Annotated in this window: 61 protein-coding genes; 25 read left to right on the forward strand and 36 right to left on the reverse strand. The window is 67.1% G+C overall.

The features are described from left to right. The 5 genes from NG1_RS29155 to NG1_RS29175 all read right to left on the reverse strand — a co-directional run. A partial coding sequence (locus NG1_RS29155; protein WP_245660114.1) for a hypothetical protein occupies positions 1-308 on the reverse strand: 308 nt, incomplete at its 3' end. A gap of 331 nt (positions 309-639) precedes the next feature. After that, complete coding sequence (locus NG1_RS29160; RefSeq protein ID WP_062976140.1) at positions 640-1845, reverse strand: Cmx/CmrA family chloramphenicol efflux MFS transporter; 1206 nt, start codon at positions 1843-1845, stop codon at positions 640-642. Between the two features lie 295 nt (positions 1846-2140). After that, positions 2141-2683, reverse strand: a complete 543-nt coding sequence (locus NG1_RS29165) for a hypothetical protein (protein WP_062976142.1) — start codon at positions 2681-2683, stop codon at positions 2141-2143. A 134-nt stretch (positions 2684-2817) separates the two neighbouring features. Further along, positions 2818-3159: a hypothetical protein gene (locus NG1_RS29170; protein ID WP_062976144.1), complete on the reverse strand. Its 342-nt coding sequence runs from the start codon at positions 3157-3159 to the stop codon at positions 2818-2820. Beyond that, entirely contained in the window at positions 3156-3599 is a 444-nt protein-coding gene (locus tag NG1_RS29175; protein WP_157114292.1) for a hypothetical protein, read from the reverse strand. Before NG1_RS29175 ends, NG1_RS29170 begins: the two co-directional genes overlap by 4 nt. Positions 3600-3760: 161 nt before the next feature. Between NG1_RS29175 and NG1_RS29180 the strand changes: the two genes are divergently transcribed. Further along, on the forward strand, positions 3761-4636 hold the full coding sequence (locus NG1_RS29180; RefSeq protein ID WP_062976149.1) for a helix-turn-helix domain-containing protein: 876 nt from the start codon (positions 3761-3763) through the stop codon (positions 4634-4636). Further along, on the forward strand, positions 4633-4848 hold the full coding sequence (locus tag NG1_RS36025) for a DUF397 domain-containing protein (protein WP_084499279.1): 216 nt from the start codon (positions 4633-4635) through the stop codon (positions 4846-4848). Before NG1_RS29180 ends, NG1_RS36025 begins: the two co-directional genes overlap by 4 nt. Positions 4849-4949: 101 nt before the next feature. Here the strand turns inward: NG1_RS36025 and NG1_RS29185 are convergent, their stop codons facing one another. Further along, positions 4950-5369, reverse strand: a complete 420-nt coding sequence (locus NG1_RS29185) for a hypothetical protein (protein WP_062976151.1) — start codon at positions 5367-5369, stop codon at positions 4950-4952. 267 nt (positions 5370-5636) lie between these two features. Here NG1_RS29185 and NG1_RS29190 point away from each other — a divergent pair, with 267 nt between their 5' ends. The 11 genes from NG1_RS29190 to NG1_RS29230 all read left to right on the forward strand — a co-directional run bounded on the left by NG1_RS29190 (position 5637) and on the right by NG1_RS29230 (position 13096). After that, positions 5637-6167: a DUF3558 domain-containing protein gene (locus tag NG1_RS29190; RefSeq protein ID WP_062976153.1), complete on the forward strand. Its 531-nt coding sequence runs from the start codon at positions 5637-5639 to the stop codon at positions 6165-6167. 15 nt (positions 6168-6182) lie between these two features. Continuing rightward, complete coding sequence (locus tag NG1_RS37110) at positions 6183-6566, forward strand: hypothetical protein (RefSeq protein WP_157114293.1); 384 nt, start codon at positions 6183-6185, stop codon at positions 6564-6566. 122 nt (positions 6567-6688) lie between these two features. Beyond that, positions 6689-7408, forward strand: coding sequence for a YbaB/EbfC family nucleoid-associated protein (locus NG1_RS37115; protein WP_157114294.1), 720 nt, complete (start codon positions 6689-6691; stop codon positions 7406-7408). 30 nt (positions 7409-7438) lie between these two features. Next, complete coding sequence (locus NG1_RS37120; RefSeq protein WP_157114295.1) at positions 7439-7756, forward strand: hypothetical protein; 318 nt, start codon at positions 7439-7441, stop codon at positions 7754-7756. A 28-nt stretch (positions 7757-7784) separates the two neighbouring features. Then, a complete protein-coding gene (locus NG1_RS29210; RefSeq protein WP_062976161.1) occupies positions 7785-8570 on the forward strand; it encodes a hypothetical protein in 786 nt (261 codons plus the stop codon). Positions 8571-8628: 58 nt separating this feature from the next. Then, positions 8629-9003 (forward strand): hypothetical protein, encoded by a 375-nt coding sequence (locus NG1_RS37125; protein WP_157114296.1) that lies wholly within the window; start codon positions 8629-8631, stop codon positions 9001-9003. A 210-nt stretch (positions 9004-9213) separates the two neighbouring features. Next, the gene (locus NG1_RS36030) at positions 9214-9744 is read left to right on the forward strand and encodes a DUF3558 domain-containing protein (RefSeq protein WP_084499280.1); all 531 of its coding nucleotides are present in this window, start codon (positions 9214-9216) and stop codon (positions 9742-9744) included. An 18-nt stretch (positions 9745-9762) separates the two neighbouring features. Continuing rightward, on the forward strand, positions 9763-10146 hold the full coding sequence (locus tag NG1_RS29215) for a hypothetical protein (protein WP_062976163.1): 384 nt from the start codon (positions 9763-9765) through the stop codon (positions 10144-10146). Continuing rightward, a complete protein-coding gene (locus NG1_RS29220; RefSeq protein ID WP_157114297.1) occupies positions 10146-11486 on the forward strand; it encodes a hypothetical protein in 1341 nt (446 codons plus the stop codon). Before NG1_RS29215 ends, NG1_RS29220 begins: the two co-directional genes overlap by 1 nt. 11 nt (positions 11487-11497) lie before the next feature. After that, positions 11498-12271 (forward strand): ESX secretion-associated protein EspG, encoded by a 774-nt coding sequence (locus NG1_RS29225; RefSeq protein ID WP_062976166.1) that lies wholly within the window; start codon positions 11498-11500, stop codon positions 12269-12271. Between the two features lie 387 nt (positions 12272-12658). Then, positions 12659-13096: a VOC family protein gene (locus NG1_RS29230; RefSeq protein ID WP_062976169.1), complete on the forward strand. Its 438-nt coding sequence runs from the start codon at positions 12659-12661 to the stop codon at positions 13094-13096. A gap of 260 nt (positions 13097-13356) precedes the next feature. On the opposite strand, the gene NG1_RS29235 is transcribed toward NG1_RS29230, so the two are convergent. Both NG1_RS29235 and NG1_RS29240 read right to left on the reverse strand, forming a co-directional pair. Continuing rightward, positions 13357-14838 (reverse strand): MFS transporter, encoded by a 1482-nt coding sequence (locus tag NG1_RS29235; RefSeq protein ID WP_062976170.1) that lies wholly within the window; start codon positions 14836-14838, stop codon positions 13357-13359. 191 nt (positions 14839-15029) lie between these two features. Further along, on the reverse strand, positions 15030-15701 hold the full coding sequence (locus tag NG1_RS29240; RefSeq protein WP_062976172.1) for a FadR/GntR family transcriptional regulator: 672 nt from the start codon (positions 15699-15701) through the stop codon (positions 15030-15032). Positions 15702-15766: 65 nt separating this feature from the next. Between NG1_RS29240 and NG1_RS29245 the strand changes: the two genes are divergently transcribed. The 6 genes from NG1_RS29245 to NG1_RS29270 all read left to right on the forward strand — a co-directional run bounded on the left by NG1_RS29245 (position 15767) and on the right by NG1_RS29270 (position 23852). Next, positions 15767-17020, forward strand: coding sequence for an MFS transporter (locus NG1_RS29245; RefSeq protein WP_373686199.1), 1254 nt, complete (start codon positions 15767-15769; stop codon positions 17018-17020). A 301-nt stretch (positions 17021-17321) separates the two neighbouring features. Beyond that, the gene (locus tag NG1_RS29250; protein ID WP_062976239.1) at positions 17322-18827 is read left to right on the forward strand and encodes a nitrate/nitrite transporter; all 1506 of its coding nucleotides are present in this window, start codon (positions 17322-17324) and stop codon (positions 18825-18827) included. Between the two features lie 29 nt (positions 18828-18856). Further along, positions 18857-21382 carry a nitrite reductase large subunit NirB gene (nirB, locus tag NG1_RS29255; RefSeq protein WP_062976174.1) on the forward strand — a complete coding sequence of 842 codons (2526 nt, stop codon included), beginning with the start codon at positions 18857-18859 and terminating at the stop codon, positions 21380-21382. 64 nt (positions 21383-21446) lie between these two features. Continuing rightward, on the forward strand, positions 21447-21848 hold the full coding sequence (gene nirD, locus NG1_RS29260) for a nitrite reductase small subunit NirD (protein ID WP_062976176.1): 402 nt from the start codon (positions 21447-21449) through the stop codon (positions 21846-21848). Between the two features lie 7 nt (positions 21849-21855). Continuing rightward, positions 21856-23097 carry a uroporphyrinogen-III synthase gene (locus NG1_RS29265; protein ID WP_062976178.1) on the forward strand — a complete coding sequence of 414 codons (1242 nt, stop codon included), beginning with the start codon at positions 21856-21858 and terminating at the stop codon, positions 23095-23097. Continuing rightward, positions 23094-23852, forward strand: coding sequence for a sirohydrochlorin chelatase (locus NG1_RS29270; protein ID WP_062976180.1), 759 nt, complete (start codon positions 23094-23096; stop codon positions 23850-23852). Before NG1_RS29265 ends, NG1_RS29270 begins: the two co-directional genes overlap by 4 nt. Before the next feature lie 201 nt (positions 23853-24053). On the opposite strand, the gene NG1_RS29275 is transcribed toward NG1_RS29270, so the two are convergent. From NG1_RS29275 to NG1_RS29285, 3 genes are all read right to left on the reverse strand, one after another. Then, the gene (locus NG1_RS29275) at positions 24054-24242 is read right to left on the reverse strand and encodes a hypothetical protein (RefSeq protein ID WP_062976182.1); all 189 of its coding nucleotides are present in this window, start codon (positions 24240-24242) and stop codon (positions 24054-24056) included. Beyond that, on the reverse strand, positions 24239-25012 hold the full coding sequence (locus NG1_RS29280) for an SDR family oxidoreductase (protein WP_062976184.1): 774 nt from the start codon (positions 25010-25012) through the stop codon (positions 24239-24241). The genes NG1_RS29275 and NG1_RS29280 overlap by 4 nt, the downstream gene beginning before the upstream one ends. 135 nt (positions 25013-25147) lie before the next feature. Further along, a complete protein-coding gene (locus NG1_RS29285) occupies positions 25148-26128 on the reverse strand; it encodes a GlxA family transcriptional regulator (protein ID WP_062976186.1) in 981 nt (326 codons plus the stop codon). A 140-nt stretch (positions 26129-26268) separates the two neighbouring features. On the opposite strand from NG1_RS29285, the gene NG1_RS29290 reads away from it, so the two are divergent. Both NG1_RS29290 and NG1_RS29295 read left to right on the forward strand, forming a co-directional pair. Further along, entirely contained in the window at positions 26269-27180 is a 912-nt protein-coding gene (locus NG1_RS29290) for a Rossmann-fold NAD(P)-binding domain-containing protein (protein WP_062976188.1), read from the forward strand. 234 nt (positions 27181-27414) lie between these two features. Further along, positions 27415-28392 carry an alpha/beta hydrolase gene (locus NG1_RS29295; protein ID WP_062976190.1) on the forward strand — a complete coding sequence of 326 codons (978 nt, stop codon included), beginning with the start codon at positions 27415-27417 and terminating at the stop codon, positions 28390-28392. A 50-nt stretch (positions 28393-28442) separates the two neighbouring features. Here the strand turns inward: NG1_RS29295 and NG1_RS29300 are convergent, their stop codons facing one another. Continuing rightward, on the reverse strand, positions 28443-30668 hold the full coding sequence (locus NG1_RS29300) for a hypothetical protein (RefSeq protein WP_062976192.1): 2226 nt from the start codon (positions 30666-30668) through the stop codon (positions 28443-28445). 467 nt (positions 30669-31135) lie between these two features. Between NG1_RS29300 and NG1_RS29305 the strand changes: the two genes are divergently transcribed. Beyond that, a complete protein-coding gene (locus tag NG1_RS29305; RefSeq protein WP_062976194.1) occupies positions 31136-31465 on the forward strand; it encodes a TfoX/Sxy family protein in 330 nt (109 codons plus the stop codon). 12 nt (positions 31466-31477) lie between these two features. Here the strand turns inward: NG1_RS29305 and NG1_RS29310 are convergent, their stop codons facing one another. After that, positions 31478-33181 (reverse strand): metallophosphoesterase, encoded by a 1704-nt coding sequence (locus NG1_RS29310; RefSeq protein WP_062976196.1) that lies wholly within the window; start codon positions 33179-33181, stop codon positions 31478-31480. A 196-nt stretch (positions 33182-33377) separates the two neighbouring features. Further along, positions 33378-34073 carry a TetR/AcrR family transcriptional regulator gene (locus NG1_RS29315; protein ID WP_063910469.1) on the reverse strand — a complete coding sequence of 232 codons (696 nt, stop codon included), beginning with the start codon at positions 34071-34073 and terminating at the stop codon, positions 33378-33380. Positions 34074-34207: 134 nt separating this feature from the next. Here NG1_RS29315 and NG1_RS29320 point away from each other — a divergent pair, with 134 nt between their 5' ends. Further along, positions 34208-34654, forward strand: coding sequence for a cupin domain-containing protein (locus tag NG1_RS29320; protein ID WP_062976198.1), 447 nt, complete (start codon positions 34208-34210; stop codon positions 34652-34654). A gap of 283 nt (positions 34655-34937) precedes the next feature. Beyond that, a complete protein-coding gene (gene gcvH, locus NG1_RS29325; protein WP_062976200.1) occupies positions 34938-35330 on the forward strand; it encodes a glycine cleavage system protein GcvH in 393 nt (130 codons plus the stop codon). Positions 35331-35363: 33 nt separating this feature from the next. Here the strand turns inward: gcvH and NG1_RS29330 are convergent, their stop codons facing one another. The 11 genes from NG1_RS29330 to NG1_RS29380 form a co-directional block, all read right to left on the reverse strand. After that, positions 35364-36086: a TVP38/TMEM64 family protein gene (locus tag NG1_RS29330; RefSeq protein WP_062976202.1), complete on the reverse strand. Its 723-nt coding sequence runs from the start codon at positions 36084-36086 to the stop codon at positions 35364-35366. A gap of 86 nt (positions 36087-36172) precedes the next feature. Next, positions 36173-36472 (reverse strand): gas vesicle protein K, encoded by a 300-nt coding sequence (locus NG1_RS29335; protein WP_062976204.1) that lies wholly within the window; start codon positions 36470-36472, stop codon positions 36173-36175. Beyond that, complete coding sequence (locus NG1_RS29340) at positions 36465-36689, reverse strand: gas vesicle protein (RefSeq protein ID WP_062976206.1); 225 nt, start codon at positions 36687-36689, stop codon at positions 36465-36467. The genes NG1_RS29335 and NG1_RS29340 overlap by 8 nt, the downstream gene beginning before the upstream one ends. Further along, the gene (locus tag NG1_RS29345; protein ID WP_062976208.1) at positions 36686-37477 is read right to left on the reverse strand and encodes a GvpL/GvpF family gas vesicle protein; all 792 of its coding nucleotides are present in this window, start codon (positions 37475-37477) and stop codon (positions 36686-36688) included. Before NG1_RS29345 ends, NG1_RS29340 begins: the two co-directional genes overlap by 4 nt. Next, positions 37474-37860, reverse strand: coding sequence for a gas vesicle protein GvpJ (gvpJ, locus tag NG1_RS29350; RefSeq protein WP_062976210.1), 387 nt, complete (start codon positions 37858-37860; stop codon positions 37474-37476). Before gvpJ (NG1_RS29350) ends, NG1_RS29345 begins: the two co-directional genes overlap by 4 nt. Next, positions 37857-38189 carry a gas vesicle protein GvpO gene (gene gvpO, locus NG1_RS29355; RefSeq protein WP_062976212.1) on the reverse strand — a complete coding sequence of 111 codons (333 nt, stop codon included), beginning with the start codon at positions 38187-38189 and terminating at the stop codon, positions 37857-37859. Before gvpO ends, gvpJ (NG1_RS29350) begins: the two co-directional genes overlap by 4 nt. Positions 38190-38217: 28 nt before the next feature. Beyond that, positions 38218-38454: a gas vesicle protein GvpG gene (locus tag NG1_RS29360; protein ID WP_062976214.1), complete on the reverse strand. Its 237-nt coding sequence runs from the start codon at positions 38452-38454 to the stop codon at positions 38218-38220. A gap of 3 nt (positions 38455-38457) precedes the next feature. Further along, positions 38458-39219, reverse strand: a complete 762-nt coding sequence (locus tag NG1_RS29365) for a GvpL/GvpF family gas vesicle protein (protein WP_062976216.1) — start codon at positions 39217-39219, stop codon at positions 38458-38460. Then, positions 39219-39626 carry a gas vesicle protein GvpJ gene (gene gvpJ / locus NG1_RS29370; RefSeq protein ID WP_174315509.1) on the reverse strand — a complete coding sequence of 136 codons (408 nt, stop codon included), beginning with the start codon at positions 39624-39626 and terminating at the stop codon, positions 39219-39221. Before gvpJ (NG1_RS29370) ends, NG1_RS29365 begins: the two co-directional genes overlap by 1 nt. Next, positions 39623-40768 carry an SRPBCC family protein gene (locus NG1_RS29375; protein ID WP_062976243.1) on the reverse strand — a complete coding sequence of 382 codons (1146 nt, stop codon included), beginning with the start codon at positions 40766-40768 and terminating at the stop codon, positions 39623-39625. The genes gvpJ (NG1_RS29370) and NG1_RS29375 overlap by 4 nt, the downstream gene beginning before the upstream one ends. Before the next feature lie 5 nt (positions 40769-40773). Beyond that, positions 40774-41439: a hypothetical protein gene (locus tag NG1_RS29380; RefSeq protein WP_062976218.1), complete on the reverse strand. Its 666-nt coding sequence runs from the start codon at positions 41437-41439 to the stop codon at positions 40774-40776. A 320-nt stretch (positions 41440-41759) separates the two neighbouring features. Here NG1_RS29380 and NG1_RS29385 point away from each other — a divergent pair, with 320 nt between their 5' ends. Further along, positions 41760-42215: a VOC family protein gene (locus NG1_RS29385; RefSeq protein ID WP_062976245.1), complete on the forward strand. Its 456-nt coding sequence runs from the start codon at positions 41760-41762 to the stop codon at positions 42213-42215. Positions 42216-42318: 103 nt separating this feature from the next. Here the strand turns inward: NG1_RS29385 and narI are convergent, their stop codons facing one another. From narI to NG1_RS29435, 11 genes are all read right to left on the reverse strand, one after another. Next, on the reverse strand, positions 42319-43077 hold the full coding sequence (gene narI / locus NG1_RS29390; RefSeq protein WP_062976220.1) for a respiratory nitrate reductase subunit gamma: 759 nt from the start codon (positions 43075-43077) through the stop codon (positions 42319-42321). Beyond that, positions 43074-43754 carry a nitrate reductase molybdenum cofactor assembly chaperone gene (narJ, locus tag NG1_RS29395; RefSeq protein ID WP_062976222.1) on the reverse strand — a complete coding sequence of 227 codons (681 nt, stop codon included), beginning with the start codon at positions 43752-43754 and terminating at the stop codon, positions 43074-43076. Before narJ ends, narI begins: the two co-directional genes overlap by 4 nt. After that, the gene (narH, locus tag NG1_RS29400; protein ID WP_245660117.1) at positions 43751-45481 is read right to left on the reverse strand and encodes a nitrate reductase subunit beta; all 1731 of its coding nucleotides are present in this window, start codon (positions 45479-45481) and stop codon (positions 43751-43753) included. The genes narJ and narH overlap by 4 nt, the downstream gene beginning before the upstream one ends. Before the next feature lie 131 nt (positions 45482-45612). Beyond that, positions 45613-49323, reverse strand: coding sequence for a nitrate reductase subunit alpha (locus NG1_RS29405; RefSeq protein ID WP_062976226.1), 3711 nt, complete (start codon positions 49321-49323; stop codon positions 45613-45615). Positions 49324-49724: 401 nt separating this feature from the next. Then, complete coding sequence (locus NG1_RS29410) at positions 49725-50510, reverse strand: hypothetical protein (protein ID WP_062976228.1); 786 nt, start codon at positions 50508-50510, stop codon at positions 49725-49727. Positions 50511-50846: 336 nt separating this feature from the next. Further along, on the reverse strand, positions 50847-51530 hold the full coding sequence (gene mtnC / locus NG1_RS29415) for an acireductone synthase (protein WP_062976230.1): 684 nt from the start codon (positions 51528-51530) through the stop codon (positions 50847-50849). Next, entirely contained in the window at positions 51527-52102 is a 576-nt protein-coding gene (locus NG1_RS29420) for a 1,2-dihydroxy-3-keto-5-methylthiopentene dioxygenase (protein WP_062976232.1), read from the reverse strand. The genes mtnC and NG1_RS29420 overlap by 4 nt, the downstream gene beginning before the upstream one ends. After that, the gene (locus NG1_RS29425; RefSeq protein ID WP_063910471.1) at positions 52099-53796 is read right to left on the reverse strand and encodes a bifunctional S-methyl-5-thioribose-1-phosphate isomerase/methylthioribulose 1-phosphate dehydratase; all 1698 of its coding nucleotides are present in this window, start codon (positions 53794-53796) and stop codon (positions 52099-52101) included. The genes NG1_RS29420 and NG1_RS29425 overlap by 4 nt, the downstream gene beginning before the upstream one ends. Before the next feature lie 78 nt (positions 53797-53874). After that, entirely contained in the window at positions 53875-54216 is a 342-nt protein-coding gene (locus NG1_RS29430) for a DUF1330 domain-containing protein (protein WP_062976235.1), read from the reverse strand. 170 nt (positions 54217-54386) lie between these two features. After that, on the reverse strand, positions 54387-54557 hold the full coding sequence (locus tag NG1_RS37130; protein WP_157106832.1) for a hypothetical protein: 171 nt from the start codon (positions 54555-54557) through the stop codon (positions 54387-54389). 486 nt (positions 54558-55043) lie between these two features. Next, the coding region (locus NG1_RS29435) for a molybdopterin-binding protein (RefSeq protein ID WP_245660115.1) at positions 55044-55983 on the reverse strand (940 nt) is incomplete at its 5' end.

Consider the following 55983-nt stretch of genomic DNA (forward strand, 5'->3'; position numbering starts at 1 on the left):
CGGGGATCGGACAGGGTCAGCGACATCGTTCCGGCGAAATCCTCGATCGGGGAGAGCTCCTCTAGCACCTCCGCCAATCCGCCCGCCCGTGCGTCGCCGCGCGCCGCCGCCCGTTCGTGGCGGCCGGGCGCACCGATCAACCAATCGAAAGAATCGAGCTGGATATCCAGCAACCCCGGAACATCGAGGGGCTCACGAATTTTGGCGAACGAGACCCGCTTCGACGCCCCGGAGACCCCGGTCTCGACGGGCATTCCTGCATCGACGTCGGCCTGACTCGAGATTGTCAAGATGCGTCCTTCCAGCACCTCGCGCCGCCCACGCGTTCGCGTGGTCGTCGCGGTATCTGCTTGTCCTGTGGGCGGTAGTTCTCCTGTACGCACCGTGCTGGACTGTGCCCGAACATGCCTCGACAACAACGGGTGGGAGGTGGCACGCCGACAGTGCCACTTTCCACAGTCATTTCGCATTTCGAGAGTTGGACAGCACGCGACCCGGCGCGAAGCCTTAAATTACACCCAAACTTGGCCGATGTCGAGGACATCAAGAAATAGACACATGATTTCTCGTGTCTTCCCATATTGATAGTGACATCTCGATATGCGGTTCGTCAAGTCTATTAGCGGTAATTCGCCAGCTTTACTCGATCGGGTCTCCTGCCGGGGCCGCGGCGTCAGCCGCTCGTGGTGCGACCGGCCTTCGCGAGGTCAGGACCACAGCCGTCGCGGCGATCGTGAAGGCGGTGCCGCACCACAACGCCTTCGCGGGCTGACCGGTGTGGTCGACGACCACGGCGGCGGTGGCGGGGCCGAGAACGGCGCCGATATTGAACGCGGTGGTGGCCAGGGCGCCCGCGATCCGTGGCGCGGCGGGCACGGCGGTCTGCACGATCGTCGCGATCAGCGTCGATCCCACCCCGAACGCGATCGCCCCGGACACCGTCGCCATGATCGCCACCCCGGGCAGGGTGTGGGCGGTCGAAGCGGCCAGCAGCCACACTCCGACGAGCCCGCTCGTACCGAGCGTGATGATCCGCTTTCGGTGATCGTCGCTGTAGCGGCCGGTGAACGTCACGCCGACGAACGATCCGATGCCGAACAGAGCCAGCACGATCGGAACCCAGCGGTTGTCCGGCTCGGCGAGCCCGGCGGTGATCGAACCGAGGAACGTGAAGCCCGCGAACGTCGCGGCGTTCACCAGTACCGCGACAAGGACCGTGACGAGAACCGGGCGTGTGCCGAGCACCGCCCACTCCTTCATCGAAGAGGGCTTCTCGGGTGTCGGCCGATCACCGGCGCGCACAGTGCGTGGCACCATGGCCCATACCGGGATCACCACAGCACCGCTGATGACGGCGACGGCCCAGAACGCGGCACGCCAATCCCAAATCTGTCCCAGCAAAGTCCCGGCCGGCACACCGGCGATGCAGGCCACGGTCACCCCGGACACCACCACCGAGGTCGCGCGGCCCACCACGGCCGGGTCGACCAAGCGCGGCAGAGCGGCCAACGCGATGGCCAGGAACCCCGCGTTGGCGACCGCCGCGACGACCCTGGTCGTCAGCAGCACCGCGAATTCGCTGGTCACCGCGCCGACGATATGAGTCGCGCAGAACACCGCCAAGAACGCCGCTACCGAATGCCGGACCGGCAACCGGCCCGCCGCTACCGCCATCGCCGGTGCACCGAGCACCATGCCCGCCGCGAACAGCGAGGTCAGCAGACCGGCCGTGCCGAGCGAGACCCCGAGATCGTCGGCGATCCGCTCCAGCAACCCCGACACCATGAATTCGGACGTGCCCTGCGCGAACACCGCGACAGCCAGCACGAACACCACAATGGGCATAGAAGGACAACTCCCCGGATAAGGGCGCCGCGCAGCCGACACGGCGCCCGAGATGGTCGCGGAATCGGGCGAAACCGTCGCCCGATCGCGGAGAAACGAACATCGTCCGGCGTCGCGAAAAATCTGCCTGTCGCGCTACGACCAGCAGTTTCTGCATTCACAACACCGCCCAGCGCATATGCCGGGCGGCTATCGTCTGGACGCCTCCGGGGAATTCACGCCCACACCATAACAACGCGTCCGGGCGGGGCCAACACAATTACCGATTGGCCTTCGGCCCGAAAGTCCCGGTGCTTCAGTGCGACCGTAGGCGCGTTATGGCGGCGTGGTTCGTCCGCGGATCCAGCGTTATGGCCGCCGCCCAGACGTGTGCCGCGACGGCGCGCTGGTCGAACAGGGTGACCCAGGCGTCGGTGGCCGCGCGGGTGTCGTTCACCCAGGTGGGCGTCGGTCCGAGTTCGGGCAGGTGTGTGTAGGTCAGCGCCGTGTAGGCGCGTGCTCGGGCATCGAAAATCGTTGCCGCGCACATGGGGTCGGCGGTCGCGCGTTCGCTCAGCAGGCCCGCCTCCGCGGCCTGTATCGCATCCGGCGGGACGCCGTCGGCTCCGGGGAATATCTCGCCCACCGTCAGGTAGGCCAGGCCGAAGCCCCACACGCGGCGGGTGAATCGCCGGATCAGCCATTCGGCCGAATCCAGGATGGGGGAGCGTTCGGCGTCGGGATCGAGCATTATCGCGGTGTAGGCCGCGTCCTGTGCCGTGGAGGTTTCCGCGTGGGCGAACCCCCAGAAGTGCACGGTGTCGGAGCCGGCGGAATCCGCGCGGCGTTCCGCCATCATCGTCGTGAGTATCGAGTCGATCGTGGTCCTCGGTGGATATCGGATGGTGGAATTCGTGTGCTTGGGGGTCGCGGGTCGCGGGCGATTTCGTCGCTTGGACATTCGGCTCTCGGTTACCTGTGTGAAGTAGCGGATCAGGCCAACTCATCCGCTCGGGGCGGGACAGGAAGGTCTGCGGTGCGCGCCCCGTGCGCGGGCAGCAGAACATCCCAGAACTCGGCGCGGACCGCGTCCCACAGCCGGAAGTGGCGGGGGAACCATTCGCGGACCTGCGCCAGATCTGGCAGTGCGCGCTCGTCGAAGGCGACGAGACCGCTCTGCCCCAGGGGAATCGGCACGGTGTCGCCGTTGTTGCGCAGTCGGTAGGCCGGTGTGGGGTCGGAGCCGTCGCGGAAGAACACGATCTCGATCCGACTTCCCACCACCCGCCAGGAAGCCTGCACGGCTCCGATCGTGGTGCGATGCAACCGGCTCACCCCCGCAGAGCATCGGGTGGGGCCACCAACGCCGACAATCGTTCCAGCACCGCTTGGATCGTCTGCACGTCGAGGGCACGGTCGATGTTGCCGCTTTCGTCATGTGACGGGAACCCGATTCCTCGTGCGGCGGCGCGTTCCCGATGGCTCACCGCCTGCGGTGTCAGCCGTCCCGCGATCACCAGCGTGCGGTAAGCAGCCGCCTTCCACGCGCACCGCTCGATCTGGCAGGTCAGGTGCGCCCGCATCTGCTCGTGCGCCAGCCGCACGTCGGCGCGCGCGCAGATTCCGGGCGGAACGAGTAGTCCATCCACTACCTCGCGACGCCCGTGCCGGTGTGTCCCGATGCCGTGCACCGTCGGCTGTTGATCGTCCGTAATCCACTCCGACGCGCGGGAATTCGTGACGAAATCGAGTTCTGTTCCGTGTTGTTCGGCCATGTGCATATGCTGCGAACGTGCTCGCGACGGGGAGCTCGAATCGGCCGGTGCCCAGCAATCGGCGCGTACGCGCTGAGCGCTTCCCGAGTGGGCGGACATCGATTCCCGCCGTGGGAAAAAGCAGGTCACACCGTGGGATAGCAGGGGAGGACGCAACGGAAATGGTCGGTACCAAGTCGGACATCGGCCGGACGACGCTGCCGCGTCGCCAGTTGGGCCGTGCACTGCGCGACGCGCGTCAGGCCAACGGTTACACCCTCGAGCAGGTAGCCGAAGTCCTGGAGATCAGCCGATCCTCGCTCGGGCGGCTGGAGTTGGGGCAGAACGAGAAGATCAAAGTCCGGGACATCGAGTACATCTGCCAGTACTACGGACTGCCGGACGAGCGGATCGAGTACCTGAAATCGCTTGCCGAGCAGGCGCGTATGAAACCGTGGTGGGAGGACTTCCGGGATCTGGTGCGGCCGGGGTTCAACACGTATCTGCAATTGGAGGCCATAGCTACCGGGTTCCATTTCTATCAACCTCTCGCGGTGCCCGGTTTGCTGCAAACTGAGGACTATGCGCGGGTGATGGCGGCAGCTCCCCCACCCAACGCGCCAGAAGAAGTGGAGCAGCGTGTCGCACTTCGGATGAGAAGGCAAGCGATCCTGACGCGACGACACAAGCCGTTGCCTGCTGAATTCCTGTTGCACGAAACGGTGGTGCGCACTGTTGTCGGATCTGACCGCGACATGTCTTCCCAGCTCCGCCACGTGGCCGACATGGGGACGCGCGACAACGTGTCGGTCCGAATCATCCCTTTCAGCGCGGGGTTCCCAGCGGGATTGCCGATACCGCCGTACATCATCCTCGACTTCCCGCGTGACGAGCCATCTGTTGTCTATACCGAAGGAGCGATAGGAACAATGATTTTCGAGGAACATGACGACGTTCAGCGATATCGAGACTTCTACGAACAGTTGCGGCACTGTGCGCTCGGAGAGCAAGCCTCACGAGACCTGCTGAGGAACCTAGCGTGGAGGCACGAGCGATGACCGTAGAGAAGTTCGCCGTCCACTGGTTCAAATCTCAGCACAGCGGAGATGCCGAAGCATGTGTGGAGGTTGCGTGGCTCGATGGGGGACGGGTTGGGGTTCGCGATTCGAAGAACCCAACCGGCCCGGCGTTGACCTTCACGCCGGGGCAGTGGGACGCCTTCACTGCGTGCGTCATGGATGGCGCATTCGATACGCACTCTGCTCAGTGAAATCGCGGTAGCCGGAGGACGGCCTGGACTTCGACTCCACTCCGATGTCCAGGCCGTATCCGTCGCGGCGAGCTGAGCCGCGCATCCGCGGCGCATCCGGTTCAGCGGCGGCTGAGCCAGACTGCTGCCAGCGGGTATGGGGCGATAATCGGAGTCCCGGCGATATTCACCGTTCCGCTCCAGAGCCCTTGGCGGGGGTCGATGTCATGCAGGTCGAGCCCGAAGGGGACGAAGTCGAACGAAACATATGTCTCGTCCGGTCCGACAGGCGTCTGATGCCCGCCCCGACTCGAGCCGCCGCAAACCAGCGCCACCGTCTTGCCGTCCACGAAGACTTGCAAGTCGCAGTTCTCGATAGGCGACCCGATCACATTGGAGGGGCCCCGCCCGATGTGGTAGGTCCCCGGCGGGATGACGCCGTTGCGCGGAAACTCCGGATCATCAGCGGAGGCAACGGCGGGAGCGACAGAGATTGCGGCAGCGGCCAGCGCGAACCCGGCTGCGATCTTGACAAACTTCATCGATTCAGCTCCTTCGATAATTAGTCGAACTCAGTCGTATGTCCTAGCTTTCGTTCAGCTCGTTACTGCACTGCCACCCTAGATCCACCCCAAACCCTCTGCCTCTCAATGCGGAGAGCCCGAACCTATGCCGCCCGGTCACCGAGCCACAGGCCGCCTCGTGCCCGGTACGCGTTGGGAATCCGTATCACCGGCGAGGCCGGGGGATACCGCCTGGTCGTCTGCTACTGTTGGCCAACCTGAGTCGTCGCGGTTCGAGAGGGTGGGATGAGTCGCCGAATCACGTTGGTACTGCTCATCGTTGCGCTGGCGGCTGGCGTCGTCGGATGCGAGGACACCACGAGTGGTTCGCCCACGACGGCTTCGAGTACCACTGCCGTGCAAGTTCTGTTCAACCCATGCACGGGGATCCCCGATGAGGCGTTGCGGGCGGCCGGGGTCGATCCGTCCACCGAGGAGCCCGGTATTGCAGGGGTGCACCAGTCTGGCTGGGAAATCTGTAACTGGGATGGCCCCAAGTACTTCATTACAGTATTTTCCACCGGTCGTACGGTCGCAGAGTTCGAGCGTAAGCCCGGGAACGTCGATTTCCAGGATGTCACCGTGGGAGGTCGCCCAGGTCGGCAGTTCAGGGTCGAGGGTGCTTCAAAGTATCTCGATTGCGATGTGTTGTTCCCTGCGACTCAGGGGGTTGTGCAGTTGAAAGTCCTGAACCGGGCAGGTCGGGACGACCTCGAGGACCCATGCAAGATCCTGCAACGGGTCGGCGTGTCGATTGTGCCTGCGCTACCACATTGATCAGGGAGGGGTCATATGAGCGAGGACAACGCGGAACTGTGGAGTGGGCTGGCAGGACGAGCTCGGGCGGGCGAGCTGTACGTCGACGATGAGAATACCGCGTATCAGTGCGCGCAGGCATGTGACCGGCGTCTTGCGGACCTGGAGGGGTTACGTAGGTTCACCGCTGTTGCCCAAAGCGTCTCCGGCTTCGGTGATTTCGACATGGCGGACAAGCTCGTCGGCAAGTTTCTGAAGCAGGCCACCGGTGATACCAACTCGATCGACCAGATCATTCTGGAACACATCGAGACCGTGAAGAACATGCGCGAAGTCATGGCGATCTCGTTCAAGCGCATCACCGGGCAGGACATCGAGAATGCGACGCAGATCGCGAACACCACCGACAATCCGAACTGATGCGTTCGGACGCACTGCGTAACGAAGGCGGCTCAATGCGATAGGAGCCGTCCGAGGTGACAACGATGTATTTCCTTCAGAAATGATATATCAGGTTGCTCCTCCCCGAGAACGGAATCAACATGAATGACGAACTACTACTGGAAATCGGCCGCTTCCACGCATACGCCCAAAGCATGAAGCAGGAGCTTGATGCCCTTGCTGCTGCTACATCTGACCAGGCGACAGGTACCGATTCCACGGGAGCCGTCACCGTAACGGTAGGCCAGCGGAATGAACTGCTGGAAGTCCAAGTGCTCGATAAATGGAATCAAAACTTGCAGCCCGACCAATTGGGGGAGGCAATTGTTCAGGCTGCGCGATATGCTGAAATAGCCAAGGTTACCGAATCCGCAGAAAGTGTCGCCGATTCTGGTGCGTTGAATCGGTTGATGAACATACGACCGGGCGGCTTCCCGGCAGCGCCGATCGAACCTTCGCTCATGCCTGTAGCCGACCAGCGACCAAGCCCTCCGCTGGACCAGCTGATTGATGCGGCTCTCACCGCGTCCGAGCAGGCCGGTAGGCCACCAGAAAACCAGAATGTCTATGTTGGCGAAAGTGAGACGGCCGAAGGCTGGGTAACGATAACGCTGTCAGAGACAGGATCTGTCATGGACTGCACAGTTGCACCGTACTGGGCAGCAGATCGATCAGGATCTTCTATTTCATGGGCGGTTGATGAAGCCGCCACCGAAGCCCGCCGAAAGCTCAGTCACGTAGCTACGCAAAAATCTACGACCGCGGAGCTGGATCGAATCATATCCGATGCCATCGGAGTTTTGACTAAACTCAGTAAATAAATGCTCCGCGAACACGGAAAGCGATACCTCATGGCTCCTCGTCCCGACGCCCGACACCTCAAAGTAGCAACCGACGATCTGCGTGCCGAAGCAAACATCTGGGCCCGCGAGGCCACTTCGCTCAACGACATCTCCACGAAAATTGTCGATTTGAAATTCAATCGAGTTGAAGCCGGGCTGTTCCAAGGTGTTGTTAGCGCACATTCGAAGGTTGTCGATCGCGCCTCCGACCGATGCAGGGAAGGTGTTGACGCATTTACTGAGGTGTCGGCTACCTTGAAAAAGGTCGCCGACACTTATGACTATGAAGACCGGAACTTCGCCGATCAAGTGAAAGACCTCTGGTAGCATTCGGCAGAATCAGAGTAGGGTAGTAATGGAATTTGATGCCGCTCACTTCGAATTGATCATCAAAGACATCGAGAAGAACTTAACCGTTCTGTCGAGCAAGCTGGACTCCGTTCCGCATGTCGTCGATAACGCAATCGACCACTGGTGGGTCACTGATGGAATGGAAGCCTCGATCAGGTGGACCGGGGAAAAAATCATAGAATTTGGCAAGTGGCTTTGGGATACGATCAAGGATGTCCTGAAGGGAGTCGCCGCGCCTCTGTTTCTAGGAAAATGCGCTTTCGATTGGTATGGCGTGCGTGAATCCGCAACCCTTGTGCAAAGCGAGATAAATCCTGATGTGTTGTCGGTCAACCGGGAGTGGCAGGGTGCTGCACAGCTAGCATACGCAAGGACGATGACCTCGCAAAGAGAGGCGGTCAAGCGAATCGGTGAGATCGGGAAGGATGCATCGACCTCAGTCCTGGCCGTTGCCGTCGGTGGACTTGTCTTCTATGTCGCAATGGGAGCAATTCTCTCGAAGGCGATAGCAGAGATAGCAGCCGCAATTGCCGGGCTCGGTTCCGGCGTATTCTCGTGGGCCGGAGCTGCACTCTTGCTCGAAGCAATCACCTCGACCTCGATTTCTATGGCTGCCGCTCTTGCCGCGCTGGCGACGCTGACCGGTGCTCAAGTGACCGGCCTTGTGGCGCTAGAAGCCACTGCCACGGACAATGGGCCGTTTCCGGGCGGAAGATGGCCCGACCCGAACACAAAGACCTTCGACGACGGAACCAGGCTGGATGGTACCGCTAATTGGTCGGTGCGGTAACGATATGAACATGGACTCAATAATAGAACGGGGAAGAAGCACATGGTGCGCATTGGGCGTGGCAGCGATTGCCGGATTCTCCGCCCTGTTCTGGCATCGTATCCTTGAGATTGATTCCGAAGGTGTCGACATCACCGAATTAGATGTCATTGTGTTGGCTGCGACCTCGCTGGCTGCATTATCCATCATTCCTACTATTTTGCTGAACGACCGACTTCCGCGCTGGTTGCGCGTCGCCACCAGTGCATTTCTGGTATTATGCATATTGGCTTCGACGATTCTCTGCCTGATATTCATAGTGCGGTTTCATAACAACCTTTCGTTTTGGTATATATCAACGTCGGGTTCGATCGATGTGTTCGCTACTCTGGTCCTGTTGTATATCTATCGTCAGAACCGAGCGCGCGGGCAATTCGAACTGCGTAGGCCATGATTCCGGTGACCCTGAGACTTCGGGCTGCCCAGTCGAGTGAGGCGGCAACCCCGCCGAGGTGTCCTGCAGCTTTCAGCATCCCGATCCAGGGGGTCGCCAGCATCGTTCGGACAACAGGCGGTCCCCTCTGGGCCAACGCAGGCAGGGGGACGCCGGCGGGCCTCTGCTACTGTTGGCGCACTTGAGTCGTCGCGGGTCGAGAGGGTGGGGATGAGTCGTCGAATCACGTTGGCACTGCTTATCGGTGCGCTGGCGGCTGGCGTCGTCGGATGCGAGGACACCACGAGTGGTTCGCCCACGACGGGTTCGAGTACGACTGCGGCCCAAGCTCTGTTCAACCCGTGCACGGGGATTCCCGATGAGGCGTTGCGGGCGGCCGGGGTCGATCCGGCCACCGAGGAGCCCGGTATCGCCGGGGTGCCTCAGTCCGGCTGGGAAATCTGTAATTGGGAAGGTTCCCGATACTTTGTCTCGGTGTTTTCCACTGCTCGTACGGTTTCGGAGTTCGAGAAGAAGCCTGGCAATGTCGACTTCCGAGACGTGACAGTCGCCGGTCGCGCAGGACGGCAATTCAAGGTCGAAGGCGCTTCGAAGGATCTGCTCTGTGACGTCGTGTTTCCTGCGCATCAGGGTGTGATTCAACTGCGTGTCTCCAATAAGGCCTCGATCAACAGTCCCGAAGAACCCTGCACAAGCTTATCTCGGGCGGGCGGTGCCATCGTGCCGGTATTGCCGCAATAACTGGGGGAGGAGTTTCCGATGAGCGAGGACAATGCGGCGACTTGGAAGAATTTGGCCGGTCAGGCCCGTGCGGGAGAGCTGTATCTCGATGATGAGAACGCCGCATACCTATGCGCCAAGGCATGCGATGAGCGTCTCGCCGAGTTGAACAGGATCCTCTTCGCGGCGCAAGGCGCTCAGAACGTCTCAGGTTTTGGCGATTTCACGATGGCTGCTGCATTGAGCAAGAAGTTCTTGAAACAGGCCACGGGAGATTCCAATTCAATCGACCAGATCATTCGAGAGCACATCGAGACCGTGCAGAACATGCGCGAAGTCATGGCGATCTCGTTCAAACGCATCACCGGGCAGGACATCGAGAACGCGGCGCAGATCGCGAGTACAACTGAGCAGGTGCGCTGATGGGTAATCCGTACAGTGGTATGCCGCAATTTCAGATCGATCAAGGGCTGGGCTCGGCTATGTGGCGCAGCGTCACCGATTGGATCGCGGGTGAGGAGGCACAGCCCGAGGTCGACGCGGCCGAGGTGCAGGGCAGGTACAACCAGCAGCGCGATGGCGTCCGCAGCAAGGCCGCCGATGTCGGGTTCCAGGGTGAATTCCGGCCGAGGGAAGTTCTGGACGCGGACGAGTTCGAGCGGCACGACGTCGCGACGCTTCGGCAGAAGGTCGACCAGATCGATTTGAACGCGGTCAGTGATCTGGTAACCGCTTGGAACACCATCGCCGACCGGCACGAGGCCTCGTTGAAGACCTTCACGACGGCGATGGAGCGGGCCACCGACGACAGTGTGTGGCGTGGGGAGGCGCGTAATGCGGCGGCGAGCGCGGTCGGTGACTATGCCGCCCAAGGTGCGCAGGTCTCGAACGCGGCCCGGCTGACCGGAAACAAGCTGGCCGAACTGCAAACCGGGCTGGAGCCGACGAAGCAATTGGTCCCGCACGCGCCGGAACATCGCAGCGGTTGGGACAACCTCCGTGGATTCGTGGTCGGGCGAGATTGGCGCAATGACGACGTCGCCGAGTACAACGCGAAAACCGAGGCGTTGCGGGTGCTTCGAACTGTTTACGCGCCGGTTGTCATGGAGTCCGATACGAACGTGCCCGTGATTCCCCGACCGGTGTCGACTGCGAATCCGAACGGCACCGGCGACGGTGGCAACCCACGGGGCACGAACAATGGCAGCGGAAACCCTTCGGGGACATCGTCGCCCAGCTCGAATCCTTCCGATACGAACTCCACCGATGATCCGTCCACTCCATCGAGCACCGAGCCCTCGGACACCACCTCTGAAACACCGGAGTCGACCAGCACCGACCCGGCGTCTACGACGGAGAATTCGACCACACCGGCTTCCGCAACACCGGCGACGACACCTGCCTCGACGACGCCCGCGCCGAGCACTTCGCCCACTACTCCTGGCACCCCGCACCCGAGTACGCCGGGCAGTCCGGGAAGTCCTTCCCATCCGGGTGGGCCGGGTGTCTCCGTGCCATCCAAAGGCGCACCGAACAACCCCAACGCGGTCCCGGCCGCCGCGCGGACCGGTGCGTCGCCAGGTCGCGCCGGTACGAGCGGTATGGGTGGAATGGCCCCCGGCGCGCGGGGTGGCAAATCCGACGAGGAATCCACCAAGGGTATTCCGGATTACCTGATCACCCAGGAACACGGCAATGAGCTGACGGGGCTCGACGAGCTGCCCAAGTCGGTGCCGCCGGTCATCGGTGACAACCCGCGATAAGGACGTCACCGATGACCGAGGTGCAGAGCTGGCGGTTCACCGCGCTCGAATTCCGGACGCTGTGGGAGTCCACCGGCCGGGACGTGCTGCCGTATCCCTTGCAGCACCAATACACGACGGAATTCCGTTCGGAGAGCTTGCGGTTGCGGCAGGCCGCGGCGCAGTCGCTGCGCCCGCGCATCGACGACGATCTGCTGCGTGCGGTCGAAGTGCTGCTTGCGCCGGAGGCCCGGGTCGAAGTGGCCGGGTTCGCCGGCGCGCGCCGGGACCGCAGGCTGCGGGCGCATGCGGGGGTGCACTACGAGCACGGCGCGATCGCGGTGCAGGAACCGGGGCCGGACGTCGAGCACGGCGGCGACGTGGTGTTGACGTTGCTGTCCGCCGGTGCGGTGGCGCGGGCTGTGGTCGACGTGTTTCCCGCTTGCGGGCCTGGGCAGGGTAAGCAATTGCAGGCATCGGTGGAGGAACTGACGCGGCCGCGTCCGCCGGTGCGCGATGCCTGGCGCCCGACGCCGCGAGAAGAGTTCGAGCGGTTCTTCACTCGGGCGATGACCTTGATCGGTCATGTCGGCGTCTACGCGATGGGGAGCGTGGACAATCGGCACATCAACGGGCGCAAGGATTTCCAGCTCAACGATGTCGAGAAGGACGGTCGATACGTCACTTTCGGCGACGACCCGGTGATGATCAAATCCACCACTTCCGAACGCATCGCCGCCACCCTGCAACAGATGATCGCCAGAACCGTCAAAGACGTGCGCGACGGGGTGCACTTACCGTACTGACCTCGCGAGCCGCGAGCCGCGAGCCGCGAGCCGCGAGCCGCGAGCCGCGAGCCGCGAGCCGCGAGGCGTTTCGCCGCCGCCGGCAGTGCCGCCGCATTCGCCCCCTATCCGCCGCGCGTCACCGCAGGCCCGGCTCAGGGTTGGCCCCTGCCTCCGGCAGGTCACGACGCGCGATACACGCCACCGGCCCCGACTCAGCAGAAGCCGTGCGGCCGACATGTCGAGAACGCCACGCCGTCCCAGGAATAGACGGCCAACCCGTCCGCACGGGCATGCACTGCGAGGCCCATGCTGAACGACAATGAGACCTCTAGAGCACACGGGCCTACATGTCGAGATCTGCGCGACAGCTCCGTTCCACAGCGCGAAACATGAGGAGTAGAAGTCATGCCCATCAAGTTGGAGAACGTCGCCATCGCGGTTCGCGACCTCGAAGCGACGATCGCCTTTTTCACCGACCTCGGTCTGACCGTCATCGGCCGGGACACGGTCAGCGGTGAATGGACCGACACCGCCGTCGGTCTCGACGGCAACCACGCCAAGATCGCTATGCTCCAGACACCAGACGGCAACGGTCGGCTCGAGCTCTTCGAGTACATCCACCCCCACGCGATCGAGACGAGCCCGACCCGGCCCAACGAGATCGGGATGCACCGCGTCGCGTTCTCGGTGGACGACATCGACGAGGCCCTCGAGATCGCGGCGAGGCACGGCTGCCACCCTCTGCGCGGCGTGGCGACGTACCGGGACGTCTACAAGCTCACCTATGTCCGCGGCCCTAGCGGCATCATCGTCATGCTTGCCGAAGAGCTGAACAAGAGCTGACCGCGCGCCCGGGTGCACACCTCGCGATACCGGCGCGCATCAGCGCTGCCGGCTGAAGCGAGCAAAGCGCCGATCAGGCGCGTTCTCTCGGAACGGCGAAACCGAACGTCCGCCCATCGTCCCGGCGCAGGCCGGAACCCATTGCTGGACCCGAGAACGGGCGATGAGCGGACGTTCGGTTGGGCGGTTCCGCCGGAGGGGGACGGCGGTTGTCGCGCCCGTGTCCCGCGGTGTCCGGGCCGCGGGACCGGCTGGGGCGGTCAGACGTTCGCGTAGGCCAGCGAGGGAACGCGCTGGATGGCGAACGAGGACCGCAGGTAGAACCACCAGGTGACGGCGGCCATCACCAGGAAGGCCCCGGCGTAGGCCCAGAACGCGGGAGCCATGCTGTGCAGGTGGGTGTTGGACAGCCGCAGGGCCTGCTGCAACAGCCAGCCGCCGGAGGCGCCGACCGCGCCGATGACGCCGATCGCCGCGCCCGCCTGGCGTTTCGCCGAAGCGGCGGCCTCGGCCGCGTCGAGGCCGTGCTCGGAGGCGTACTTCTTGGACTCGGCGCTGAAGATGGTCGGGATCATCCGGTAGGTCGAGCCGTTGCCGATGCCGGTGAGCACGAACAACAGCAGGAACGCCAGCAGGTAGAGCGGGAAGCTCTTCAGTTCCAGCCCCGCCATGATCAGCGCGACCGCGATCGCCATGCCGCCGAAGACGGAGAAGGTGATCTTCGCGCCGCCGACCTTGTCGGACACCCAGCCGCCGAACGGCCTGCTGAACGACCCGACCAGCGCGCCGAGGAACGCGAGGTTACCGAGCGTGGTGATCCAGCCGATCTTGGCCAGGTCCGGGAAATTGGCCTTGATCAGCGTCGGGAAGGCGAAGGAGAAGCCGATGAACGAGCCGAAGGTGCCGATGTAGAGGATCGCCATCACCCAGGTGTGCCGGTTGGTGAGCGCGAGCCGGTAGGACTTGCCGTCGGACTTGGCGGTGCTGATGCTGTCCATGTAGCGCAGCGCGCCGAACGCGGCGGCCAGGATGAACGGCACCCAGACCAGCACCGACAGCGTGATGCCGAAGCGGTAGCCGCCCGGGTCCTTGGCCATGAGGTGCGTGCCGAAGGTGATCAGCAGCGGCAGCACCAGCTGCGTCTGGGCGACGCCCAGGTTGCCGCCCGCGGCGTTGATGCCCAGCGCCGCACCCTTCTTGCCCTCGGGGAAGAAGAAGTTGATGTTGGCCATCGAGGAGGAGAAGTTGCCGCCGCCGACGCCCGCGAGCGCCGCCAGCAGCAGGAACACCCACATCGGCGTGCCAGGCTGGTTGACGAACCAGGCCAGGCCGAGCGTCGGAATCAGCAGCATCCCCGCGCTGAACACGGTGAACGCCCGACCGCCGAACCGGGGGATGGCGAAGGTGTACGGAATGCGCAGCGCGGCGCCGACCAGGGTGGGGGTGGAGGTGAGCAGCAGGGCGTTGCTCACCGCGATGGGGTTGCCCTTGCCCAGACCGGCGAGGAAGTCGAATCCGGCGGCCCCCATGCTGGTCACGACGGTGCCCCAGATGACCCAGATGCTGAAGCCGAGATTCTCGGCGAATACGGAGAACATCAAATTCTTGCGCGCGGTTTTCGCGCCACCGGATTCCCAGAACTTCGCGTTGTCCGGATCCCAGTGATCGAGCCAGCGTCCACGTTTCTGGTATTCGAAAGTCGTTGGGTGCGACTGCTGGCCGGTGGCTGCTACGACGGTCATCGGCTTCCTCTCGATTCGGCTCGACCGGCCCTCATCGCGGCTGTGCCGCCGGCGGCTGTCGAGTGCCTGGCTACGGTCGAGATAAAGGTAGGAGCCGCGTGTTGCGTCCCCGTGGCCCTCGATGACGTTCCCGGCAAATCCGACTCACATCGCGCGGCTCCGAATGGTGACCACTCGGTTACCTGCGCCGTTTATCGCGCGTCCGGATATTCCGCGATGAGCGAGTTGAGGAAGCACCGCGTCTCCGAGGCGGCGCGTTCGGGATCGCCGTCGATCACCGCGTGCACCAAGGCGGCGTGCTCCTCGGGATAGGAGTCGTCGGACTTCGATGTCCGTGCGCGGATGACCTGTTCGATGATGGGCAGCAGCGAATCGTAGAACTCGAGATACACCGCGTTGTGGCTCGCGACGACGATCGCGCGGTGCAGCTGGACGTCCGCCTCGATCGCGGCGGCGGAGTCCTCGTCCCACTTCTTGTCGCGTTCGGCCAGCAGGCGCAGCAGATTCGCGATATCGGTGTCGTCGCGGCGGCGCGCGGCCAGGCCCGCGGCGGTGACGTCCAGCGCGAGGCGCAGTTCCAGGACGTCGCGTTCCTCGGCGTCGGCGAAATACTTGCCCAGTGTTCCGCCGAGGTCCGACGCCGCGATCACGTAGGTGCCGGAACCTTGGCGACGCTCCAGCATGCCGGCGTGCACGAGGGCCTGGACGGCCTCGCGCACCGTGTTGCGGCCGGTGCCGGTGAGCTCGGTGAGCTCCGGCTCGGTCGGGATGCGGGAGCCGATCGGCCAACGGCCGGAACGAATTTCGGCACGCAGCTGGTCGGTCACCTGGGCGATGAGGCTGGTGCGCCGGACGGGTTGCACCTCGACAGAGTACCGCCCATCACAAATCGTTGCCGGTCATCATCCGGTCATCCTATGATTTCTCGGTGATTGTGACGCTTCCCGGAACCGAGGCTCGCCAGGAATCCGTCCTGGTCGAGCGCCGTCGACGTGCGCTGACCGAGGGCCGCCTGCTGGTGCTCACCGCCATCGTGATGTCGGCGCTCACGCTGCGGGTCGCCGTCACCGCGTACAGCCCGCTGGCCGAGCGGATCGGCGCCGAGATCGGTTACGGGGCCGCCGTTGTCGGCGTCTTCGGCATGATCCCCACCGCCATGTTCGCGCTGTCCGGGCTGCTCACCCCGGTCCTGGCGGTCCGGCTCGGGCTGGAGCGCACGGCGCTGACGGCCATGCTGATGGCGGGCGCGGGCATGGTGCTGCGGGTGCTGATGTCGGGCACCGCCGAACTGCTCGTCTTCTCGGCCCTCGCCCTCGCTGGCATGGGCATCGGCAACGTGGTGATCCCGCCGCTGGTGAAGCGGTACTTCCCGGATCGCCTCGCCGTGATCAGCTCGCTGTACATCGTGATGGTGCAACTCGGCACGGTCGTGCCCGCCTTCATCGCGGTCCCGGTCGCGGACGCGCACGGCTGGCGCGTGTCGCTCGGGGTGTGGGGTGTGCTCGGCTTCGCCGCGGCGGTGCCGTGGCTGGCGGTGCTGCGCGGCAGGCGCGGACACGACGGCGCGGACCGGACGGCCGTGCCGGAGCAGCCGCCCACCGGGCGCGTGTGGCGCTCGCCCATCGCCTGGGGAATGGCGGGCATGTTCGGCATGACCTCGCTCACCACCTACGCGATGTTCACCTGGTTGCCGAAGATCCTGAGCGAGGCGGGCGCGAGCGCCGCGTACGGCGGGGCCATGGTCGGTCTGTTCGCCGTGGTCGGCCTGGTGGCCGCGCTCACCGCGCCCACCGTGGTCGCCCGGTTCCGCAATCCGTTCCCGGTCGTGGTGGGCTGCGCGGTGCTGTTCTTCATCGCGTTCACCGGACTGCTCGTCGCGCCGATGGCCGCGCCGATCCTCTGGGTCGTCGTGCTCGGTCTCGGCCCGAGTACGTTCCCGATGGCGCTGACGCTGATCAACCTGCGCACCCGCACCCCTGCCGGGTCGGCCGCGCTGTCCGGCTTCACGCAGGGCGTCGGGTACGCCGTGGCCTGCGTGGGCCCGCTGCTGTTCGGCGTGCTGCACACGGCGACGGGTGGCTGGCTCCTTCCGTTCGCGCTGCTCGGCCTGGCGGTGCTGGTCCTGCTGGCGGGCGCCTGGCAGGCGTGCAAGCCGCGGCTGCTCGAAGACACCTGGAATTGAGGCCCGGCGCCGAATCTCACAGCTCCGGTTGCGCGACTGTGCGAACAGGGTGAGGATGTGCGCATCCGAATTGTGCGACGTAGCGCGCGTCACACCTCACCGCCCGCGGAATTCGAATTCTGTCCTTTTGTGACGCATGGAAACCGTTGTGTCACATGCTTGAAACATTCCCGCGAAACTCACCCCCGGTCACCGGTAATCGTGAGCAACCGTTGATTTGACGGTCATTTCGCGCAGCATTTCGGCAATACCCCTTTCCTACCGTGGAGCCAACCGACATTGGGAGGCCCCGTTGAGCACGTTGACGCGTAACCGTCTGGAAGCGCTGGGACGGACGAAGATCCGCAGGCCGCGCATCGAGCACTGGGATGCGGAGGATGTCGCCGCCTGGGAAGCGGGCGGCAAGGACGTCGCCCGGCGCAACTTGATCTGGTCGGTCTTCGCCGAGCACGTCGGCTTCTCGGTGTGGTCGATCTGGTCGGTGATGGTGCTGTTCATGCCGACCGACAAGTTCGGCATCGACCCGGCGGGCAAGTTCTTCCTGGTCGCCATGCCGACCCTGGTGGGCGCGTTCCTGCGGATTCCCTACACCGTGGCGACCGCGCGGTTCGGCGGGCGCAACTGGACGGTGTTCAGCGCGGTGATGCTGCTGATCCCGACGCTGCTCGCGCTGTACTTCATCAATCAGCCGGGCACGTCGTACACGACGTTCCTGGTGGTCGCGGCCTTCGCGGGCTTCGGCGGCGGCAACTTCGCCTCCTCCATGACCAACATCAACGCGTTCTATCCCCAGCGGCTCAAGGGCTGGGCGCTCGGCCTGAACGCGGGCGGCGGCAACATCGGCGTTCCGGTGATCCAGCTGATCGGCCTGCTGGTCATCGCGACCATCGGCAACGGGTACGCCTCGCTGATCTGCGCGGTCTACCTGGTCCTCATCGCGATCGCCGGACTGGGCGCGGCGCTGTTCATGGACAACCTGCCCAACCAGAAGGCCGACCTGTCCTACATGCTCACCGCCCTCAAGGTGCCGCAGTCCTGGGCGATCGCGTTCCTCTACATCGGCACCTTCGGCTCGTTCATCGGCTACAGCTTCGCCTTCGGCCAGATCCTGCAGATCAGCTTCCGGGCAGGCGGCGACAGCGTCGCGCAGGCCACGCTGCACGCCGCGCAGATCGCCTTCATCGGTCCGCTGCTCGGCTCGCTGGCCCGGCCCTACGGCGGCAAGTGGGCCGACCGCATCGGCGGCAGCCGCGTCACCCTCTACGTCTTCGGCGCCATGATGGCGGCGGCCGTGCTGGTCACCGTGGCCAGCACGATGGCCGACAGCAACAACGGCGTGGCCAGCGGGGCCGTGATGACCGCGCTCGTGGTCGGCTTCATCGCCCTGTTCGTGCTCTCCGGCATCGGCAACGGGTCGGTCACCAAGATCATCCCGTCGGTGTTCGAGGCCAAGTCCAGGAGCCTGGACGCCACGCCCGCCGAACGGTCGGCCTGGTCGCAGAACACCTCCGGCGCGCTGATCGGTTTCGTCGGCGCCATCGGCGCCCTCGGCGGCGTGGGCATCAACCTGGTGCTGCGCTCCTCCTACGCGTCCACCAAGTCGGCCACCACCGCGTTCTGGGTGTTCATGGCCTTCTACGTGCTGTGCGCCCTGGTGGTCTGGGCGGTGTTCCTGCGCCGTCCCGGCCTGCGGGGCCTGCCCGCCGAGTCCGATGTCGTGGCCGAGGCGGAGACCTTCGTCCTCGAAGCCGAAGCAGGCCAGTCCCCGTCCCAGACCCCGTCCGCCGGCTCGTCGGCCCGCGCTTGACACCCGATCCAGTCCAGGAGGACACACAGATGAACCCCACAGTCGCTCGTAAGACCGCGGTGGTCGTCGGCCACGGAATGGTCGGGCACCGGTTCGTCGAGGCGCTGCGCTCGCGCGACACCGAAGGCCGCTGGCAGGTGATCATCCTCAGCGAGGAGAAGCTGCCCGCCTACGACCGCGTCGGCCTCTCCTCCTACGTCGGCGCCTGGGACGCGAGCGCGCTCGCGCTGCCCGGCAACGAGTACGCCGGTGACGAGCTGGTCGAGCTGCGCCTGGGCCAGAGCGCCGAGTCCATCGACCGGGCGGCGCGCAAGGTGACCACCTCGTCGGGTGACATCCTCGCCTACGACGCGCTCGTGCTGGCCACCGGTTCCTACCCGTTCGTGCCGCCGGTGCCCGGCCACGACGACCCCGCCTGCTTCGTCTACCGCACCCTCGACGACCTCGACGGCATCCGCGCGGCCGCCGAAGCCGCCGGCCCCGGCGCGGTGGGCGTGGTGGTCGGCGGCGGCCTGCTCGGCCTGGAGGCCGCGAACGCGCTGCGCCTGCTCGGGCTCACCCCGCACGTGGTCGAGTACAACACCCGGCTGATGCCCGCCCAGGTCGACGAGGGCGGCGGCGCCATCCTGGAGCGCCTGGTCACCGACCTCGGGCTGCACGTGCACACCGGCGTGGGCACCTCCTCGATCGAGGCGGCCGACCAGGGAGTGAAGGTCACCCTGTCCGACGAGACGGTGATCGAAGCCGGGCTCGTGGTGTTCTCCGCCGGTGTCCGCCCGCGCGACCAGATCGCCCGCGACGCGGGGATCGAGGTCGGCCCCCGCGGTGGCATCATCACCGATCTCGGCCTGCAGACCTCCGACCCGAACATCTGGGCCATCGGCGAATGCGCCGCCGTCGAGGGCGTGTGCTACGGCCTGGTCGCGCCGGGCTACAGCACCGCCGAGATCGTGGCCGACCGCCTCCTGGGCGGCTCGGGCGAGTTCCCGGGCGCGGACATGTCGACCAAGCTCAAGCTGCTGGGTGTGGACGTGGCCAGCTTCGGTGACGCGCACGGCGTCACCGAGGGCGCGCTGTCGGTCGTGCTGCACGACGCGGCCAAGGGCACCTACGCCAAGCTGGTCGTCTCCGACGACGCGAAGACCCTGCTCGGCGGCATCCTGGTCGGCGACGCCACCGCCTACTCGGCGCTGCGCCCGCTGGTCGGCCGCCCGCTGCCCGCCGAACCGGCCGCGCTGATCTCGCCCGCGGGCGCCGAACTGGGCGCCGACGCGCTGCCCGACGACGCGCAGATCTGCTCGTGCAACAACGTGTCGAAGGGCGCGATCTGCGGGGCGATCGCCGACGGCGCCTGCGACGTCCCGGCGATCAAGAGCTGCACCACCGCCGGAACCTCCTGTGGCGGTTGCGTTCCCATGCTCAAGAAGCTGCTCGAGCAGTCCGGCGTGGAGATGTCCAAGGCGCTGTGTGAGCACTTCGAGCAGTCGCGTGCCGAGCTGTTCCAGATCGTCCAGGTCACCGGTATCCGCACCTTCTCCGGCCTGATCACCAAGTACGGCAAGGGCGCGGGCTGCGACATCTGCAAGCCGACCGTCGCGTCCATCCTCGCCTCCACCTCGAGCGACCACATCCTCGACGGCGAGCAGGCCGCGCTGCAGGACACCAACGACCACTTCCTGGCCAACCTCCAGAAGAACGGCACCTACTCGGTGGTGCCGCGGATGCCCGGCGGCGAGGTCACCGCCGAGCAGTTGATCACCATCGGTGAGGTGGCCAAGGAATTCGGCCTGTACGTGAAGGTCACCGGCGGCCAGCGCATCGACCTGTTCGGCGCGCGCGTCGAGCAGTTGCCGCTGATCTGGAAGCGGCTGGTCGACGCGGGCATGGAATCCGGTCACGCCTACGGCAAGTCGCTGCGCACCGTGAAGAGCTGCGTCGGCTCCACCTGGTGCCGCTACGGCCAGCAGGACTCGGTCGGCATGGCCGTGCTGCTGGAGAAGCGCTACCGCGGCCTGCGGTCGCCGCACAAGCTGAAGCTGGCGGTCTCCGGCTGCGCCCGTGAATGCGCCGAGGCGCGAGGCAAGGACGTCGGCGTGATCGCCACCGAGAACGGCTGGAACCTCTACGTCGGCGGCAACGGCGGCCTCACCCCGAAGCACGCGGTGCTGCTGGCCGGTGAACTCGACGACGAGACGCTGATCAAGTACATCGACCGGTACCTGATGTTCTACATCCGCACCGCTGATCGTTTGCAGCGCACCGCTCCTTGGCAGGAAGCGCTGGAGGGCGGCATGGATTACCTCAAGCAGGTGATCTGCGAGGACAGCCTCGGCATCGCCGAGGATCTGGAGGCGGCGATGGCCCAGCACGTCGCCGGCTACCGCGACGAGTGGGCCGCCGTGCTGGACGACGAGGAGAAGCTTTCTCGCTTCGTGTCGTTCGTCAACGCCCCGGAGGAAGCCGATCCGACGATTTCCTTCGACGATTCGGGCGAGCGGAAGGTTCCCGTCCTGCTGGGACTGCCCAAAGTTCCGGTCGCCACGCAGGGGAAATGACCGCTTAACCGCTTGGAAACAGAACGCCGGTACCAATGAGTAAGGCGTTTGGAGGATGACACCGATGACCGTGATCGATACCCCCGGCATTGCCACAGCTACCGCCACCGGGTGGACACAGGCTTGCCGTCTCGACTACCTGATCCCCGGCCGCGGCGTTGCGGTGTTGCTGAAAGGCGGCCAGCAGGCCGCCCTGTTCCTGCTGGAGAACGGCATGCTGTATGCCGTCGGCAATATCGATCCGATCGGCCGGGCGGCGGTCATGTCGCGCGGGATCGTCGGCGATCGCGGTGGGGCGCCCGTCGTGGCCTCGCCGCTGCTGAAGCAGGCCTTCTCTCTGGTCGACGGGCATTGCCTGGACGACGAATCGGCGATGCTGCCGGTGTACGCGGTGCGCGTGGACCACGGCATCGTTTCGATTTCCAACGAGCCGGTGGCCACCGCGCTCTCGTCCTCGGATGGATGAAACGCCAATGACAACAGTTGACGCGGGCGAGAGCCTTGCCGGATTCACGGTGGGCATCACGGCGGCCCGGCGGGCGGTGGAATTCGCCACGCTGCTCGAACGCCGGGGCGCGACCATCGTTTCGGCGCCTGCCATCCGGATCATCCCGCTCTCCGACGACAACGAGCTGGAACGAGTGACCCGGCAGCTGGTCGCCGATCCACCACAGATCACCGTGGCCACCACGGGAATCGGGTTCCGCGGGTGGATGGAGGCGGCCGAAGGCTGGGGCTTGGCCGAGAATCTGCGCGCGACGCTGGGGACCACCCGGATGCTCGCGCGCGGCCCGAAGGCCAAGGGCGCCATCCGCGCCGCGGAATTGCGCGAGGAATGGTCGCCCGCCTCCGAGTCTTCCGCCGAAGTGCTCGATCACCTGCTCGCCGAAGGCGTGGAGGGCGTCCGGATCGCCGTGCAGTTGCACGGTGCCACCACCGAGTGGGAGCCGGTGCCCGACTTCTGCGAGGTCCTGCGGTGCGCGGGCGCGGATGTCGTGCCGGTGCCGGTGTACCGCTGGGTGCCGCCCGACGATCAGGGGCCGATGGATCACCTCATCGAGTCGATCGTCACCTCCGGCATGGACTGCGTCACCTTCACCAGCGCCCCCGCCGTGGCGTCGATGTTGATGCGCGCCAAGGAAACCGGACTGCTGGAGGGGTTGCTGTACGCGCTGCGCGGCCGGGTGCTGCCCGCCTGCGTCGGCCCGATCACGGCCGCGCCGCTGGAGGAACTCGGGGTGCCCACCTCGATGCCGGGCCGGGCCCGCCTCGGTGCGCTGGCCCGCCACGTCGCCGAGGAACTGCCCCGGCGCGCCAACCGGATTCACGCCGCGGGCCACATCATCAGCGTGCGCGGCGCGTGCGTGGTGGTCGACGGTCAGGTGCGTCAGCTGGCGCCCGCGCCGATGGCCCTGATGCGCTCGCTGGCCCGTCAGCCCGGCCGGGTCGTCTCCCGCGAGGACTTGCTCGCCGCGCTGCCCGGCGGCGGGGACGACACGCACGCGGTGGAGACCGCCATCGCCCGGCTGCGCGCCGGACTCGGCACGCCGAAAGCGATTCAAACCGTGGTCAAACGCGGGTACCGGCTCGCGCTGGACCCGGCGGAATGTATCGACAACAATCCACGGCCCACCGCGACAGGAGGCCCGCAGGTGCCCGGCGTCGGAATTCCGACCCGGGCACCTCGGCACATCCAGACCGCGGGGAACTGGTGACCGCGCCCGCCCTGGTGGTGGTGGCCCACGGGACCCGCAGCACCAAGGGCGTACAGATGATCGCGGCGCTCGCCGAGGCCGTGACGAAGGAACTCGGTGCCGGGATTTCGGGGCCCGGCACCGAGACCGGCGACGGTCCCTGGGTGCGCACGGCATTCGTGGACGTGCTCGGCCCTTCGCCGTCGGAGGTGCTGCGCGATCTGGTCACCCCCACCGGCGAATCCGTACCCGCCGTCGTGGTTCCGGCGTTCCTGGCCTCGGGATATCACGTCTACCAGGACGTGCCGCGTGAGGTCGCCGAGAGCGCCCATCCCGCGGTGACGGTCACGCCCGCCATGGGCCCGGACCCGGCGCTGGCGCGGATCATGGCGATGCGCCTGCGCGCGGCGGGCTGGTCCCCGGGCGACGCGGTCGTCTTCGCCGCTGCGGGCTCCTCCGATGCCCGTGCCCGGCAGGACGTCCGGCGCGCGGCCGCGCTGCTGGCCGAACACCTCGGTGTCGCGGTCCGCATCGGCTACGTCGCGACCGGCGCGCCGCGCGTCCCGGACGTCGTCGCGGAATTGCGCGCGGCAGGGGCGGGCAGGGTCTTCGTCGCCTCGTACCTGCTCGCGCACGGCCTGTTCCAGCAGCGCCTGCACGAGGCGGGAGCCGACGGCGTCGCCGAGCCAATCGGTGTGCACCCGGCGGTCGTCCGGTTGATCGCCGACCGCTACCGGGTCGCGGCGGGGGAGATGGTCCGGGCGCGGGCTCGCTGAGCATCGGCGGACGAGTGACGCATGGCCGGTGGGACCGGTCTGCTGATCGTCGGCTGGTACCGGTCGTTGTTAGGGGAGGTGGGGTGAGTGCGGGCTCGCTGAGCGATCGGCGGTCGAGTGACGTATGGCCGGTCGGACCGGTCTACTGATCGTCGGCTGGTAACGGTAGTTGTTGGGGAGGTGGGGTGAGTGCGGGCTCGCTCAGTGATCGGCGGTCGACTCACCTGTGCCGCCGGTCAGGTCTGCTTGGTCGCCGGTCTCCGGAGCGCCGCCGACAAGCGCGGGCACGGCCGGTTCCGCGCCGCCACCGGTACCGGCAGGGCTGGTCCCCGGTTTCGGCGGCTCGGACGAGTCGGTGAGCCGCCCGGTCCGACGCGGTTCCGCGGTCATCGCTTTGGTTCGGCGGCATAGGGATTCGCCGGGTTCGCCGCGACGTACTGCGACCAGGTCTGTGTGCCGTCGGGATGATCCGGGCAGGTGTTCAGGCCCGCCCGGAACGCGCTCCCGATCCGGCCGGGCACCGGGAGCGGGACGATCCGCCGCGGCCGCTGCCGGGCGGCTTGCCAGACCTGCGCCAACTGGGTCATCGTCCGCACTTCCGGACCCCCGAAGTCCGGAGCCCGGCCGAGCGGCTCGCCCTCGGCCAACGCGGCGAGCCGCCGCGCCACATCGGCGGCGGCGACCGGCTGGAAACGGAAGTGCGGCGGCAGCGGCACGATCGGCCATCTCTCGACGCTGTGCAACACGGCCGCGATCAGCTCGTGGAACTGCGTCGCCCGCAGGATCGTATGCGGCACACCACTGTCGATGACGGCTTGCTCGCAGGCCAGCTTGTTCCGGTAATACCGGAACGGGATGCGGTCGATCCCGACGATCGACACGTACAGCAGGTGCCGGACCTCTCGCGCGTGCCGCAGCAGATGCTCGGTCTGGGCGAGGTCGGAGCCGCCCATCCGACGGAAATCCGAAGCCGCGTGCACGATTACGTCGGCACCCGCCGCGGCCTGCGCCACGCCGGTACCGGTGCGCAGATCGCCCACATGCGTGCCCGCGCCCGAGCGCCGGGAAAGCACCCGCACATCATGACCCGCTTCGCGCAGCCGATCCACCACAAGCCTGCCCAGCGCGCCGGTTCCGCCCGTGACGAGAGTCTTGGTCATGGTCAACTTCTACCGAGGAAACCCGGCAGGCGTAGGCAAGTGCGCCGTCACAGTGGCGAGTCGCACAGCCGGTAGCAGGCCGGCCGTGGAGCGATCGCTCGGTCGCGTCGGTTCGGTGGGCCCGCCTGCCGCGCGCTAGGGCCGAGTAAGTTCCCCGCCGCTCATCGAGGCGGGCGCGCGGGTGAACGACGCGCGGTAGCTGCTCGGTGGCACCCCTACCTGCCGGATCATGTGCTGCCGCAACGACTCCGCCGAGCCGAGGCCGCTGTGCCTGGCCACCTGATCCATCGGCAGCGTGGTGGATTCCAGCAGTTCCCTGGCGCGTTGTAAGCGCTGGTGCAGCAGCCATTTCTGCGGGCTGAGACCGGTTTCCTCGTGGAAGCGGCGGGTCAGTGTGCGAACGCTGGTGCGCGCGTGGGCGGCCAAGTCGTCCAGCGACAGCGGCGTGTCCAGCCGCCGCAGCGCCCAGGCGCGGGTGTCCGCGAGCGTGACACCTTTCTCCGCGGGCAGGGGCGCGTCCACGAACTGAGCTTGCCCGCCGGACCGCACCGGCGTGACGACGGCGGTGCGGGCGGCGGCGTTCGCCACCGTCGCGCCGTAGTCGACGCGAATCAGGTGCAGGCACAGATCTATTCCGGCCGCCGCGCCCGCGGCCGTGGTGATCGGACCGTCCTCGATGAACAGCGCGTCGCTGCGGACCGCCACATCCGGGTGGTTCGCCGCCAGTTCGTCGGCCAGGCCCCAGTGTGTGGTGGCGGTGCGGCCGGACAGCAGGCCCGCCTGCGCCAGGACGAAGGCGCCGCTGCATATCGAGGTGACGCGTTTGCCCGCGGCCACCGCGCCACGCAGGGCGGTCAGTGTGGCGGCGTCGGCGTCCGCGCGGCTGCCGGTGCTCGGCACGATGACGATGTCCGCTTCCTCGATCGCCGCCAAGCCCCGGGAGACGACCACGTCGAAGCCGCCCAGTCCGGCGGGCAGCACGCCGGGCGCCGCGGTGCACACAAGGATGCGGTAGCCGGGTTCGCCGTCCACCATCGCCGCGCCGAGCACCGTTTCCGGCATGGCCAGGTCGAAAGCCTTCACCGGAGGAACCGCGACAACGGCGACAGTCAGCATGGCCCGATCCTTGGGATAGTTGGCAATCCGGCCAGTAGTCTACCGGCCCGCGTCCCGGCAGGCTGACTGGTACGCGATCGGCAAACGGCGGGAACGGGCCAGCTGTCGCGTGAATCATGTTGTTGTAGAGAGGAATTCGCATGCCAACGCATGTCATCGTCGGGCGCGGCGCCACTGCTTCGGCCACCGCGGCGCTACTGGCCGAGTCCGGCGACCGAGTACGCATGGTCAGCCGCAGCGGTGCTGGGCCCGAGCACCCGCAGATCGAACGAATCGCCATGGACGCGCTGGATACGGCCGCGCTGGCCGCCGTCACGGAGGGTGCGGAAACCTTGTTCAACATGGCCATGCCCGCGTATCACACCTGGCCGCAGACCATTCCGCCGCTGTTCGGGTCCATCCGGTCCGTCGCCGAGCGGACCGGTGCGAACTACGTGATGCTCGGCAATCTGTACGGCTACGGTCCCGTCGACGGTCCGGTCACCGAGCAGTCCCCGCTCGCGGCCACCGGCCCGAAAGGGCGGGTGCGCGCCCGGATGTGGCGGGAAGCGGAGGAAGCGCACCGGGCGGGACGGGTGCGCGTCACCGAGGTCAGGGCGGGGCAATTCGTCGGCCCCGGGGCGATCTCGTTGTTCACGCTGCTCGCCCAGCCGAAGATCCTGGCCCGGCAGTTGGCGCTGCTGCCGCAGGAACTCGACCTGCCGCACGCCTACACCGCGGTCGGTGACGCGGCGGCGGCAGCGGTCGCCGTCGCGCGCGACGAGCGCGCGTGGGGCCGCCCCTGGCATGCGCCGAGTATCACGACGACCGTGCGGGAGATCGCCGGGCGGTTCGCGGCGGCCGCCGGAGCGACCGAGCCGCGGCTGGCCGTCATGAACGATAGGGAGTTGACGCTGCTCGGTCTGACCGATCCGTTCTACGCCGAACTGTTCGAGACCTACCACATGTCACACGAGGTCTTCACAGTCGACGATTCAGCCATTCGTGACACGTTCGGACTGAAGGCATCCGATCTGGATGAGGTGTTCGCGCAGGTGGTGCGCGGGGGTTGATCCGGGTGCGCGCGAGACCCGCGCGCGGGTCTCGCGCGCACGGTGCGGCCGTGGATGCGCGGCCCGACGGTCGCAGCGCGATCATACGTTGATATTCGCCCAATAATTGCTTTATAGATCGAGTAATCAAGATTATCGGCATTTATAGCGTTTGAGCGGCAATTTCATGTGCGATTGAGAACGTGCTCGACGATTGCCGTATGCACCCAGGTGGGGGTGATAGACACTCGTCTCATGTACCGGCTCCTGCGATGCCTGGTTCCACTTCTCGCGGTGTGCGCCGCCTTCGTCCCGGCCACGACCGCCGCCGCCGATCCCGGCGCGAGCATTCTCGACGTCCGCCCGCTGGGTGGGCGGGAGTTCGAAGTCGTCGTCCACTCCGCGGCGATGGATCGCCCCATCACGCTGTGGATGTCGCATCCGGGTTCCGGCGCTCCCGCGCTGTACCTGCTCAACGCCGTGGACGGGGGCGAGGACGGGGGTCCGTGGACCCGGCGCACCGACATCGCGGCGTTCTTCGCGGACAAACCGGTCAACGTGATCGTGCCGTTGAGCGGGCGCGCCAGCTACTACACCGATTGGCTGCGCGATGACCCTGTGCTCGGCCGCAACATGTGGACGACGTTCCTGACCAGGGAACTGCCGCCGCTGCTCGGGGCCAGGTTCGGGATGAACGGCCGCAACGCCGTCGCGGGACTTTCCATGTCGGCGACTTCCGCGTTGGATCTCGCGATCGGTGCGCCCGGCCTGTATCAGGCGGTCGGCGCCTACAGCGGGTGTCCGCGCACCAGCGATCCGATGGGCCAGGCGATCGTCCGATCGCAACTGGGAGTGTTCGGCGCGGACCCGGCCAATATGTGGGGTCCTCCCGGCGATCCGGCCTGGGCCGAACACGACCCTATGGTGCAGGCCGAGCGGCTGCGCGGTGTGGCGCTCTACATCTCCGCGAGCACCGGCGTACCGGGATCGCACGAGACGCTCAGCGATCCCGGCATCGACGGCAACCCCTTCCGGCTGATGGATCGATTGCTGGTGGGCGGAGGCATGGAGACGGTGATCAACGGTTGCACCCGGGCGTTCGTGGACCGGCTGAGCGCTCTCGGCATCCCCTTCACGGCGAATCTCCGCCCCGCGGGCACGCATGCCTGGACCTATTGGCAGGACGACGTGCACGAGTCCTGGTCGCTGTTCGCGGGTGCGCTGGGCGTCTGATCGGGACGACCCGGCGGCCGAGCCGGATCGACCCGGTACGCGCGAGTTCGCTACGGATTCCAGGGGTCGAGTCCACCCTCGGGATCCAGGTGGTCGAGGTTGGCGACGCGTCTGGCCGATCGCATCAAGGCTTCCCGGTTGATGTCGTTCGGATTCTCGTAGTAGGTCCGGGCCGCCTGCTGGTGCAAGGTCGCGACTCGGTGCCCGATCGCCCATCGAGTGTCACGCCCCGCGCCGTCCCACTCGTCCGGCGTGATCGCCGCCCGCAGTGCCCGGTCCGAATGCCAATTCTGCTCGACCCGCTGCACGAATCCGTGATCGATGGCGGCGCCGGGGGCCGGTGCGTTGCTGTGCCGGACGAAACTGTCCGCCGCGATGACCGCCTGAGCGGCGAAGGCGTCGTGCGCCTCGTGGTGCACATGGTTGTCCACCGCCCAGGCCGCCGCGATCGCCTTCTGCAACGGTGCGAAGCTGTACGGATTCTGCGATGCCGTCGATTCCTGGACGGAGTACGCCGTGAACGCGTGGGTCACCCGCTCGTGGGTGGCGCCGGAGGAGAGCAGCACGGCATGGATCCGTGAATCGGGAACCTTGTTGTCCCGAAGCACTTTCAGGGCACGGGAGACGCCCAGCTGGGTGCGCATGCCGCCCATCGGCGCGGCCGCGTCGACCGCGACAGAGCGCCAGTTCGTGCGGGCCAGCTGGTGCTCGATGTATCCCTCTTCGCGGCTGGTCAGGATTCTCCTGGTGGAGCGTTCGATCCTCCTTCGTGTGCTCGACAGCGGGTTCAACGGATTGACCCGTCCTCCGGCGAGCCATGCCGTCACCGGCGAGGAGTTGACGGCATTGAGCGTGGTGAGGGTGCTCACCAAACCCATTCCGGGCGCGGACTTTCCAGCGCCGCCACCACCCATGCCGAGGGCGGTGGCGCTGCCGCCGCTCGCGGACTTGCCCTGACCCTGGATCGCGAGGCCGAACCGGTTGGCGATCCAGTCGTTGCCGCGGCTGAGGCCGCTGCTGAGGCGTTTGAGCTGGAACACGGCGACGATCTCGACGGTGCCCGCGATGATGATCACCGCCATGACCTGGCCGCGGGCCTGCGCGAACAGGTTGCCCATGAACAGGATGTAGACCCCGAGAAAGATGGTGTACGCCGTCATGCGCGCCGCAGCGACGAAGCTGTCCACGATATTGCGAACCAGGAAGGTCTGCGTCGGTCCGTACACGAATCCGCCTGCGGCGAAACCGAATATCGACATGAACCCGTGATAGATCGTGTCCAGCGCGGCCTTGATCACCTTGAGTCCGAGGTACATCGCGAAGACCAGCAGGATGCCGCCGCAGGTCAGCAGCATGAGCCCGGTGGCGACCTGCCCCATGGAGGGGTTCTCGGCCTTCGCGTGCGCGGCGGCGTCGCCGCACGACTTCAAGCCGCTGATCACCCGGGCGTCGTCGCCTGCCGCCACACCGGCCGACCACGCCGACCGGCAGGCGGGCCGCTGGTCGACCGTATGGCCGAAATTCCACACCTGCAACGGCTGCCGGGCGAAATTGTCGGCGAGATCGCTCTGCATCGTCGCCACCAGCTGGGTCGGATTCGGATCGGCGTCGCCGTTCAAGCCCGCCGCCACCGAGATGCCGAGGTCGCGGCCCTGCGCCAGCAACCCGTGCGAGGACAGCACGTCCGCCAAGGGCTCGGCCAGGAACAACGGACCCAGCAGCGCCACGCCCACCATCGTCACCACCTGCATGGTGGCCTTCGCGTGGTAGCCGCGCGCGATGAACCACCCGACGCAGACCGCGCCGATGCTCGCCGCGGTGACCAGCATGATCGGGGTCGCGATCTGTGCCGTCATGGCGTCGGCCACGCCGTGCAGGGCCGCGCTGAACATATCCAGCCACCGGAAGCTCAGCGCGTAGCCGATCAGCCAGATCGCCGTCGTCACGATGGCTATGTAACCGATGAACTCGAAACCCAGTACGGCCCACAGGATGGTGGCGCGCGGCTTGAACAGGCTTTCGTCGCCGGTGGCGAACCGGTAGTCCGACAGCGCGATACCCGACGAGTCGTGGATGTTCATCCAGCTGAGGCCGTCGATCTGAGAGGTTCCGGCCGTGCCGCCCGCCGCGTCCTGGGCGGCGGCCAGCGCGCCGACGAAGCCGGGGAAGACGAAGAGCGCGAAGATGATCAGGGCGATCCAGACGGCCCGGCGCCGCCAAGGACCTGTTTCGAGACGCGGCCACCGGTTCGGCCCCCCGCCGCGCAGTGCGCGCACCGCCGTGCGGAACGTGCCCGGGACCGGAATCGGATGCCGCCTCGATGACCTACGGCGGACAGCGCGTGATCGCACCGCTGGGGGGCAGATGTGCACGGAAGAGTCCTTCGTCCCGTCTGTGGGGCGCAGCCGACTGCGAGAAGTGGAACGGATTGCGCGCTGAGGCCGATGACAATGCGCGGCCCCGTCTCACGCCTGTATTACAGACAGGTACGGAAACATCCGCTTGAACGTCCAATGACAACCAGGCGGCTCGGGAGTGTACGTACGTACCTCGGCCGTATGCCTAGGGGTCCGATCAAAAAGACTGTGGTGCAGTAATTTTCAGTATCGGCCACGGTCGCCGGATACATGCCGCGTCATCGATGTGCTCGGCCGCCTACGCCGCGCCGAGGCCCCGGAGACGACACGCGGGCTCTCGACCGGCGGAACGCCGATTTGTCGGATACCGGGTGAACAATGCCGCTATGGCATACGACGAAGAGCTGGCCGAGCGAATCCGGGAACTGATCGTGCCCGGCCCCGAACTCACCGAGCGGAAGATGTTCGGCGGACTCGCCTTCTTGATCGGTGGCAATATGGCGGTCGCCGCCAGCGGGCAGGGCGGTCTGCTGGTGCGGGTGGATCCCGAGGAGGGCGAGCGGCTGCTGGGTGACGCCGTGCAGCCCATGGTCATGGGCGGTCGCGAGATGGTCGGCTGGTTGCGGGTCACCACCACCGACGACGACAAAGTCCTGCGGGAATGGGTCGAGCGCGGCGTCGCCTACGCCCGGACCCTCCCGCCGAAGAAGAAATAGAACCGGCCCGGTTCAGGGCCGGACCTGCCGCCGGAACAGCACACGGTCGAACTCGCGGCCGTACTCGTCGACCGCGACCACATCCATCTCGCTGGCGAACACGCCGGGCCGGACGTCGACGCGCAGGAACGAGTAATTCCGGAAGCGGACCCGTGACCATGGCGCGGCTTCGTCCTGCTTGCCGCCGCCCGGCGTCCAGACGTAGCTGTTCGGCACCCCGGTGTCGGGCAATTCGTTGCCGCGGAAGGTCTCTCGTGAGCCCGGCTGGAATTCGTAGCGCGGGCGTCCGCCGCCGCCCACGGTATAGTAGACGGTCCCGTCGGTCTCCGGGTAGACGATCGAGTTGTCGCCCGCGACCTTCGTCGCCTGGCCACCGCGGATCGGATCGGTGCGCTCGTAGACGTGGTTGTGGCCTTGCAACACCAGATCCACCTGGAATCGGTCGAACAGTCCTACCCACGCGTCCCGCACGCCGCCGTCGCTGGCGTGCGATTCGGTGGTCGAGTACGCGCAGTGGTGGAAGAAGCAGACGATGAAGTCGATGTCGGGGTCGGCGCGGTAGGCGGCCAGGGTGCGCTCCACCCAGCTCGTCTGCGCGCCACCGGAGTAGCCGCTGTTCGCGCGGATCTCGTAGGTGACGTCGTTGGCGTCCAGCGAGAGCACCGCGACGTTGCCGTAGGTGAACGCGTACGCCGACGGGCAGCCCGCCGGACCGTTGCCGGGGAAGTCCAGGCGCGCCAGGTGCCCGCCGTAGCCGTGCTCGCCGTAGGTGCCTTCCATGTCGTGATTGCCCGTGGCGAACATCCACGGCGTCTGGGCGGCGCTGGACTCGATGGCGTTGAAGTAGACGTCCCAGACGTAGGGGTTGTACTTGTCGAACCCGCTCGCCGGTCGTGCTCCGTGCGCGGCGAACTGTCCCGGCTTGCCCGCGCCGGAAGGATCGGCGTAGGCGATGTCGCCTGCGAGGATGTGGAAATCGGGCCGCGCGGCGGCGATCTGGCGCAACACGTTGCTCGCGTGCGGCGCGGCCGGATCGTTGTCGGCCTTGTAGTACTTGTCGTCGTAGTCGCCGGGAGCGACGCCTTCGGGCAGCGCAGGGGTCTCGTCGGTGCCCTGGTCGCCCATCATGGTGAAACGGAACGGAAGGACCGCGGGGCGTGCGCTGGGCATCGCGGGCGCGGCGCTGCGGATGTCGCCGACGAATCCGTCGGAGGTCCGCCAGCGGTAGAAGTGCGGCACCCGGCCGGGCAGGCCATCCACCGGGGCGTGCACGTAGAACTGTTCGGCCGCGAGCACGCCGCCGTCGTCGGTGGGCAGTTGGGTGAGCAGGTTGCGCACTTCGGCTTCCACCGTGGCGCCCAACGCGGGCGTCGGTCCGTGATCGAGGTACACCGTGGCGCCCGCCGGACGCCGGGACAGCTGCGCCGCGAAACGCAACTGGCCGGCCGCCTCCGGGCCGAAAGCGACGCGTCGTCCACCCACCGCCAGCTGGGCGTCCTCGGCGTAGGCGCGCCCGCCGAACGGCGCCGTGCCGATCGTGGCCACGGCCGCGGCCGCCGCGGCGCCGCGCAGGATATTGCGCCGCGACACCGGGTGACGGCGCAGGTAGGCGCGGTGCCATTCGTGCTGCTCGGCCATGGTCATATGAGCGGCGAGATGGCCGGGGATTCCGGTGTCGGGAACGTCGCCTGCTGGATTCAGCGGTGTGGACGGCATACCGCAGATGCTGTACCGGCCGGGCGCGCGGAGCAACTCGACGCCGCACCGCAGGCGGGAATACCTCGCAAACGACCGGCTTCGGAAGGTTGCGCTATGGGGTAAATGTCGTGAATGCGCAAATATGCGGTGCCGGAAAGCATTTCACGGGCGTAACTGCGCAGGCGGTGCTTTCGTGGGCATCGTGTGGACGCGTCTACTCGGTCTGGTCCGGCGGGTGCGGCGAGCGATCCCGGTCGGTGGTGAGATCGGGGGAGAACGGGGAGACGAGCGAATCGCTCCACGCGAAGCTCTGCGCGCCCGGTCGCGCGCGCCCGGCGGCAGCTGCCGATGGTTCGTTGTTCCCGGTCAGCCTCAGGACGGTCCGCTCGAGGGCGGGCAGTATCTCGACGATGTCGAGATCATCGTTCGCGAAGCGGCCGATCAGCGCGTAGGTCATATGGGTCAGCACGAGCGCGATGTCCGCTGTGTACTCGGGCTCGGCGTCGGCGAAAAGGGCTGCGATGGCGGGCAGCACGGCGTCGAAGCCTTGGGCGTCCAGTCGTCGGCCGCCGGGGCCGAATCGTGCGCGATAGTAGGCTTCGAGCATCCGGGGATTTCGTTCCCAGGGTTCGAACACATACCGCAACAACCGGATCAGGCCATCGCGAAGCGTCTCGCCTTCGATCTGCGGCGCCGGGGTGGCGTAGGTATTGGTCGCCATCCATCGCTCGACCGCGGCGAGCATCAGATCGTCACGGGTGGAGTAGCGCTTGTAGACCGTGGCGAGGGAGACGTGCGCGTTCCGCGCGACCGCCCGCAACTGGACCGCGTCATAGCCGTCCGACTCGAGCATCGACAACACGGCGTCGATGATCTTCGCCGCCGAATCCTCTTCGTCTGTCCGGGCCACGTACGTACGGTAATCCAGTGATCTTGTCGTGGATACTCGCCACCACAGGGGCGGCGCTCGGCAGGATTCCGATTCTCCGGGGTCGTTGCCGAACGAGGTTCCGGTGTGACACCCCCGTGACTAGGCTGCCAGAGATGACGCTCTTTCTCCGCGTCGCCGTGGTGCCGGTGGTGCTCGCCGCCGCCCTGGTGAGTGCGGCACCTGCCGACGCGACGCCCGGTAGCGACATCACCGCCGTCACCCTCGGTGAGGCCCGGATCCCCGCCGGGCTCCTACCGTTCGTCGCGGGCACCGATCTGGTCGTCCGCGAGATCACGATCGGCCCCGGGGGCTCCACCGGCTGGCATTACCACGTCGGCCCGGTCTTCGGCTTCGTCCGATCGGGGACGCTCACCCACCCCGGTCCCGAATGTGACGCACCGGTCTATCGCACCGGCGAGTTCATCTACGAGCCCGCGGGCGAATGGAATGTCCACGTCGGTCTGAACCGTGGCAGCGAACCGCTGGTCCTCGACGTCGTCTACGCCCCACCGACAGGCGACCCGCTGTTCATCGACGCACCCGCCCCGCCCTGCGCGTAACGCTCTCGTCTCTGGTCGAAGGTGCCGACAGTCCGGCCGTAGCGGTCTCGGCGGCTCTTGGATAAGCGGCTGTCTCGGGTCGAACGGTCGTGTGCACGACGATGCGCCTGTGTCCGAGTTCGTGAGTCTCGGCGCGTGCGGGATCGCTAGAACATGATCCGGCCGCGCTGGTCTTCGGTCGGCGTGTGCGAACTCGGATGACGCGGACCGTGTAGCAAGCTGTGCGGTGATCGTCCGCGGCGGGCGATCTGCGGTGCGTCGACTTCCGGATGGAGACCCAGACATGTCGATGATTCCTGCTGAATTGAAGTACACCGATGCGCACATGTGGGCGCGGCCGGAGCGTGACGGCACGCTGGCGGTCGGACTCACCGACCATGCGCAACAGAACTTGGGCACGATCCTGTTCGTCACCACGCCCGGCGTCGGCACGTTCGTCGGGACCGGCGAGGCCGTCGGCGCCGTGGAGGCGGTCTCGGCCATCGCCGAGATGTACAGCCCGGCGCGCGGCGTAGTCGTCCAGGTCAACCCGGCGATCGCCGACGACCCCGAGCAGGTGAACAACGACCCGTACGCGGCCTGGCTGTTCAAGATCAGGCGGGCGGAAGGCGCCTCGGATGACGAGCTGCTCGACGCCGACGCTTACCGCCGGTTGCTCGAGGATCTCGGCGCGTAACCGGGGAACGCCGCCCCGTCCGCAGGCGAGGGGTCAGTGGTCCGGGTCGCGGTCCGGCACTGTTTCGCGACGTGCACTCCGCCCGCGCCAACTGCGGTAGCCGCGATGTGCGGCGAAAGCTCCGATGATCGCGGTGACGCACCATACCGCGATCGCGGTATAGGCCAGAGGGGCCGAGAGGTCACCGATCGATGCGCCGAGTGCGGTGTAGACGAAGGCCCGTGGCGCCGATCCGATCAACGAGCCGACGGCCATCTGCCACAACGGAATTCCGAAAGCGCCGAAGACATATGACGCCAGGGCGTCGGAGATACCCGGGACGAAGCGCTGACCGACGACGGCCCACATTCCGCGTCGTTCGATCCGGGCGTCGATGCGCTGGGCGCGCTCGGCGCCGAGCAAGCCGCGCGCGCTCTCGCGGCCGGCCCGCCGCCCGAGGAAGCTCGTGATGGTCGCCGTGCCCACCGCCGAACCCAGTGTCACGAACGTCCCGACCAGCGGCCCGAACAGCAGACCACTCCCGGCTGCCAGCAGCGGCCCGGGAACGAAGACGGCGCCGAGCACAGCCGACACCACCAGATAGGCGAACGGCGCCGCAGCCCCCGTCGCCGCGACCATGCCGCGCACCCCCTCGACGTCGATAACCCGCGCGACGGCGACGAGATAGAACATCACCGCCAGGCCCGCGGCGAACAGCGCGAGCCGTGCGATGTGCAGCCGCCGGCTGCCGGGAGAGAGCTGATCGCCGCCGGTCATGGTGCGCCCAATCCTGCCGCACGCGCGACCACACCTCGACTCGTGGTTGCCGAGAAGACTCTCCACCATGTGCCGCTGGACACGAATCAGGGTGGGTCGCGGGGGAGGAGGGTGCCCAAGGGGCCGAGGTCGATGTTGAGGTCTTCGGGGGTCAGGCCGAAGTGGTCGCGGAGTTCGTCCATGCGTTGTTCGAGCAGCATGAGGGTGGTACCGATGCGTTCGATCTGGGTGTCGGTGAGGTCGCCCGCGTCGACTCGGCGGAGTGCTTGGCGCTCCATGAGTTGGCGGAGGAGTTCCACCAGGGTGAGGACGAGGCTGACCAGTCCGCGTTCGACGGATTCGGGTTCGGTGTCGATGCGCGGGGGGATGCCGCCGAATTCAGTCATCGGGCGGTTCCAGCGCGCCGTGCGTCGCGGGCCCGAGTGACGTGGACAGGGTGCTGATCGAGGAGATGAGGGCGCGCAGCGAGATCTGGACAAGATCGACGTCCGCGATGGCGAGCCTGATGTCGCCGGTGATCACCACGCCGCCTGCCAGCACCCGATCCAGCAGATCGACCAGCGCGACGCGGCGCTCGTCGACATCGCGGCCCGCCCGGCTCATGCCGGCTCTCGTTCCACGCCCGCGAACGAATACGGCGGCCAGGGGCCGGTGAGTTCGAGCCGGATGCCGGGGAATTCGTCGCCGAGTGCGGCGACGGTTGCGGCGAAGTCGTCGGTGTGATCGTCGTCCACGAGATATGTCCCGTTGAGCACCATCCAATCCCGGCGGCCACTCAGTGTCGGATCGGTCAGTGCCTGCCGTCGGCCCGCCGCGGCATGGCGAACCAAGCGTGTGTGGATTTCCTCGGCCCGCTGCGCCGCGTCGCGTTCCACGGTTTCCTGTGCGGACAGCTGCGCGCGGCGCCGGGCCAGATACGCGGCGCCCGCGCCCTTCCCGCTGCCTTCGCCCGCACGGGCCTCGGCCACGGCGGCGGTCAGGGCGGCCCGGTCACCATAGGCCTTCACGCCCCACTCGGTGCGTCCGCTCACCAGCGCGAGCGCGGCGGCGAAGTCCGCTCGCCGCTCGTCGAGCAGGTCGCGCACCCGGTCCTCGTCGAGGAAGACGGTGGCCAGCCGGAGCGGGACGGTCGGACCGCGGCGCACCGAGGCCGACACGACGGCGTCATGTGCCCGGGCCGTCCCCTCCAGCCAATCGAGATCCTCCAGCTGACCGCGCAGCGGCTCCTCCCCGAACACCTCCAGCGGCACGGAGCCGACGAGGGCCGCCAGATCGTCGGAGACCACCATGCGCACCGGCTCACCCGCGACGCCGGTCAGCTCGCCGAAGTCCTCCGAGCCGCCCCGGCTGGACGTCACCGCGTACAACCAGACTCCGAGACCCTCGGTCACGACCGCTCTTCCCTCGGCTCGCGGCGGCGATCGATCGGTTGACGTTGTTCGCCGGCGGCCTCCAGTTCGGCGATCCGGTCGCGGAGCTCACGGTTCTCGAGTTCGAGATCGTGATCCTGCCGTTCCAAAGTGTGGGCCTTGCTGTTGAGCCAGGGGTCGGTCTCCCACCAGTCGATGCCGACCGACTTGGCCGTCTCCAAGGACGCGATCACCAAGCGCAGCTTGATCGTGAGCAGTTCGATGTCGAGCAGGTTCACCTGGATGTCGCCCGCGATCACCAAGCCCTTGTCGAGCACCCGCTCGAGAATATCGGCGAGGTTCGTCGAATGCCCCCCGCCGCCGAAGGGCTGCGGTGCGGACGAACCGCCGCCGACCACCGTCATCGCCGATCCCTTCCGATATCGGTGCTGCCACGGGCATAGCGCCTCGTTCTGCGGTAGGCCACCAGGTTCCCGTCGAGATCGATCTCGACCTCGTAGAGCGCGAGGATGTCCGCCGACGAGGGGATGCGGCGGTCCTCGAGCACTTCGATCTCCACCTGCCAACCGTCCTCGGCCGGTTCCAGCGAGGTGACGCCCTGCACCTGTTTCGAGGTCAGTTCCACGAAGAGTTCCACCGCCACCGCGACGGCCTGCGCCGTGGTGAGGGGAGGTGGTTCGTCGGAAGCCGAGTGCACGTCCTCGGAGTCTTCGGAAGTGGTCTTGCGTGCCACGCGAGTCACTCCTTCCGGTCGATCGCGATCACGCTTGCCGACCGGTCATGCGATCCAGGACCGCCTGCTGCGCTTGTTTCCTCTCCTCTTCGGACAGCTGACCGGCTGCGGCGGCCGCGTCGATCTCCTCGAGTTCCCGCCGCATCAGGGCGGGATCGTGCATTTTCTGGTCCACCTGGTCCTGGATCAATTCCCCCAACCAGATCACTCCGCGCACCGGGGCGACAGGCAACGACAAGATCGACGTGACCACACCGAACAACATGTCTTACTCCTCGGGTGCGCGCTTGGTCACGAAGTCGTAGGCGGCCATCGGACCGAGGAAGTTCAGTTCCACGCGGCCGTCCCACTCCTCGCCGAGTCTGCGCAGCGTTTCCTCCAGTTCCTTTTGCCGGGCCAGCTCGACCAGCACCGCGATGTGGACGGCCTCTTCCTCATGGGACGGGTCGCGCTGGTTGACCAGCGGCTCGAACTGCTCGATTTCGGAGACCACCCTGCGGGTGTCCTCGGCGCGCTTGGCCTCGATGGCCTGATTGATCAGCTCGCCCAGCGCGATCCGGGCGTTGCGCGTGGCGTCTTCGGGTTTGTCGCGGATCTCGTCGCGCAGCTGGGCGGCCCGGGCATTCTCGTCGAGCAGTTCCCGCAGGATGGTGTTCTCCACGTACCGCCCTCGGATCACGAACTGCGCACGGCCCTCGAGTTGCTCCAGCGCGGAACGGAATTCGTTCTCGTTCGCCTCGAGCAATTCGTTCTCCACCGCCTCCGCGTCGGTCATGACCGCGCCGAACCGCAGCGGAAGGACCGGGGCGACCGCGGCGGACCCGTCCAGCAACTCGGCGTGGGCGGTGAGGTCGTCGGGTGTGCCCAGCGGTCGATCGGATTCGAGTGTGCTGATCAGCGCGGCGATCTCGCCGTGCCGCACCACCCCGACCTTGCCCGGAGGATCACCGACACCGACGGCGTTCGACTCGGGTTCCACATCGGCGGGCACGATCCCGTAGACGTACACGGCGGCTCGAGCGGTAGTCATCAATCCTCCTTGCGTCGGGGCCTGTTCGCCGTCTGGCGCTTCTCCTGCACGTCGCCGAGAAAGTCCATGACCTTCTCGCCCGCCGCCTCGAGCGCGCCGCTCGTCTTGTGCTTCGCCAAGCCCTGGGTGCCCTCGCCGACGAGGTCGGTCAGCCCCTTCGGTTGGGTGGAGATCTCCAGCCGGTTGACGGCCTCGGCGAAACGCAGATATGTGTCGACACTGGCCACCACGACGCGGGCGTCGATGGTCACCAGTTCGATGCCGACCAGCGACACGCGTGCGAACGCGTCGATGACCAGGCCTTTGTCGAGAATCGTGTCGATCACGTCGGCCAGGCTGGAGGAATTCGGGCGCGCCATTGTGCCCGCTCCACCTCCGCCGCCGCCTCCTGCGGGTTCGATGGTCATGCGTTTGCTCCTCGCTTCTCGCGCGACCGGCGGGTCACCGTGGTGCGACGGCGGGCGGCCGGTCGACGGCGGGGCGACTCGGATTCGCCCTCCTCGTCTTCGTCGCGCTCGTCGGCGTCTCGCTCGTCGGTCTCGTCTGTTTCTTCTTCGTCCGGCTCCTCCTGCGCGGAACTCTCCTCGTCCGCGTGGTCTTCCTCGGTGTTCTCCTCTTCTTGTCGTGCGGTCTCGTCGTCCTTGACGACCTTGCTTTCGTGGATCTCGCCGTGCCAGCCGACGATGTCGTCGGAGTGCAGCACGGACTCGGTCATGACGTGGCGCTGGAAGTGCTTGAGTTCCAGGCGGCACCTGCGGCCGGCCGCGCGCCACATGTTGGCGGTCTTCTCGAAGACTCCCTTGGGGTGGTACTCCAGCACTACGAGGATGCGGGTATAGCCCGGCGTGAGCTCGTGGAAGGTGACCGCGCCGTCGATGTAGCCTTTGTGGCCTTTGGACCGCCAGACGATCCGCTCGAAGGGCACCTGCTCGAGAATCGTGGATTCCCAGGTGCGCCGGGACCAGAACACTTTGCCGGTCCAGCTGAGCTTCTCGTCGGCCGTCTGCTCGACTTGCTCGAGCTTCTTGGTGAACTTCGGGAAGTCCGCGAACTGGGTCCACTGGTCGTAGGCGAGGTCGATCGGGACGCCGACGTCGATGTGCTCGACGATATTGGTCAGCTTGATCTTCTTGCCGCCGCCCTTGCCCTTGCCGCCGGTCAGGGACTCCTTCGCCGTCTCGAACCCTTCGCGCAGCGTGTGGCCGAGCTTGCTCTTGCCCATGCTCATGGCCGCCTGGAACGGCGAGGCGCCTCCGGCGAGCTTCTCCACGCCGGTCAGCGCCGACAGGAGGTTTCCTCCGCCGCCTTCGGCGTAATCGGTCAACCTGCCCGCCGTCTTCGACACCTGGTTCGTGAGCCCGGACGCCGCACGCTGGGCCAGGGTTCCGGCAAGGTTCTGCATCGATTCCTGTAGGAGACCGGTCGGCGAGGTCTGTGGGGCCTTCTTCTCGGCGCTCGAACCCGCTCCGGTCGCGGCTTTGGTAGCCCGGCCCGCCGTGTCGGCCAGTTTGCCGACCCCGGCCGTCGCGTCGCGCAGAGTTTTCGCCATCGAACTCACCTCCTCGTGCGTCGCACGGGCGCTTCACCGGCATCGGCGCGACTGCGGCGCGCCCGGGTCCCGGTCGGTTTGCGATCCCCGGAGTCGGACGAACGGTCCGCGGCCCGAGAGCCGGCTCCCCGCCGGGCGCCGGCGGCCGACCTGCGAGTACGCGTCCGCGCGGCGGGCCGCTCGGTGTCCTCGTCCTCGTCCTCGGGCTGGTCGGAGTCCTCTTCGTCTTCCTCGTACTCGTCCTCGGGACCTTCGTCCTCGGATGCTTGCTCGTCGTCCTCGGCCGGTTCCTCGTCGTACTCGGACGATTCCTCGTCGTAGTCGTCCTCGTCGGCATCCGTCTCCCGCGAGCCGCGCCGATCCCCGCTCGCCAGGAGCGTCGAACCTTGCTGCAACCGGTCGTTCAGTGCATCGATGCGGTTGCTGGCGGCGGTCACCGCGGCGGTCCGCGCGGCGCCGAGCAACTCGCCGCGAACGGTGTCGGTGATCTTGGCCAACTCCGGCGACGATTTGAGCAACGAGGTCCCACGCTCGAGCAGGTCTCCCGGCGTTCCCCCGGATCGCCGGGCCATCGCGGCGCCCGCGAGCGACAACGCGAAGCGCATCTTGCGCGTGCGGCCCAGGAAGTACCCGATGCCCACCCCTAACGCGATTCTTCCTCCACCTTTCATTTCTCACTCCTAGCTCGCCTCGACTGCCACCGCTCCGGCGAAGCCGGGGCGCCGAGACTTGACGTCCCCCAGAAGTGGGGTAGACCACATTGCGGCGGCCAAACCTCAGCGTATGCCTGGTTACCTACTGGGTCGATGGGTTCTGCCTGCGAAAAGCGGAGAAGTACCGGGCTGCGGAAGCTCTTTCAGCGATCGTCTGGCGGAGAGTGCCCGACGCTCCCGAAAAAATTTCCGGAGAAATCGGCGAACTATGTCGAAGGCGGCTGAGCGGTTCCGACCAGAAGGTGACAGCAGGTCACACCACAGCACAGGAGCACATCATGTCCGTCAACACCTTCTTCTGGTTCGACAACGCCGCCGAGGAAGCCGCCGCCTTCTACGCCTCGGTGATCCCGAACTCGCGGGTCGTCGACATCTCCCGCAACTCCGATGGGTCGGCCTTCATCGTCTCGCTGAACCTGGATGGTCAAGCGGTCACGCTGATGAACGGCGGCCCGGGCCACCCATTGACCGATGCCGCGTCGCTGCAGGTGATCGTGGACACCCAGGACGAGATCGACCGCCTGTGGGAAACCCTCACCGCCGACGGCGGCGAGCCCGGCCCGTGCGGTTGGCTCCAGGACCGCTACGGCCTGTCCTGGCAGGTGGCGCCCTCGGCGCTGCCGAAGCTGATGGGCGGCGACGATCCCGCCAAGACCATCGCCGTCGGCACCGCCCTGCGGTCGATGTCCAAGCTCGACGTGAAGGCGCTGCAGGACGTCTACGACAACGCCTGACCCCTCACGGACAACCGGGCGAATGACGCCGCCACGCCCGGCAATGCGGACGACCCCGCCCGGACGCCATTGTCCGGGCGGGGTCGTCTCGTGCGCGGCGTATCTAGCGCCAGCGTTCGGGGGTCACGGGCGCGTCCCACGCCCGGGCGTAACGGCGCTTGTCGGGAGCGTCGTATTCCTTGCTGCGGTAGATCACATACGGCCGCATCAAGTAGCCGACGGGCGCGCTGAACATGTGCACCAGCCGGGTGTAGGGCCACAGCCCGATCAGCGCGAGCACGACCAAACCGTGCAGCTGGAAGGTCCACGGCGTGTCCACCATGAGCTCGGGCTCAGGGGCGAGGGTGAACAGGCTGCGGAACCAGGGCGAGACGGTCTCGCGGTAGTTGTAGGTGCCCCACAGCAGATTGCTGCCCCACGTGTTGAGCAGGCCGGTGATCAGCGCGGCGGCCAGCAGCGCGTACATCAGCTTGTCGTTGCCGGTCGTCGCCTTGCGGACGGCGGGCACCGTGAAACGCCGGTAGAGCAGGATGCCAACGCCGGCGAGCACGGCGAGACCGGCCACCGACCCGGCGCCGACCGCGATCACGTGGTACATGTGCTCGGAGACCCCGATCGCGTCGGTCCACGATTCCGGGATCAGCACGCCGAGCACGTGACCGCCGAACACCCCGAGCATGCCGAAGTGGAACAGCGGGCTGCCCAGGCGCAGCAGGCGGCTCTCGTACATCTGTGAAGAGCGAGTGGTCCAGCCGAACTGGTCGTTGCGGTAGCGCCACAGGTGGCCGAGCACGAACGAGGTGAACGCGATGTACGGCAGGATCAGCCACAGGGCGATCGGCAGGTTCGGCGTTGCGTTCATCGTCGGCCTTCCGATCCGTCGAACAGGGAGGGGTCCATCGCGAAGGGTTCCAATCCGACTTCCTCTTCGGGCGGCCCCTGGGCGGCGAGTTCGGCGATGCGCCTGCGGTCGGCGGTGGTCGGCGGCGGCAGCGTGGCCCCGATCGCCGCGAGCACTCCGGCATAGGGGGAGCCGTTGTCCGACAGCGAAAGCCGCAGCAGCTCCAGCACCGGAACGTGCTCGCCGAGCAGCCGTTCGCCGCCGATCGGATCGACGGTGGCGGCGAACTCCAGCAGCACGGGCAGGTGGTCGGGCAGCTCTTCGTCACCGAGTTCGACACCGGCGTGCCGGTAGGCGTGCTTGAACCGCAGCAGCGCCATCCCGCGCTTGCGGGTGTCGCCGTAGGCGTAGAAGGTCAGGTGCAGGCTGGCGCGGCGGCGCATGTCGAAGGTCGCGACGTAGTCCGCGGCGAGTTCCAGCGGGGGAGTCGTCCGCAGATAGTCGAGGCATTCGTCCAGGTGGGCGCGCATTTCGTCCGGTAGGGCGGCCGCGGCCGTCGCCAACTGGTCGACCATGGCCAGCGTCTGCTCGCCCGGATAGTCCAGTAGCAGCGCGGCGATCCGCCAGACCAGCTGACGGTCGCGCTGGGCCAGTTCGACCGCCGGTTCCGGGCGGCGCCGCAGTTTCAGCAGGCTCATCGCCCCGCTCCGGTCGGAGTCGAGGCCGGATCACCGGCGGCGGCGTTGCTCGCGCCGCCGTCGGCGTTCCCGTTGCCGGAGCCGGAGCCGTTGCCGGAGCCGTTGGTGTGGCCGTTCGCGTGCCCATTGCCGTTGGCAGCGTCGTTGCTCGGCAGCAAACCGTCGGTGCTCTTCCCGTCCCAGTTCAGCAGATTGATCCGGGACGACTTCTCCTGCGGCGCGGCGCCGTTGGAGTCGGTGAGGTGGAACTTCTCCACCATCTGGTCGAACGCCGTCATGCCCGGTCCGCCGTCGGTGTCCAGGCTGCATCCGGCGGCGAGCGAATCCAATTCGTGCGCGCGGGCTCCCGCGCCGGTCGGGATGACGTAGCGATGCTCGTACTTGGCGATGGCCAGCAGCCGGTACATCGCCTCGATCTCTTCCGGCTCCAGCCGCACCGAGGGCGCGATCGAGGGATCGGGCTCCTCCCCGAGGTTCACCGACCGCATGAACGAACGCATCGCCGCCAGGCGCTGCAACGACGCGCGCACCGGGCCCACGTCACCCGCGGTGAACAGCTCGGCCAGGTACTCCACCGGAATGCGCAGCGCGTCGATGGCGCCGAACAGGTTCGACGCGTTCTCGCCGTCGTGCCCGGTCTCGGTGAGCACGTCCACCACCGGCGACAGCGGCGGCACGTACCAGACCATCGGCATGGTGCGGTACTCCGGATGCAGCGGCAGCGCGATCTGGTAGTCCACGATCAGCTTGTAGACCGGCGAATCCTGGGCGGCCTGAATCCATTCCGGCGAGATCCCGGCGCGCTCGGCCTCGGCGATCACGCGCGGATCATGGGGATTGAGGAACACACCGAGCTGGGACGGGTAGAGATCGGCGTCCTCGGTGACCGACGCGGCCTCCAGCACGGCGTCGGCGTCGTAGAGCATCACGCCGATGTAGCGCAATCGCCCGACGCAGGTCTCCGAGCACACCGTCGGGATGCCGACCTCAACGCGCGGGTAGCAGAAGGTGCACTTCTCCGCCTTGCCCGTCTTGTGGTTGAAGTAGATCTTCTTGTACGGGCAGCCGGACACGCACTGCCGCCAGCCGCGGCACTTGTCCTGGTCCACCAGCACGATGCCGTCCTCGGCGCGCTTGTAGATCGCGCCGGAGGGGCACGACGCCGCGCACGACGGATTGAGGCAGTGCTCGCAGATCCGCGGCAGGTAGAACATGAAGGTCTCTTCGAACTCCAGTTTCACCTGGTCGGACAGCTTCGCCAGCAGCGGGTCCTTACCGACCTGCTCGGGACCCGAGCCGAGGTCGTCGTCCCAGTTGGCGCCCCAGGTGACCTTCGTGTCCTCGCCGGTGATCAGCGATTTGGGCCTCGCCACCGGCGTCGTGTCGATCGGCGGCGACGACAGCAGGTTGTCGTAGTCGTAGCTCCACGGCTCGTAGTAGTCCTCGACCGTGGGCAGATCCGGGTTGGCGAAGATGTTCAGCAGCCGCTTCAGCCGGGAGCCGGACTTCAGGGTGAGCTTGCCGCGCTTGTTCAGCGTCCAGCCGCCCTTCCACTTCTCCTGATCCTGGTACTGCCGCGGATAGCCCTGTCCGGGCCGGGTCTCCACGTTGTTGAACCAGACGTACTCGGTGCCGCCGCGATTGGTCCAGGCCTGCTTGCAGGTGACCGAGCAGGTGTGGCAGCCGATGCACTTGTCCAGGTTCATCACCATGGCCAGCTGTGCCATGACTCGCATGTCAGTACCGCTTTCCTGCGTCGGTAGGTGCGTGGGGGGTCCGCGTGCCGCCGTCACCCATGTCGGTACCGCCTTCTTGCGTCGGTAGGTGCGTGTGGGCCCACATGCCGCCGTCACCCATGTCAGTACTCCACTTCCTGCGACCGTTTGCGGATCGTCGTGACCTCGTCGCGCTGATTTCCGGTGGGGCCGTGGTAGTTCAGCGCGAAGGACTGCTGCGCGTAGCCGCCGATGAGATGGGAGGGCTTGATCATGATGCGGGTGAGTGCGTTGTGGATACCGCCGCGCTTGCCCCGGCCCTTGGTGTCCTCGCCGATGCCCTCGATGCGCGGCACGTCCACCGCGCGGTCCTGGGCGTGGTACATGAACACGGTGCCCTCGGGCATCCGGTGGCTGACGATGGCGCGGGCCACCACGATGCCGTTGCGGTTGATCGCCTCGATCCAGTCGTTGTCGGCCACACCGATCTTCGCCGCGTCGCGATCGGACATCCAGATCGTCTGGCCGCCGCGCGAGAGCGTCAGCATGTGCAGGTTGTCCTGGTAGGCCGAGTGGATCGACCACTTCGAGTGCGGGGTCAGGTAGCGCACGGTGACGCCCTTGTCGCCCACGTCGCCGATCGAGGGCTCGTGGAAAAGAGCGGTCATGTCCAGCGGCGGGCGGAAGATCGGCAGCTGCTCGCCGAGCTCGATCATCCAGTCGTGATCGAGGTAGAAGTGCTGGCGCCCACTGAGCGTGTGCCAGGGCTTGAGTCGCTCGGTGTTGATGGTGAACGGCGAGTAGCGGCGGCCGCCGGTCTCGCTGCCCGACCACTCCGGCGAGGTGATCACCGGGACCGGGCGGGCCTGGGTGTCGGCGAAGGTGATCCGCTTGCCCTCGTGCTCCGCGGCCAGGTCGGCCAGCTTGGTGCCGGTGCGGCGTTCCAGCGCGTGGAAACCCTCGACGGCCAGACGGCCGTTCGTGGTGCCCGACAACGCGAGGATCGCCTCGGCCGCGTGGGTGTCCTTGGCCAGCGATGGGCGGCCCTGCGCCACACCGGACACGACCGTGCCGTTCATCCCGGCGAGGTACTCGACCTCCTGGTCGGGATAGGTGGTGACGCCCTTGGTGGTGACGCCCAGCGTGTCGATCAGCGGCCCGAGCGCGGCCATCTTCTCCGCCAGCTTCGGGTAGTCGCGTTCGACCACGACCAGTTTCGGCATGGTCTTGCCCGGAATCGGTTCGCACTCACCGGCTTTCCAGTCCAGCACGCGACCGCCCGCCTGGGCCGTCGCGTCCGGCGAGTCGTGCTGCAACGGCACCGCGACGATGTCCTTGCGCTTGCCGAGATGCTTCTCGGCCATCCAGGAGAACCCGCGGGCGATCCGGTGGAAGGCGTCGAAGTCGGTCTTGGCCTCCCATGGCGGCGAGATGGCCGGGGAGAAGGCGTGCACGAACGGGTGCATGTCGGTGGAGGACAGGTCGTGCTTCTCGTACCAGGTGGCGGCGGGCAGCACGATGTCGGAGAACAGCGTGGTGCTGGTCATCCGGAAGTCCAGCGACAGCAGCAGATCCAGCTTGCCGGTGGCCGCGGTCTCCCGCCAGGTCAGTTCCTGCGGCCGCACGCCGGTGGCATCGGTGGTCTGCAGATTGGAGTCGGCGCCGAGCAGATGACGCTGGAAGTACTCGTTGCCCTTGCCCGAGGAGCCGAGCAGGTTCGCCCGCCACACGGTCAGGCACCGCGGGAAGTTCTCCGGCGCGTCCGGGTCCTCGCAGGCGAACCGCAGGTCGCCGGACTTCAGCCCGTCCACCACGTGCTCGGGAGCGGTCTTGCCCGCGGCCTCGGCCTCGTCCACCAGGTCGAGCGGGTTGCGGTCGAAGGTCGGATAGCTGGGCATCCAGCCCAGCCGGGTGGCGAGGGCGATGTTGTCGGCGGCGGTGCGGCCGGCGAACTTGCCCGTGCCCAGGGGGGAGGCGAACGGCTCGGCGGTGAACGGGTCGTAGCGCCACTGGTCGTTGGTCAGATACCAGAACACCGTGCCCTGCATCTGCCGTGGCGGGCGCTGCCAGTCCAGGCCGAAGGCCAGGGTGGACCAGCCGGTCACCGGGCGGCACTTCTCCTGCCCGACGTAATGCGCCCAGCCGCCGCCGTTCACGCCCTGGCAGCCGGTCAGCAGGGTCAGGGTGAAGAACGCGCGGTAGATCTGGTCGGAGTGGAACCAGTGGTTGGTGCCCGCGCCCATCAGGATCATCGAGCGGCCACCGGAACGCTCGGCGTTGTCGGCGAACTCGCGCGCGATGCGCTGGGCCTGCACGGCGGGCACTCCGGTGATGGCTTCCTGCCAGGCCGGGGTGTAGGGCTCGTCCGCGTCGTCGTAGCCGCTGGGCCATGTGCCGGGCAGACCGTCGCGGCCGACGCCGTATTGCGCGAGCAACAGGTCGAAGACCGTGGTGACGCGCCTGCCCGCGACGGTCGCGGTCGGCACGCCGCGGGTGAGCACGCCGGGAGTGTCGCTGTCGAAGCGGGGAATCTGTACAGCCGCAGCGTCGTCGGTGCGGCCGTACAGACTCAGGAGGGGATCGACGTCCCCGAGATCGAGGTTCCAGCGTCCGGCGCCCTCGTCACCGAAACGATGGCCGAGCGAGCCGTTCGGCACCACCGGCTGCGCCTGCGCGTCCAGCAGCACCGTCTGGAACTGCACACCCTCGCCGGTGCGGCCCAGGTCGGCGGCGGTGAGGAACTTGCCGGGGACGTAGGCCCCGTCACGCTCGTCGAGGGTGATGAGGAACGGCAGGTCGGTGAAGCGCTTGATGTAGTCGAGGAAGCGCGGCGTGGTCTTCTCGACGAAGAACTCCTTCAGCACCACGTGACCCATCGCCATGGCGAGGGCCGCGTCGGTGCCGGGGCGCGCGGGCACCCACTCGTCGGCGAACTTGGTGTTGTCGGCGTAGTCGGGGGAGACCACGACCACCTTCTGGCCCCGGTAGCGGGCCTCGGTCATGTAGTGCGCGTCCGGTGTCCGGGTGACCGGCACGTTCGAGCCCCACATGATGAGGTAACCGGCGTCGAACCAGTCCGCCGACTCGGGCACGTCGGTCTGGTCGCCGAACACCTGCGGCGAGGCCACCGGCAGGTCGGCGTACCAGTCGTAGAACGACAGCATGGAGCCGCCGAGCAGCGAGATGAACCGGGCGCCGACGGCGTGGCTGACCATGGACATGGCCGGAATCGGCGAGAACCCGGCCACCCGGTCCGGGCCGTACTGCTTGATCGTGTAGACGTGTGCGGCGGCGGCGATCTCGGCCGCCTCCCACCACTCGGCGCGCACGAATCCGCCCTTGCCGCGAGCGGCCTTGTAGCTGCGCGCCTTCTCCGGGTCTTCGACGATGTCGGCCCAGGCCAGCACCGGATCCTTGAGCCGGGACTTGGCTTCCCGGTACAGCTCGAGCAACGTGCCGCGCACGTAGGGGTAGCGCACCCGGGCGGGCGAGTAGGTGTACCAGGAGAACGACGCGCCGCGGGGACAGCCGCGCGGCTCGTACTCCGGCTTGTCGGCGCCCACCGACGGGTAGTCGGTCTGCTGCGACTCCCAGGTGATCACACCGTCTTTCACGTAGATCTTCCACGAGCACGAGCCGGTGCAGTTCACGCCGTGCGTGGAGCGCACCACCTTGTCGTGGGACCAGCGATCGCGGTAGAACTCGTCGGCGCTGCGCCCGCCGACCTTGTGCAGCGTCCGCTGATCGGACGACACCTCGCCCCGGTGGAAGTACTTCCCCAGCCGCAAGAGCGCGTCCCCGGCGTCGGTGGCCGGGGCGGAGGGTGCGTGACCCTGGGTGCGGGAATTAACCACGACGTCCCCTTCGAGCTGTAAAAATCGGGCTGATGTTCCGAGCGTAGGGAGACGTCGACGGCTCGCCAAACAACTCTCTCACAGCCCATTCGGGCCTGCGGTGAGTTGTGAGATCGGCGCAACGTGGCGGTCACGGTGGCGCGGTGCCGCCGAGACGCGCCTGACGAGACGACCAGGGCGGATACGTGATGACCTGGTCAAAAGCAGCTCTGAGGGGGTGGATCACCGCCGGGTCGGTGATGCTTTGGAAACGACCGGTTCTCTCGCGCTTTACATTTGTTAACACAACTCCACAGTGCTTCGGTCGTGCTGTTTTTACTTGTATTCGGCTGATTCCCGGTAGCTTTCCGGTACGCGGCCAGTTGCTTGGATCACAATTTGCGGAAATTGTGCTGGAACGTTCACCACGGACCGCGGCCGAAGAAGATGTCGAACTTTTGCGATCGCGGAAACACGATGTCGCCGTCCTTGTCCCGCGCGCTGTGCATGGCGTTCGTCAGTTCATCGACGGTCGTGACCTGCACCGCATCCGACACCGCCGAATACGAACTGGTGCCTTCGTCCCACGTCAGCGGGTATTTAGGCAGGTTCCAGAAAGAATACAGCTCGGGAGATCCGTCCGGCCCCGTGCGCCCGGTGGCCACCGTGACGTGCTCGCCTCTGTTCCACATGACGATATCGCCGCGTTGCGGCCGTGGGCTGTCCGGCTCCCCGGTGTAGCGGCGACGTCCCTCCGGGATCAGCCAGTCCCCCATGCGGTCGAGCCACACCTCCAGGTAGTCGCCACCCCAGGTGCCGTCCGGACGCCGACGCAGTTCGACCAGATCTCGCAGTTGATGTTTGTCCAGCACGCCGGCTCGGGTCGCCGCATAGGTGACCATCTCCCAGCAGTTCAGACCGTAGTGCTCGTTCAGCGGTGCGAGCGGCCCCTCCGTCTTCAGCCACGCCTCGAACGCCCGATGGCCTTGCTGCCACAACCTGGGGTCGTAGTTCGCCCACCGCGCGCGGTCTCCGGCGCGAAAGATCCGTTCGAGTTCATCCGCGACGAGTTCCGGCGCGTTCTCGATGCGGCGCACCGGAGGCTGAACCCACTTCCCCGGGAACTTCCGCACATAGTCGGCGGCGGCCTTGCGGTGGTCGGTTCCGGCGCGGCGCAGCTCGAGCGCGTTGGCCGCGTCGCCGTCCATCAACGCATTCGATCCGCGACGAAGGTCCCGGGCTATCGCGTGGGTACGTCGAGCGAGAACCCGACTTACCTCATCGAGAGAGACATCGATGCGGCGCAGAATCCGAGCCATGGTTGCGCCGATGTTGCTTTCGGCCACCTCTGCCAGGATACGCGCGGTAGCGGAGCGATCGGCCTGGACCGCATCGGAGTTCCGCGCCCACCTGCCCGCACCGGGCGAACTCCGAGCAGCTCGCGACGGACAGCCCGGTCGTCGGCGCCGGGTCGCGGTGGTGCGGGATGTTCCCTGGTGGATGTCGCGGCCGCCGAGGCGAACCCGGCGTATCCGCTGACTGGTCTAGGCGGCAGGATCGATGTCGGCGAACGTGTCGACCCAGTGGTGCGGTGGTCGTGGTGGATTGGGCTCGCCGGGGCGGGCGAGGCCGATGACTCGCCATCCGGCGGCGGTGGCGGCGTCGAGTTCGTCGGGGTGGTCGGAGAGGAACAGGATGCGTTCGGCGGGTATGCCGATGGCTCCGGCGATCTTGTCGTAGGAGGAGGATTCGCGCTTGCCGCCCGCCGTCGACAGATCGAAGTATCCGCTGATCAGGCCGGACAGGCTGCCGCCGCGCGCGTAGGCGAACCAATCCTTTTGGTTGCGAATCGATCCGGAGGAGTAGACGTACAGCGCGAACCCCGCGGTGTGCCAGGCGGCCAGGGTCGGTGGCACGTCGGGGAAGAACTCGCCGTGCAGCGCGCCGCTACGGAAGCCCTCCGCGCAGATCAGGCCCTGCGCGGTCTTCAAGGGCTCGGCCTTGACGTCGGTGTCGAGCCACTCGCGCAGGATCGCGGCGACCTCGGCAGGGTCGGCCTCCGGTCGCCCGGCCAGCTCTCTGGTCGCGGCGAGTATGGGCGCGGCGGCGGAGCTGTTCTCGGCCAGCCACTCCGGGAGCCGTTGCCGGGTATAGCCGTACAGGTCTTCGCGGACCGCGGCGGTGGGGCTGGTGGTGCCCTCGATGTCGACGACGACGGCGTCGATCACGGCGCGGTCAGCAGCTCGTCGAGGGTGGGGAAGCCCGCGCTGATCTTGTCGCCGGTGAAGTCGCCGACCCAGCCGTCCGCTTCCTCGAAGAAGCGGATGGCGATGAAATCGGGGCGCTGGCCCATGTCGAACCAGTGCAGCGTGCCCGCGGGTACCGAGAGCAGGTCGCCGCCCTCGCACACCACCGCGAAGACCTCCTCGCCCAGGTGCAGATAGAAGCAGCCGCGTCCGGCGGCGAAGAAGCGCACCTCGTCCTCGGCATGCCGGTGCTCGTCGAGGAACTTGCCGCGCGCGCCCGCGGCGATCTCCGGCCACTTCGGGTCGGCGTCGTCGGGGTGGATGCGGGCGATGTCGATGTGCTTGTAGCGCCCGGAGCCGTTCAGTTCCGCGACGTTCGTCGCGTAGTGCGCGAGCAGATCCTCGGAAGACGCCGACGCGGCGTTCTCGACCACCGGCCAGCGGCCGAAGGTTACGCCGTGCTTCGCCAGTTCGGTGCCGATCACCTCGTCGTCGCTGGTGCGTACGCGCACGTCGGCCGCGTCGCCCGCGGCCATCACCTGCAGGAGGGTCATGTCGGTCCAATCTCGAGAAAGTCGTCGCGCGGGGCGAACGCCGCCGGACTGCCGGTGCGGGACACCAGCTCACACAATGCTTCCAGGCATTCGGCGCGATCGCGCGCCTGGGCGAGATCATCGCCCCAGGCGGTGATGCCGTGACCGGCGATGACCAGGACGGGCAGCGCGCCGGGATGGTCGAGCAGGTAGCGCTCGATGTCCGCGCCGATGCGCGGCACCTCGGGCCAGTTCGGAAAGACCGGGATCTCCGCGACGGCCGGATCGCCGCCGCCGAGCCCCTTGATCAGCTCGTAGTCGGTGATCCGCAGCGTGGCGAGCGTGCCGGGGGACCCCGAGCGGGTGGCCAGTGCGGTGGCGAACGGCGGATGGATGTGCACGACCGCCTGGGCCGGGCGGGTCCGGTAGACGGCGGTGTGGATCGTCGTCTCGGCGGAGGGTTTGCGTCCGTGGTCTGCCACGGGCGCGGAGTCCGCTATCCGCACGGTGACCATGTCGCGCTCGGTGAGTTCGCCTTTGGACAACCCGCTTCCGGTGACCAGGGCGGTGGCGCCGGTGCGCACCGAGATGTTGCCCGCCGTGCCCGGCATCCAGCCGCGCCGGTAGAGCTCGCGAGCGATGTCCGCGATGGCCGCGCCGTGCGATTGATCGGATCCGAGTTCGGGGGTGGTGCTCGTGGTGGCGTCGCCGTGTGACGAATCGCCGCGGTGCACCACGCCGTTCTCCGTGACCACCGCCGTCACCAGCTCACCCGGCGTCACGTCGAAGGCCGGGTTGAAGACCTCGGTGTGCTCGGGAGCCGTTGCGACGCCACCGAATCCGGTCACCTCGGCCGCCGCGCGTTCCTCCACGACGATCTCCCGGCCGGTGGCCATCGACAGGTCGCGGGTCGACTCCGGGGCGACCACGACGAACGGGATGCCGTGGTGGCGGGCGGCGAGCGCGAGACCGTAGGTGCCGATCTTGTTGGCGACGTCGCCGTTGGCGGTGACCCGGTCGGCGCCGACGAGCACGCAGTCGACCTGTCCGGTCGCCATCGCCCAGGCCGCGGCGGAATCGATGGTGAGCCGGTGCGGGATGCCCGCTTCGGCGAGTTCCCAGGTGGTCAGCCGCGCGCCCTGCAACAGCGGCCGGGTCTCGTCCACCAGCACCTGTTCGATCGCGCCGCGTTCGGCCAGCACCCGCAGCGTGCCGATGGCGGTGCCGAACGCGCTGGTCGCCAGCCGCCCGGTGTTGCAGTGGGTGAGCACACGCAGCGGCCGATCCGCGCACAGGCGCTGCACCAGGTCGGCGGCGTGGGTGGCGGCGGCCCGGTTGACCCGGCCGTCCTCGGCGAGCATGTCGAGCGTCTCGGCGAGGACCGCGCCCGCGCCGTGGCCCACCTTCGTCCGAACCCGCCGCACCGCCCAGGCCAGATTCACCGCGGTCGGGCGAGCGGCGGCGATCCGGTCCGCCTCGGCCTGCACCGCCGCCTCGTCCACCACGCCGTCCACGGTGTGTGCGGCGGTGGCGATGACGACGCCGAAAGCTCCCGCGATGCCGATGGCGGGCGCGCCGCGGATGGCCAGCGCCTCGAGCGCGTCGATCACTTGGTCGACGGTGCTCAGTCGCAGTTCACGCACCTCGTGCGGCAGGCCGCGCTGGTCGATGGTGACGAGCGCGCCGTCGTCCCAGACCAGAGAGCTGTCGTCCATCAGGCGCATCCTTCTCGCGTCGAACCGTGTCGTGCCTGGTCAACGGTATCGGACGGAGGATGGCGCGCCGAAATCGCGTCAGGCGGCCGGGGTGCGCAGTTTCGCGGCGCGTTCGCGTGGGTCGTAGTCCGGGCCGACGCCCTCGATCAGCAGCAGGTCGCCGTCGATGTGATCTGCGCGCAGCGGCAGGATCTCCTGGTAGGCGGGCGAGTGGTACCACTCCCGCGCCTCGGTCATCCCGGGGAACTCGATCAGCACCATGCTGCCGGGCCAGTTGCCTTCCACGACCTCGGCCGGGGGCCCGTGGACGACGAAACGGCCGCCGAACGGGTCCAAGGTGGCCTGGATGCGCTCCAGATATTCGAGGATGTCGGGGTGGGCCCTGCGACTGCGGAGGTGGGCGAAGCCATAGGCGGACATGGCGTTTGGCCTTCCTTCGTTCGATCACGCCGGGGATGGCGTCGCACCGACGGTAGGTCCGCCGCGCGCGGTGCGGCAATTACCCGAGGGGTAAGCGCACTGGTCTCGAACGACCGCGGCCGCCGGTCCCGGGAGGAGTTGGGGCCGGCGGCGCGGGTGGCGCAGATCAACTAGCGGCGGCGCTCCTGCTCGCCGCGCCGGTCGGGCATCTCGCTCCTGGTGCCCCGACGGCCTTCCATGTCCGCGCCCTCGCGCATGTCCTGCTCTTGGCGCTGTTGCTGCTGCTGCCTCGGCATCTGCTTCGGCATTTTCTTAGGCGTTTTCTTCGACTTTTCAGTCATCTCCACACGGTCCTTTCCGGGGGATTGATATTCGCCTAACGAACTCACGATAGCGAGCGGATATGGCGTCTGGAAGAGGAAATGAAAAATAAGCCCCGTAGCGGCAGATCTGTCATGTTTACGCAGGTAGAGGCAATATTCGCATTGATTTAGATAACGAATTCGGTTGCGGTGTGCCTCTGGTTGACATTCTCCTGGCCGGCGCGCCGGAGAGTTGGGGCAAAGGGTGCGCCGGGGGTAGCGGTAACGCTTGCGCGGGTGCGTCGGTGTTTATCGCGGTGAATTCGATTCCGCTGTCGTGAAGAAGCGTGCGGGTCATTCGAGTGGTCGCCGCCGCTACCGCTGATTCCGCTGTGAGACAACGACTTCGGTTCGACGCCGGGACCGGGTCTCGGCGAGCTCTCGGCTTCCTGTGCGCACTCGTTCTCCTGGAAAGACTGCGCTGCAAGCACTTTCGTGCCCAAAAGCGACGAACCGCACGTTGTCTCAGCGGCGCAGCGGCAGGAACTCGACGATCGCTCCGTCGTCGGCCTCGGGCGGGACGACGACCAGGCCGTCGCGGTCGACGAGACCGCCGAGGTGTGCCGTGCGTATGGTCGGGTCGCCGATCCAGCCACCTTCGTCGGCGGCGCGGGCCGGGACGATGCGGGGCACCGGTCCGGTGATCTCGGCCGCGTTGTGCAGCGGTCCGCGCAGTGGGCGCGCGGGAGCGGCGCCGGTGCGGCCCTCGACGATCGCCGGCGCGAGCGCCATGAGCGTCGCGACGGCGGCGAACGGGTTGCCGGGCAGGCCGAGCACCGTGCTGCCGGAGGCGAGCTGGGCCACGACGGTGGAACCGCCCGGCCGCAGCCGCAGCCGCGGCACCAGGATCTCGGCTCCGGCGCGGGCGAGGGCACCGCGGAGCTGGTCGGCGGCCCCGCCGCCGGTCGCCCCGACGATCACCAGCAGGTCATACTCCGCCGCGACGGTCACGACCTCGTCGAAGCCGTGCGGAGTGTCGCGTAGATGCACCCGATCGGCGGCGCGAATGCCGTTCCAGGACAATAGCTCCGGCAGGACAGGACCGATCGAGTCGCGGGTCTGCCCCGCTTGCAGCGGCCCCTCGCTGCGGATCTCGTCCCCGGTCATCACGATGCGCGCGCGGACCGGGCCGCGCACCGGCGCCACGGTGACTTCGACGCTCGCGGCCGCGGAGACCAACGCCGCGGTGACCGGCGTGCCCTCCGGCGCGACCGGATCACCGGCCGCGCGATCCTCGCCGCGGCGGCGGATGTCGTCGCGAAGCGGAGTGTCCGGCAGGCGGTACAGCGTCTCGTCGGCGATGTGCGCGAATTCGTCGCGCAGCACACCCGTGGTGCCGTCCGGGACGTGCGCCCCCGTGGCGATCCGCACCGCTTCGCCCGGCAGCAGTCCCACCGGTCGCCGC

The organism is Nocardia gamkensis NBRC 108242 (assembly GCF_001612985.1).
GTDB lineage: Bacteria > Actinomycetota > Actinomycetes > Mycobacteriales > Mycobacteriaceae > Nocardia > Nocardia gamkensis.

Coding starts and splice junctions, on each gene's coding strand:
- NG1_RS29160 (WP_062976140.1), bottom strand. CDS start 1,845: ATGCCCATTGTGGTGTTCGTGCTGGCTGTCGCGGTGTTCGCGCAGGGC.
- NG1_RS29165 (WP_062976142.1), bottom strand. CDS start 2,683: ATGATGGCGGAACGCCGCGCGGATTCCGCCGGCTCCGACACCGTGCAC.
- NG1_RS29175 (WP_157114292.1), bottom strand. CDS start 3,599: ATGGCCGAACAACACGGAACAGAACTCGATTTCGTCACGAATTCCCGC.
- NG1_RS29180 (WP_062976149.1), top strand. CDS start 3,761: ATGGTCGGTACCAAGTCGGACATCGGCCGGACGACGCTGCCGCGTCGC.
- NG1_RS36025 (WP_084499279.1), top strand. CDS start 4,633: ATGACCGTAGAGAAGTTCGCCGTCCACTGGTTCAAATCTCAGCACAGC.
- NG1_RS29185 (WP_062976151.1), bottom strand. CDS start 5,369: ATGAAGTTTGTCAAGATCGCAGCCGGGTTCGCGCTGGCCGCTGCCGCA.
- NG1_RS29190 (WP_062976153.1), top strand. CDS start 5,637: ATGAGTCGCCGAATCACGTTGGTACTGCTCATCGTTGCGCTGGCGGCT.
- NG1_RS37110 (WP_157114293.1), top strand. CDS start 6,183: ATGAGCGAGGACAACGCGGAACTGTGGAGTGGGCTGGCAGGACGAGCT.
- NG1_RS37115 (WP_157114294.1), top strand. CDS start 6,689: ATGAATGACGAACTACTACTGGAAATCGGCCGCTTCCACGCATACGCC.
- NG1_RS37120 (WP_157114295.1), top strand. CDS start 7,439: ATGGCTCCTCGTCCCGACGCCCGACACCTCAAAGTAGCAACCGACGAT.
- NG1_RS29210 (WP_062976161.1), top strand. CDS start 7,785: ATGGAATTTGATGCCGCTCACTTCGAATTGATCATCAAAGACATCGAG.
- NG1_RS36030 (WP_084499280.1), top strand. CDS start 9,214: ATGAGTCGTCGAATCACGTTGGCACTGCTTATCGGTGCGCTGGCGGCT.
- NG1_RS29215 (WP_062976163.1), top strand. CDS start 9,763: ATGAGCGAGGACAATGCGGCGACTTGGAAGAATTTGGCCGGTCAGGCC.
- NG1_RS29220 (WP_157114297.1), top strand. CDS start 10,146: ATGGGTAATCCGTACAGTGGTATGCCGCAATTTCAGATCGATCAAGGG.
- NG1_RS29225 (WP_062976166.1), top strand. CDS start 11,498: ATGACCGAGGTGCAGAGCTGGCGGTTCACCGCGCTCGAATTCCGGACG.
- NG1_RS29230 (WP_062976169.1), top strand. CDS start 12,659: ATGCCCATCAAGTTGGAGAACGTCGCCATCGCGGTTCGCGACCTCGAA.
- NG1_RS29235 (WP_062976170.1), bottom strand. CDS start 14,838: ATGACCGTCGTAGCAGCCACCGGCCAGCAGTCGCACCCAACGACTTTC.
- nirB (WP_062976174.1), top strand. CDS start 18,857: ATGAACCCCACAGTCGCTCGTAAGACCGCGGTGGTCGTCGGCCACGGA.
- nirD (WP_062976176.1), top strand. CDS start 21,447: ATGACCGTGATCGATACCCCCGGCATTGCCACAGCTACCGCCACCGGG.
- NG1_RS29265 (WP_062976178.1), top strand. CDS start 21,856: ATGACAACAGTTGACGCGGGCGAGAGCCTTGCCGGATTCACGGTGGGC.
- NG1_RS29275 (WP_062976182.1), bottom strand. CDS start 24,242: ATGACCGCGGAACCGCGTCGGACCGGGCGGCTCACCGACTCGTCCGAG.
- NG1_RS29280 (WP_062976184.1), bottom strand. CDS start 25,012: ATGACCAAGACTCTCGTCACGGGCGGAACCGGCGCGCTGGGCAGGCTT.
- NG1_RS29285 (WP_062976186.1), bottom strand. CDS start 26,128: ATGCTGACTGTCGCCGTTGTCGCGGTTCCTCCGGTGAAGGCTTTCGAC.
- NG1_RS29290 (WP_062976188.1), top strand. CDS start 26,269: ATGCCAACGCATGTCATCGTCGGGCGCGGCGCCACTGCTTCGGCCACC.
- NG1_RS29295 (WP_062976190.1), top strand. CDS start 27,415: ATGTACCGGCTCCTGCGATGCCTGGTTCCACTTCTCGCGGTGTGCGCC.
- NG1_RS29305 (WP_062976194.1), top strand. CDS start 31,136: ATGGCATACGACGAAGAGCTGGCCGAGCGAATCCGGGAACTGATCGTG.
- NG1_RS29310 (WP_062976196.1), bottom strand. CDS start 33,181: ATGCCGTCCACACCGCTGAATCCAGCAGGCGACGTTCCCGACACCGGA.
- NG1_RS29320 (WP_062976198.1), top strand. CDS start 34,208: ATGACGCTCTTTCTCCGCGTCGCCGTGGTGCCGGTGGTGCTCGCCGCC.
- gcvH (WP_062976200.1), top strand. CDS start 34,938: ATGTCGATGATTCCTGCTGAATTGAAGTACACCGATGCGCACATGTGG.
- NG1_RS29330 (WP_062976202.1), bottom strand. CDS start 36,086: ATGACCGGCGGCGATCAGCTCTCTCCCGGCAGCCGGCGGCTGCACATC.
- NG1_RS29335 (WP_062976204.1), bottom strand. CDS start 36,472: ATGACTGAATTCGGCGGCATCCCCCCGCGCATCGACACCGAACCCGAA.
- NG1_RS29340 (WP_062976206.1), bottom strand. CDS start 36,689: ATGAGCCGGGCGGGCCGCGATGTCGACGAGCGCCGCGTCGCGCTGGTC.
- gvpJ (WP_062976210.1), bottom strand. CDS start 37,860: ATGACGGTGGTCGGCGGCGGTTCGTCCGCACCGCAGCCCTTCGGCGGC.
- NG1_RS29360 (WP_062976214.1), bottom strand. CDS start 38,454: ATGTTGTTCGGTGTGGTCACGTCGATCTTGTCGTTGCCTGTCGCCCCG.
- NG1_RS29365 (WP_062976216.1), bottom strand. CDS start 39,219: ATGACTACCGCTCGAGCCGCCGTGTACGTCTACGGGATCGTGCCCGCC.
- gvpJ (WP_174315509.1), bottom strand. CDS start 39,626: ATGACCATCGAACCCGCAGGAGGCGGCGGCGGAGGTGGAGCGGGCACA.
- NG1_RS29375 (WP_062976243.1), bottom strand. CDS start 40,768: ATGGCGAAAACTCTGCGCGACGCGACGGCCGGGGTCGGCAAACTGGCC.
- NG1_RS29380 (WP_062976218.1), bottom strand. CDS start 41,439: ATGAAAGGTGGAGGAAGAATCGCGTTAGGGGTGGGCATCGGGTACTTC.
- NG1_RS29385 (WP_062976245.1), top strand. CDS start 41,760: ATGTCCGTCAACACCTTCTTCTGGTTCGACAACGCCGCCGAGGAAGCC.
- narI (WP_062976220.1), bottom strand. CDS start 43,077: ATGAACGCAACGCCGAACCTGCCGATCGCCCTGTGGCTGATCCTGCCG.
- narJ (WP_062976222.1), bottom strand. CDS start 43,754: ATGAGCCTGCTGAAACTGCGGCGCCGCCCGGAACCGGCGGTCGAACTG.
- narH (WP_245660117.1), bottom strand. CDS start 45,481: ATGGCACAGCTGGCCATGGTGATGAACCTGGACAAGTGCATCGGCTGC.
- NG1_RS29410 (WP_062976228.1), bottom strand. CDS start 50,510: ATGGACGGCGACGCGGCCAACGCGCTCGAGCTGCGCCGCGCCGGAACC.
- NG1_RS29420 (WP_062976232.1), bottom strand. CDS start 52,102: ATGACCCTCCTGCAGGTGATGGCCGCGGGCGACGCGGCCGACGTGCGC.
- NG1_RS29425 (WP_063910471.1), bottom strand. CDS start 53,796: ATGGACGACAGCTCTCTGGTCTGGGACGACGGCGCGCTCGTCACCATC.
- NG1_RS29430 (WP_062976235.1), bottom strand. CDS start 54,216: ATGTCCGCCTATGGCTTCGCCCACCTCCGCAGTCGCAGGGCCCACCCC.
- NG1_RS37130 (WP_157106832.1), bottom strand. CDS start 54,557: ATGACTGAAAAGTCGAAGAAAACGCCTAAGAAAATGCCGAAGCAGATG.